Genomic DNA, 57,671 nt, shown 5'->3' on the forward strand with positions numbered 1-57,671 from the left:
AGATCCGGCCGAAGTGCTCCCGGTCGGGGAAGACCTCGTCCTGCATCGGCAGGAACGCGCCGCCCGAGTCGACCAGGTAGAGGCAGGGGAGACGGTTCTCCAGCGCCACCTCCTGGGCCCGGAGGTGCTTCTTCACCGTCATCGGGTAGTACGTGCCGCCCTTGACGGTCGCGTCGTTGGCGACGATCACGCACTCGCGGCCCGAGACCCGGCCGATGCCCGCGATGACCCCGGCCGCCGGGGCCGCGTCGCCGTACATCCCGTTCGCCGCGAGCGGCGCCAGCTCCAGGAAGGGTGAACCGGGGTCGAGGAGGGTGTCCACCCGGTCCCTCGGCAGCAGCTTGCCGCGCGCGGTGTGCCGGGCCCGGGACTTCTCACCGCCGCCCAGCGCCGCCGCCGCGAGCTTGGCACGCAGGACGGCCGCCAGCTCGTGGTGCGCCGCCTCGTTCGCCTGCCAGGCCGGCGAGGCGGGATCCGCCGCACTCGCCAGCACAGGTGCCTGCTGCATCCCTCGAGCTCCCTTGCTCGGTTAATGAGCGTTAACGTATGGCGTTCAGGTTAACGACCGCTAACCGGGTTGTCTAGAATCGAATCCATGACCACGACCCCCGCCACGACCCGGACCGCCACCGGCAGGACCGACGCCCCGACGCGGCGCCAGCAGATCCTCAAGGAGGCCGCCCGCCTCTTCGCCGAGCGCGGCTTCCACGGCGTGGGCGTGGACGAGATAGGAGCCGCCGTCGGCATCAGCGGCCCCGGCCTCTACCGCCACTTCCCCGGCAAGGACGCGATGCTCGCCGAGCTCCTCGTCGGCATCAGCGAGCGGCTCCTCGACGGCGGCCGGCTGCGGGTCGGCGAGACCACCGGGGACCCCGAGGCCCTGCTCGGCGCCCTCATCGACGGCCACATCGACTTCGCCCTCGACGACCGGCCGCTGATCACCCTCCACGACCGCGAGCTGGACCGCCTCAAGGACGAGGACCGCAAGCGGGTCCGGCAGCTCCAGCGGCAGTACGTGGAGCTGTGGGTGGCGGTGGTGCGGGAGCTCTACCCGGACGCGGCGGAGTCCGAGTCGCGGACGGCGGTCCACGCGGTCTTCGGCCTGCTCAACTCGACACCCCACCTCGACGCGGTGGGGCGCCGGCCGATGGAGGACCTCCTCCGGCGCCTGGCCCACGGGGCCTTCGGGGCGCTCGAAGGCTGAGCGGCGCCCCGCCCCGGGCGGGTCCACGGGACGGAACGATTGCCCACAACGGCGGGCCGTCGTCCAGAATGAGCCCCATGCCGATACTCAGCCGCCCCGCCCTTGTCGAGCACCTCGTCCGCACCCGGATCGCGGGAGACGTCGCCACCCCGCGCGACAACAACCTCTCCCACTACCGCAAGCTCGCCAACGGCGACCGGCACTACTGGCTCGGCCTGGAGCTCGGCGACCGCTGGACCGACGAGCAGGACGTGCTCGCCGTGATGGCCGAGCGCTGCGGCGTCGTCGACGACCCGGCCCACCGCACCGGCCAGGACACCATCGACCCCGAGCTCACCGTGGACGGCCTGGACCGGATGGCCGACCGGCTGCGCAAGGCCGCCGCCGGCAAGGAGCGGGTCCTCTTCGCCACCGGCCACCCCGGCGCGCTGATCGACGTGCACAGCCGCGTCGCGGCCGGGCTGCGCGCCCAGGGCTGCGACATCGTGAAGATCCCCGGGGGCCTCGTCGCCGACGAGGGGTACGTCGTGCAGTTCGCCGACGTCGCCGTCTTCGAGCGGGGCGCGAGCCTCTGGCACACCCACTCCCCGGAGCCGATGAACGCGATCCTCGACGCGCTCGGCGAGGACGGACGCCCCGACCTGGTGATCGCCGACCACGGCTGGGCCGGACGGGCGGGCCAGCGGGGCATCGACTCCGTCGGCTACGCCGACTGCAACGACCCCGCCCTCTTCATCGGCGAGGCCGAGGGCACGATGCAGGTCACGATCCCGCTGGACGACCACGTCCTCGACCCGCGCTTCTACGAGCCGATGACGGCGTACACGCTGAACGCGGCGGGCCTCGCCTGACGCGCCCCGGGCCCCGCGCCCCACGCCCCGGACCGGGGCGCGGGACCGGGACCGGGACCGGGAAGACGGGAACGCCCCGCGCCGAGACGGCGCGGGGCGTTCCGTGTCGGGGTGCCTTCCCCCTGCGGCGGGGGATCAGAACACGACCGGGCCGTTGCCGTGGGCCAGAGGGCCGCCGCCCAGCGCCGCACCGGCCCCGAACGGGGCCTTCCAGTCGCCGGTGCCCTTGTAGACGGTCAGCGTCGACACGTCGCCGGAGCCGCGCTCCGCGACCAGGTCCGCCCGGCCGTCCCGGTCCACGTCGCCGATGTTGACGACGGCGCGGAAGCCGTTCCACCCGGCGCCGACCTTGCTGCGGGCCGCGAACGTGCCGTCGCCCTTGCCGAGGTACAGCCACAGCACGCCGTCCTTGTCGCGGGCCAGGAGGTCACCGGACTTCGCACCGCCGATGTCGCCCGGGGCGGTGAGCAGGTCGTACGTGTTCCACCCGCCGCCGACGCGGACGCGCGCCTCGAACGGCTTGGCGGCGTCGCCGGTGGCCTTGTACAGCCACAGCACCCCCGCCGTGTCGGTGGCGACGAGGTCGGGGCGGCCGTCGCCGGTCAGGTCGGAGCCCGCCGCGAACGTCGTGTAGATGCCCCAGCCGGCGCCGACCCGGACCCGCGGCGCGAGGGACTGTCCCGTGCCCGAGTAGAGCCACAGGACGCCCTGGCCGTCGCGGGCGAGGAGGTCGGCGTACGGGGACGCGTCGAGGTTCCCGGCGGACAGCAGCCGGTCGTACACGGACCAGCCGCCACCCCGCTCGGTCCGCTCGGGCGTGGCCTCCGGAGCGGAGGCGAGCTGCCGGACGTCGTACGAGGCGAGGCGGCCCGACCCCTCACGGACGAGCAGGTCCGGGGAGCCGCTGTCGGAGTAGTCGTGCGGGGCGGTGCCGCTGTCGACCTGGAGGGTGCCGTTCCGCGTGACCGAACCGCCGATGCCGTTGAGCGGCGCGACGTTCACCTCCCACGCGTAGGCGCCGTTGTACGCGGCGGTTCCGTTCGCGAAGGTCCCGTCCCAGGGGAAGGCGGCCTCGGTGGCCGTCCCCAGGAGGTCCTTGACGGCCGTCCAGGTCCTGCCCGTCGCCTTGTGCGTCAGCTTGACGTTCACCTTCACGTCGCCCCGGTTGAGCTTCCAGCGCAGCTCCGCCGTGGACCCGGCCGTGCCGAAGCCGGCGGTGGCGGGCACCTGCTCGTCCACGACCGAGACGGGCGTCCGCACGCCGTCGGTCGCCACCTGGGTCACGGCGGGCCGGCCGTCGGCATCGAGGGCGATCCGGTACAGGCCCTGGCCGTGCTCCGCGGTGCTGCCCCGCGCCAGCAGGTCGTCGCCGGATGCCGACACCCCCTGCAGGTCTCCGAGGAGACCGGTGGTCGTGCCGTCCTCGAGGGAGACGGCCGACAGGTCCTTGCCGGACAGGCCGAAGACGACCCACTCCCCGAGCAGGGAGACCGGAACGTAGTAGCCGCCGTCGGTCTCGAAGGTGGTGTGCCGCGTCGTCCCCGCCGCACCCCGGAGGGCCGTCACCAGGGTGACGGAGCCGTCGGCGTTGCTCTCGGCCCACGCCAGGTGGGTGGCCGAGACCGCGATCTCGGACGAGTGGTAGATCCGGGGCACGGCCCGGTCCTCGACGACCTTCGCCTCCGCGAGGTCGACGACGGCCAGGTGCTCCCCGTCGGAGACCTTGTACCGGACGAGGAGCGCGCCGGAGGGGGAGTACCTGAGGTCCCGGATCTCCGCGTCCGCGGGCAGGCCCTGCACCTGGCGGTGCACGACGGAGCTCCCGGGCTTGGAGACGAGATGGAGGCTGTGGCCGTCGCGGACCAGCACGAGGGTGTCCCTCGCGACCTCCCAGAGTTCCCCCCTCTCACCGACGGCGCCGGTGTCGATGTCGACGGGCGCGCCGCCCGCCATGTCCAGGAGCCGGTAGCTGCTCACCCCCGTCTGCACCGCGACGAGGTCGCTGTCCGTGGCCGCCGTGGGGTTGGCGAAGTCGGGGGCGCCCTTGGGCAGGGTGGTCGCGGCCCCGTCCGCGGACCGGCGCCACTGCCAGGTGGTGCCCACGCCGCCGTGGGACTGGACGAAGGTCACGAAGCCCGTGGAACCGGCGCCGTACAGCGCCTCGCCGGAGGCGAGCGCGAAGGGCCCCGTCTGCTGCTCCGCCGCGACGGCGGCGGCGGCGCCGGGGGCCGCGAGGGCAGGGGTGCCGGCCATGGCGGTCCCGGCCGTCACGGCGAGGGTGACGGCGACGGCGACCGCGACGTTCCGACCGGCCGGGCTGAGGTACTTCAAGAGGCTTCCTCCGAGCTGTGGTTGGGGCGTTCCTACGCCACAACCACTGGACCCGCGGCAGCCGTGCAAGGTTGTACGGAATTCGGAAAGAAGATCGATTTCGTCAGATCGGGCCCGGATCGGAGGGCCGCCGCTCCCGGCGCTGCTCCACGCCCGGTGTCGGGTCCAGGTACACGCGGCGGATCGACGGGAAGCGCTCCCGGAGCTGGGACTCGGCGTCCTCGCACGCCCACTCGACCTGCGCCGCGGACGCCACGTCCCGGAAGTCGACCTTCGCCGCGATCAGCACCTCGCCGGGCCCCTGGATGAGCGTCGTCAGGTCGAGGACGTCCACGATGTGCGGGACGGAGAGCAGCTCCTCGCGGATCTCGACCCGCACCCGCTTCGGGAGCGGCCGGCCGATGAGGAGTTCGGCGTTGGAGCGGCCCAGCACCCAGGCCACGTACACGAGCAGGGCGCCGATGAGGATCGAGGCGACGCCGTCCCAGACGCTGGAGCCGGTGATCTGGACGCCGAGGAGGCCGCCGGCCGCCAGCATCAGGCCGGCCAGGGCGGCGGAGTCCTCCATCACCACCGCCTTCACCGTGGTGTCCGGGGTGAGGCGGAGGTATCGGGCGAACGGGATCCGGGACCGCTCCGCCTCGGCCCGCATCTGCCGGACGCCGGTCCTGAGCGAGTAGCCCTCCAGGACGAAGGCGACGGCCAGCACGATGTAGGAGATCAGCGGGTCGCCCACCTCCTCGCCGTGGGTGAGGGTGTGGACGCCGTCGTAGACCGAGAAGACCGCGCCGCCGACGAAGGTCGCCACGGCCGCGAGCAGCGCCCAGACGTACCGCTCGCCCGCGTAGCCCACCGGATGGTCCTCGTCGGCCGGCTTCTCGCTCCGCTTCAGCGCGGTGAGCAGCATGACCTCGGTGACGGTGTCGGCTACCGAGTGGGCGGCCTCCGACAGCATCGCGCTGGATCCGCTGACGATACCGGCGACTGCCTTGGCGGCGGCGATCCCCAGATTCGCCACCGCCGCCACGATCACCGTGAACGTGCTCTCGCCCTGTTCCGCCATGGACCGGACGTTATGTCCGGTCAGCTGCGGGGAACGCGAACGACACCCTCCTGGATGACCGAGATCGCGAGCCTGCCGTCCTGCGTGTAGATCCGGGCCTGGCCCAGGCCGCGTCCGCCGGACGCGGTCGGCGACTCCTGGTCGTACAGGAGCCATTCGTCGGCCCGGAAGGGCCGGTGGAACCACATCGCGTGGTCCAGGGACGCCCCGACGACGTCCCCGACGGCCCAGCCGCCCCGCCCGTGCGCGAGCAGGACGGAGTCGAGCAGCGTCATGTCGGAGACATAGGTGGCGAGGACGACGTGGAGCAGGGGGTCGTCGGCCAGCTTGCCGTTGGTGCGGAACCAGACCTGCGAGCGCGGCTCGCGCGGTGCGCCGACCGAGCCCCACGGCGGGACCTCGGCGTAGCGGAGGTCGACGGCCGCCCGGGCCTCGATCAGCCGGTCCGCGACCTCGCGGGGGAGGTGGCGGGGCAGCATCTCGGCCGGCGTGGGCAGCGACTCCGGGTCCGGCGCGGCCGGCATGTCCGCCTGGTGGTCGAGCCCCTCCTCGTACGTCTGGAACGACGCCGAGAGGTGGAAGATCGGCTGCCCGTGCTGGACGGCGACGACCCGCCGGGTGGTGAAGGAGCGCCCGTCGCGGATCCGGTCGACCGTGTACACGATCGGCGCGCCCGGGTCGCCGGGGCGCAGGAAGTACGCGTGGAGCGAGTGCGCCGGGCGGTCCTCGGGTACGGTCCGGCCGGCCGCCACCAGGGCCTGGGCGGCCACCTGGCCGCCGAAGACGCGGGGGACGAGCGCGGAGCGGGACTCGCCCCGGAAGATGTCCCGCTCGATCCGCTCCAGGTCGAGCAGATCGAGCAGGCCATCCAGCGCCGTGGGGGCGTGGGGCACTTACAGGCCCATCGACTTGGCGATGATCGACTTCATGATCTCGCTGGTGCCGCCGTAGATGCGGTTGACGCGGTTGTCCGCGTACAGGCGCGCGATCGGGTACTCGTTCATGTAGCCGTAGCCGCCGTGCAGCTGAAGGCAGCGGTCGATGACGCGGTGCGCGACCTCGGTGCAGAAGAGCTTGGCGCTCGCGGCCTCGGCCGGGGACAGCTCGCCCGCGTCCAGGGCCTCCAGGGCGCGGTCGGCCACGGCCTCGGCGGCGTCGACCTCGGCCTGGCAGGCGGCCAGCTCGAACTTGGTGTTCTGGAAGTGCGCGACCGGCTTGCCGAAGACGGTGCGGTCCTGCACGTACTCCTTGGCGAAGCGCACGGCGGCCTTGGCCTGCGCGTAGGCGCCGAAGGCGATGCCCCAGCGCTCGGAGGCCAGGTTGTGGCCGAGGTAGGAGAAGCCCTTGCCCTCCTCGCCGAGGAGGTCCTCGACCGGCACCTTCACGTCGACGAACGCCAGCTCGGCGGTGTCGGAGGTGCGCAGGCCCAGCTTGTCCAGCTTGCGGCCGATGGAGTAGCCCTCGGACTTCGTGTCCACGGCGAAGAGGGAGATGCCGAAGCGGCGGTCCTCGGCCGTCGGGGCGGAGGTGCGGGCGCAGACGATCACGCGGTCGGCGTGGACGCCACCGGTGATGAAGGTCTTGGAGCCGTTGAGGACGTAGTGCGTGCCGTCCTCGGAGAGCTTGGCGGTGGTCTTCATGCCCGCGACGTCGGAGCCGGTGCCCGGCTCGGTCATCGCGAGGGCCCACATCTCCTCGCCGGTGACGAACTTCGGCAGGTAGCGCTTCTTCTGGTCGCCGGTGGCGAGCATCTTGATGTACGGCAGGGCGAGCAGCACGTGGACACCGGAGCCGCCGAACTGCACGCCCGCGCGCGAGGTCTCCTCGTAGAGGACGGCCTCGAACTTGTGGGTGTCCAGGCCCGCGCCGCCGAACTCCTCGGGCACGTTGATGCCGAAGACGCCCAGCTCGCCGAGCTTGTCGTAGAACTCGCGCGGCGCCTGGCCGGCCGCGAACCATTCGTCGTAGACCGGGACGACCTCGGCCTCGATGAAGGCGCGGATGGTCTCCCGGAACGCCTCGTGGTCCTCGTTGAATACGGTACGGCGCACGGTGCGACTCCTCCGGTGTGCGGGCCCTGTTGTCTAAGCGCTTGCTCAGTCTCTCGTCAACGAAGTTACCCAGCAGTCACCCGCCCTGTCCAGAGTTCTCGCCTGTGATCCAGGCCCGCCCCACGGAGTCGTACCCGTACACGGGCCGCCCCTTCGCCCCGCTCGTCCGGAAGGGCGCGCCGTCCTCGTCCCCGATCCGGACCGTGCCCCTGCGCCCCTCCGAGCTCCACTCCAGCTCCAGGTACCAGCGGCAGTCGCAGCCCGCCGCCCCCGCCGACACCAGCAGCTCCTCCGGCTCGGCGGCGCTGACCGCGTACGGGAAGGAGACCGCCGGGAGGGTCCGGCCCTCCTGCCCGGAGGCGTCGTACCCGTCCAGCGACCGCGCCACCGGCCGCGGCCGGTCCAGGTCCACCTCGAAACGGCGCGGTGTCACCGCGCCGCCGCACCCGTCGTCCATCCGGTACGCCGTCCACGGCAGCGGCGCGCCCCGCTCGACCACCCGCACGTGCAGCGCCTGCAGCACCACGGCCGCCGCGCTCTTCCCCTGCACCGACACCCGCACGAGCGTCTTCCCGCCGTCCACGGCCCCCTGCGCCGCCGCCCAGCTCCGCGCGTCGGCCGCCTCGGGCGGGGGAGGGGGCGTGCGCCGCACGAGGTAGGTGTGCCCGCAGCCGTTCTCCCAGAGGTCGGAGGCGACCGTCCACGTGAGCGGCGCCGGTGGTGCGGCGGGCTGTCGCGGGGCCTTGCCTGGCAGGAGTACGGCTCCGAGCGTCACCGTCGCCACGACCGCCAGCGCCCCGACGACCACGCCCGGCCACCCCCAGCGGCGCCTCCGCCGCTCGGGCGGGAGGCCCGGCACGCGCGCGTGCACGGGGTCCAGCTCGGGTCCGGACGCGGCCTCCGTGGCCGGCGCGGGCACCGGGGCCGGCTCCTGCCCCGGCGCGGGCGCGGGCTCCGGGCCGGGTTCGCGGCCGGGTGCGGGTGCCGCCTCCGCGCCGGGCCCGGGTGGCGCGGAAACGGCGCTGGGTCCCGGTGTCGCCTCCGCGACGGGCTCGGGTGCCGTCTCCGCGCCGGGTTCCGGTGTCGGCGGGCGGCGGGCGTCGTCCGCGCGGGTCCAGGCCGCCTCCAGGGCCCGCCGCTCCTCCTCGCCCGCCCCGCACAGCAGGGCGAGGCGGTCGACCACGGCGAACTCCTCCGGGACGGTCGCGCCGGAGCAGTAGCGGTGGAGGGTGGACGCGCTGACGCTCAGGCGCCGGCCCAGCGCCTCGTAACTCCTCCCGTCCCGCGCCTTCAGCGCGCGCACGAGTCGCGCGAACTCCTCGACGGCGGCGTCCTTCGGCATTCCATCCCCCTCGACCCTGCGTCCCACCCTTCACGTCCTTGCACGTCAGCAGGGGTGGAATGGTTCCGGGACGGGGGGCGGGCGCGTCACCGTTGCCAGCCGGCGGGCGCCGGCCCGACGCTGAGGGAGCACTGACCGAACCACCCGACGGGGGATCCACCACCATGAACAAGCTCCGCACCGCACTCGCCACCGCCGCCGCTGCCGCCCTGGGCCTCGCGGCCCTCGCCACGGGCCCGGCGCAGGCCGCCGCCCAGCCCGCCTTCCTCGCGGCCTCCCAGATGCCGCCGTCGGCGACGCCGTGGACCGCCACCCAGGTCTTCACCGGCGTCCCGGAGAACGGCGGCGCCCTCTGCGCCCCGTACAAGATCCCGGCGCAGAACTCCCGCTACCGCGAGTTCAGCACCGAGCTCGACACCAACGGCGTCCAGATCACCACCGTGGCCCGCACCGAGGCCGACGCCGTGAAGCTCGTCGACACCCTCCGCACGTCCCTCGCCGGCTGCGGGCCCCTGCTCCAGAAGCAGAACCCGGGCCTGAAGGCCGTCAGCGCCGCCCACGGCAAGGTCGCCGTCGAGGAGGGCGCCTGGGTCTACAGCCTGGACACCGCCGACCCGCAGGTCGGCAGCACCGACATCCACCTCTTCTCGGTGGGCCGCGACGGCCGGACCGTCACCTTCGTCCGCTGGGGCCAGATGGGCGACCTGAAGGACGCCCCGCTGACCGCCTTCAAGACGACGACCAAGACCGCCGTGAACAAGCTCTGGTCCTGACGCAGCGTCATCCTCCCGGATGGCGGACTACTCAGAGTGACAGTCAAGTCGCAGAGTACCGCCATCCGGGCGATACTGGGAGGAGAGCTGAGCTTCCGACGCCGGCGCGCTCGTGGGTCCGACCGAGCCGCCCGTCCGTCATCAGACCGGTACCGGCCGGGGGGAACCTTCCCGCATGTGATGCGAAAGGACGCGTCATGGACCTCGAATCCCTCCCTCTCGAATCCCTGCCGGACGAGGTCGTCGCCCAGATCGAGGTCCGGGACCGCTGGAGGCGCGCGACGGCCGCCGGCGGCCTGGAGTTCCTCGTCACCGACATCGGGAGATGGCCCCTGGGCAAGACGGTGCGGGTCGCCTTCCTCGACGGGGACGACCAGCTGCACGCGGACGTCGCCGGAGCGACCCGGCAGATCACCGACGCCTGCAACCTGACACTCGACTTCGGGCGGAACGGCGGCGGATCGTTCCGGCGGTGGAGCGAGGACGACACCGTCCTCGCCGCCGAGATCCGCGTCAGCTTCGACCTGCCGGGCTTCTTCTCCCTCGTGGGCACCGACAGCACGGACGGCGCCATCGGCGCGGGAGGGGGCCCGGTCGGCGGCAACCCCGGCCAGCGCAGCCTGAACCTCGGGGGGTTCGTGTCGAACAGGCCCGCCCGCTGGGAGGGCACCGTGCGGCACGAGTTCCTGCACGCGCTGGGCTTCCACCACTCCCACCAGAACATGCGCGGCACCTGCGAGGGCGAGTTCCGCTGGGAGGACCCGGAAGGGTACGACCCCACGCAGGATCCGACCGGAGCCTTCGTGGCGGACGCCCAGGGGCGGCAGCCTGGCATCTACACGTTCCTCGCGGGCGCGCCGAACCGGTGGCCGCGCGCGAAGGTGGACCACAACCTGCGCACCGTGGACGCCCCGGACCTCGTCGCCGGACCCTTCGACACGAAGTCCGTGATGCTGTACCGCTTCCCGGCGTTCTTCTACAAGTCCACCCCCAGCAGCTGCGCGCCGGCCGGCGACGGGCAGAACCTGTCGGACGGCGACAAGCGTGGACTCGACCTGCTCTACCCGCACACCGGGGGAGCGGTGGCGGACCGTCAGGCCCGTGCCGACGCGGTCCTGGAGTCCCTCGGGGCCGGTCCCGAGGGGGTACCCGGTGCGAACGGCGGCGACCTGGCCGCGGTGTACCGCAGCCGGGTGGAGGAACTGGCGGCCGCCCAGGCCGCGGGAGTCCGGGCCGCGGGCGCCCGGTGATCCGCGCCCCGGCCTCGCCGCTCACCGGGACGTGAGCGCGAACCACAGCTCCATCCGCACGTCCGGGTCGTCCAGGTCCCGGTCCAGGAGCGCGGCGCAGCGGGTGATCCGCTGGCGGACGGTGTTGCGGTGGATGTCCATCGCGGCGGCCGTCCGGTCCCAGCCGCCGTGCAGCGAGAGCCAGACGCGCAGGGTCTCGGCGAGCGGTTCGCTCAGCGGGGCGAGGAGGGCGCGCGCGTGGGCGGTGGCCTCGTCCGGGTCCACCAGCGCGGCGAGCCCGCCCGGGCGGTGCCGCACCAGATCCGCCCCGGTCGCCTCCGCCCGCCGCAGGGCCCGCGCCGCCTGCGCGTCGGCCGCCGCGAGTCCGTCCGCCGCGAGTCCGTCCGCGTCGACGGGGGCGCTCACTCCCAGCGTCCAGCCGGACTGAGCGGTGACGGAGGAGGGGGCGGGCAGCAGCAGGCGTACGGCTCCGAGCGCGACGCTCCCCGCCGTGCCTCCCGGTCCCGCGACGCCCGGGGTCGTGCCTTCCTGGCCCGGAGTGCCAGGTGCCGCGCCTCCTCGGCCCCCCGCCCCGGTCCCCGCACCCGTCCCGCCGGTGTCCACCAGCGCGGTGCCCAGTGCCGCCGCCAGGCCCGCCGCCGCGAACGGGGTGCCGTCGCCGCCCCGCGCGTGGACCACGGTCCAGGGGCCCGGGCCCAGGGTGCCCGCGATCTCCGCCGGGGCCGTGCCGAGCAGCAGCCGGACCAGGGCCCCGTCCCGCGCGGTCGCGTCCGCGCCCCGGTGCGGGGCCGTCAGCAGGGACAGCAGGACGACCGCGACCCCCGCGATCGTGTGGTCCCCGGGGCCGCGCCGCTCCGTCGCCACCCCGAGCGTCAGCCCGTCCCCGCCGCCGAGCGCGTACGCGGCGAGCCGGAGCCCGCCGCCGTCCCCGCTCGCCGAGGCCGGGCCGCCCGGGCGCGGGCCCAGGACGCCCGCGAGGTCCCGCAGCGCCCGGGTCGCCTCGGCCGGCACCTCCCGGCCGGCCGCCACCGACGGCGTGCCGTCCGCCCCGAAGAGCACCGCCCGTCCCCCGAGCCGCGAGGCGAGCGCGCCGAGCACCGCCGGGACCGGGGCCGGCCGGGCCGCGGCCGCCGCCAGGGACTGCTGCGCCTCCGTCACCCGGCGGAGCTCGTACAGCCGGGCCTCCGCCATCAGCCGCCACAGCGCCCGCGCCACCGCCGTGAACGGGGTCCTCGGCGGCACCTCGACCAGCGGCAGGCCGTGCCGGGCGCAGGCCTCCACGAGTTCCGCGGGGACCGTGTCGTACACCGGGGTCACGCCGAAGGCGAGCGCCGCCGCCCCCGCCTCCACGACCCGCTCCACGTAGTGCGCCGGATCGGCGAGCTGCACGCCCGCCGTCATCAGCAGCTCACCGCCGAGGAGGTACGGGTACGGGTCGGCCATCTCCGAGGTGTGCACCCAGTGGATCGAGACGTCCTCGGGGCCGGCGAGCAGCCGCAGCCCGAGGTCGCGCCGGGCGAGCAGCGCGGTCAGCGAGACCGGCGGCGCGGGCGGGGTGGCGGCGGGCTCGGCGGAGGTCATGGCGATGTGCCCTTCGTACATCCCCCGCCCGGTCAGTGGAGGAAACGTACACTTCATCGTCGCTTTCCGGCCACCTACTGTCATGGCATCCAGAGGCCGCGGGTACGGGCGGATGTCCCCGCGATCAGCTTCTGGCCACTCCCCTGCACGACACGCCACCGAGGTGAACGAAGGAGCCCCATGGCCGTCGACTACACAGTGATCGCCCTGTACCTGGCCGGCATGCTCGCGATGGGCTGGTGGGGCATGCGCCGCGCCAAGTCCAAGAGCGAGTTCCTGGTCGCCGGGCGCCGCCTCGGTCCCTGGATGTACTCCGGCACGATGGCCGCCATCGTCCTCGGCGGTGCCTCCACCATCGGCGGCGTGGGCCTCGGCTACAAGTACGGCCTCTCGGGCGCCTGGATGGTCTTCGCCATCGGCCTCGGCCTGCTCGCGCTGAGCGTCTTCTTCTCCGCCCGGATCGCCCGGCTCAAGGTCTACACCGTCTCCGAGATGCTCGACCTGCGCTACGGCGGCCGGGCCGGCGTCATCTCGGGCGTCGTCATGTGGGCGTACACGCTGATGCTCGCGGTCACCTCGACCATCGCGTACGCCACGATCTTCGACGTCCTCTTCGACCTGCCCCGGACCCTCGCGATCGTCCTCGGCGGCACCATCGTCGTCGCCTACTCGACGCTCGGCGGCATGTGGTCCATCACCATCACCGACATGGTGCAGTTCGTGGTGAAGACCATCGGCGTGCTGCTCCTGCTGCTGCCGATCGCCGTCGTCAAGGCGGGCGGCTTCGCCGAGATGAAGGCCGCGCTGCCCACCTCGTACTTCGAGCCCCTCGGCATCGGCGGCGAGACGATCTTCACGTACGTGCTGATCTACACCTTCGGCATGCTCATCGGGCAGGACATCTGGCAGCGGGTCTTCACCGCCCGCACCGACAAGGTCGCCAAGTGGGGCGGCACCGTCGCCGGCACCTACTGCCTCGCGTACGCCCTCGCCGGAGCCGTCATCGGCACCGCGGCCAAGGTGCTCTACCCGAACCTGCCCAGCGCCGACGACGCCTTCGCCACCATCGTCAAGGACGAGCTGCCCATGGGTGTCCGGGGCCTCGTCCTCGCCGCCGCCCTCGCCGCCGTCATGTCGACCTCCTCCGGCGCGCTGATCGCCTGCGCCACCGTCGCCAACAACGACATCTGGTCGCGGCTGCGCGGAACCGTGTCGGCGGACAAGGACGACCACGACGAGGTGAAGGGCAACCGCGCCTTCATCCTGATCATGGGCGTCGCCGTCATCCTCATCGCCATCGCCCTCAACGACGTCGTCCAGGCCCTCACCGTCGCCTACAACCTGCTGGTCGGCGGGCTCCTCGTGCCGATCCTCGGCGGACTGCTCTGGCGCCGCGGCACGGTCCAGGGCGCGCTCGCCGCGGTCGCCGTCGGCGGTCTGGCCGTCATTGGCCTGATGTGGACTTACGGAATCCTTGCAAATGAGCCTGTTTACTATGGTTTGTTGGCCTCGCTCGCCGCATATGTGATCGTTTCCCTGGCCACCCGCCCGACGGACGCCGCCGTGCTCGCGCACTGGCGCGCCCGCCTCGCGGGCCGGGAGAACCCCGAGGCCGACGCGACGCCGGAGACCGTGCCGGCCCCCGCGACCGGCTGACCGCCCCGAGACCCCCGGCCGGGGCCCCGAGACCCGAGGCCCCGACCGGACCCCCACCGATACACCCCAGGAGGACCCGACCATGAGCAGCAGCGACCAGAACACCCCGCGCGGCCCGATCGACTCGTCCCGCATCCCGCGGTACGCCGGTCCCGCGACGTTCGCCCGGCTGCCGCGGCTCGACGAGGTCGGCACCGCCGACATCGCCGTGGTCGGCGTCCCCTTCGACAGCGGCGTCTCCTACCGCCCCGGCGCCCGCTTCGGCGGCAACGCCATCCGCGAGGCCTCCCGCCTGCTCCGCCCGTACAACCCGGCGCAGGACGCCTCCCCGTTCGCCCTCGCCCAGGTCGCGGACGCCGGTGACATCGCCGCCAACCCGTTCAACATCAACGAGGCCGTCGAGACCGTCGAGGCCGCCGCGGACGACCTGCTGAACTCCGGCGCCCGCATGATGACCCTCGGCGGCGACCACACCATCGCGCTGCCGCTGCTCCGCTCCGTCGCCAAGAAGCACGGCCCCGTCGCCCTGCTCCACTTCGACGCGCACCTCGACACCTGGGACACGTACTTCGGCGCCGAGTACACCCACGGCACCCCGTTCCGCCGCGCCGTCGAGGAGGGCATCCTCGACACCGAGGCGCTCTCCCACGTCGGCACCCGCGGCCCGCTGTACGGCAAGCAGGACCTCACCGACGACGAGAAGATGGGCTTCGGCATCGTCACCTCGGCCGACATCTACCGCCGCGGCGCCGACGAGGTCGCCGACCAGCTGCGCCAGCGCATCGGCGACCGCCCGCTGTACATCTCCATCGACATCGACTGCCTCGACCCGGCCCACGCGCCCGGCACCGGCACCCCGGAGGCGGGCGGCATGACCTCCCGCGAGCTCCTGGAGATCCTCCGCGGCCTCTCCTCCTGCAACCTGGTCTCGGCCGACGTCGTCGAGGTCGCCCCGGCCTACGACCACGCCGAGATCACCGCGGTCGCCGCGTCGCACACGGCCTACGAACTGACGACGATCATGGCCCGCCAGATCTCGGCGGAGCGCGCCGCCGGCGCGAAGTAACCTCCCAGGCCGTAGCGGGCTCAGGTGCGGGGTGGGTACGGCCCGGTCGCCGGGTCGTACCCACCCGTTCCGCCCTGCGGAACGCCTGCCCACAACCTGAAGGGACCCCCATGACCCACGACCACGACCTGGTGCTGCGCCCGACCGCCGCCCAGACGGAGGCCGCGCTCAACCCGCCCGCCGGGCGCAACGGCGGCGACCTCGTCGTCGAGACCCTCACCGGCCTCGGCGCCACCACCGTCTTCGGCCTCCCCGGCCAGCACGCCCTGGGCATGTTCGACGCCCTGCGCCGCTCCTCCCTCCGGTACGTCGGCCTCCGCGTCGAGAACAACGCGGGCTTCGCCGCCGACGCGTACGGCCGGATCACCGGCGAGGCGGCCCCGCTGCTGCTCTCCACCGGCCCCGGCGCGCTCATGTCGCTCGCCGCGCTCCAGGAGGCGGCCGCCGCCTCCGCGCCCGTCCTCGCGATCGGCAGCCAGATCCCGGTGGCCGGCCTCGGCGGCGGCCGGCACGGCTACCTGCACGAGCTGCGCGACCAGCAGGCGTCCTTCCGGGACATCGTGAAGTCGGTCCACACCGTCCGTACGCAGTCCCAGATCCCCTCGGCCATCGCCGCGGCCTGGGAGTCGGCGCTCACCGCCCCGCACGGGCCGGTCTGGGTGGAGATCCCGCAGGACGTGCTCCTCGCGGAGACCGCCCTGCCGGTGGTGACGGCCATGGACGCGACGCCCGAGGACATCGCCCCGCGCCCCGAGCTCACGGCGGTCGCCGCGCACCTCCTGGCGAACGCCGAGCGCCCCGCGATCATCGCGGGCGGCGGGGTCGTCCGCTCCGACGCCTCGGGCAAGCTCCTCGCGCTCGCGGAGCGGCTCGACATCCCCGTGGTGACGACCTTCGGCGGCAAGGGCGCGTTCCCCTGGGAGCACCCGCTGTCGCTGCAGTCCTGGCTGGAGGACCGGCACACCACCGACTTCCTGGAGGACGCGGACGTCCTGCTCGTCGTCGGCTCGGGCCTCGGCGAGCTGTCCTCGAACTACCACACCTTCGCGCCGCGCGGCCGGGTGATCCAGATCGAGGCGGACGCCGGGAAGCTGGAGTCCAACCACCCGGCGCTCGGCATCCACGCGGACGCCCGGCTCGCGCTCCAGGCACTCCTGGAGACGGCGCCCGAGCGCCGGGACGCCACCGCTCCCGAGCGGGTCTCGGCCGTCCTGACCAAGGTCCGGGACCGGATCGCGGCGCAGGACCTCGGCCTGGAGCAGCGGATCGTCGCGGCGGTGCGGGAGGCGCTTCCCGAGCGGTCCCCGAGCTTCTGGGACATGACGATCCTGGCGTACTGGGCCTGGTCGGCCTTCGACGCGAAGCACCCGAACACGATGCACTCCGCGCAGGGCGCGGGCGGCCTCGGCTACGGCTTCCCCGCGGCGCTCGGCGCGGCGGCGGCGGACCCGAGCCGGCCGGTGCTCGCGGTGTCCGGCGACGGCGGAGCGATGTACTCGATCGCGGAGCTGGCGACGGCGAAGCAGTACGGCCTCGACGTGACGTGGCTGATCGTGGACGACGGCGGCTACGGCATCCTGCGCGAGTACATGACGGGCGCGTTCGGCGAGGCCACGGGCACGGAGCTGTCCCGCCCGGACTTCGTGGCGCTTGCGGAGTCCTTCGGCGTCCCGGCGACCCTGACGAGCCCGGAATCCCTGACGGCGGACCTCGCGAAGGCCCTCGCGACCCCGGGCCCGTCGGTGGTCGTCCTCCCGGCCCTCCTCCGCATGTTCGAGCCGACGCACCTCTGATCGGGGCGCGGTCCCACGGCGCGGTCCCACGGCGCGGTCCTAGGACCGCGGTCCCGTCCCCGTGGGACCTCCGGACGAATCCCCGGCCCGGATTGTTGCGGCGGGATGAAATCGCAGCCCACCCGTGTTGGGGCTTCCGGTAGAGCAGGACGAACGGGAGGCCACTCGTGGCGGCGGTCGGGGAAAAACAGCAGGGCTGGGCGCGCAGGCTCGCCGGGTACGCGTGGCGGTACAAGGCGAACACGTTGCTCGCGCTCGGGTCCTCGCTGGCCGGCATGGCCGTGCTCGCCCTCGTGCCGCTGGTCACCAAGGTGATCATCGACGACGTCATCGGGACGAAGACCCGGGACCTCGCGGTCTGGACCGGCCTCCTCATCGGCGCCGCCGTCCTCGTCTACGCCCTCACCTACATCCGCCGCTACTACGGCGGACGCCTCGCCCTCGACGTCCAGCACGACCTGCGCACCGACATGTACGCCACCATCACCCGGCTCGACGGGCGACGGCAGGACGAACTGTCGACCGGGCAGGTCATCGGGCGGGCCACCAGCGACCTGCAGCTCATCCAGGGCCTGCTGTTCATGCTCCCGATGACCATCGGGAACGTGCTGCTCTTCCTCATCTCGCTGGGCGTCATGGCCTGGCTGTCCCTCCCGCTCACGCTCGTCGCGCTCGCCGTCGCCCCCGCCCTCTGGTTCATCGCCAAGCGCAGCCGCACCCGCCTCCACCCCGCCACCTGGCACGCGCAGCAGCAGGCCGCGGTCGTCGCCGGGGTCGTCGACGGGGCCGTGACCGGCGTCCGGGTCGTGAAGGGCTTCGGCCAGGAGGACCAGGAGACCGGCAAGATCCGCGAGGCCGGGCGGAAGCTGTTCGCCGGCCGGCTGCGGACGGTCCGGCTGAACTCCCGGTACACCCCGGCCCTCCAGGCCGTGCCCGCCCTCGGCCAGGTCGCCGTGCTGGCCCTCGGCGGCTGGCTCGCCTACCGCGGCCAGATCACCCTCGGCACCTTCGTCGCCTTCTCCGCCTACCTGGCCTCCCTCGTCGGCCCGGTCCGCATGCTCGCCATGGTCCTCACCGTCGCCCAGCAGGCCCGCGCCGGCGTCGAGCGGGTCCTCGACCTGGTCGACACCGAGCCGGCCATCAAGGACGGCACCAAGGAGCTGCCCGCCGACGCTCCGGCGACCGTCGAGTTCGACGACGTGTCGTTCGCGTACGAGGGCGCCGACGGCAGGACCAGCCCCGTCCTCGACGGGTTCTCGCTGGAGATCCGGGCCGGCGAGACCGTGGCCGTGGTCGGCGCCTCCGGCTCCGGCAAGTCCACCGTCTCCCTGCTCCTGCCGCGCTTCTACGACGTCGGCCACGGCGCCGTCCTCGTCGGCGGCCACGACGTCCGCGAGCTCACCCTCGACTCGCTGCGCGCCGCGATCGGCCTGGTCCCCGAGGACTCCTTCCTCTTCTCCGACACGGTCCGCGCCAACATCGCGTACGGCCTCCCGGACGCCACCCAGGAGCAGATCGAGGCGGCCGCCCGCGCCGCCCAGGCGGACCGTTTCATCGCCGAGCTGCCCGACGGGTACGACACCAAGGTCGGCGAGCACGGCCTCACCCTCTCCGGCGGCCAGCGCCAGCGCGTCGCCCTCGCCCGCGCGATCCTCACCGACCCCCGGCTGCTCCTCCTCGACGACGCCACCTCCGCCGTCGACGCCAAGGTCGAGCACGAGATCCACGAGGCCCTGAAGTCGGTGATGGCGGGCCGTACGACCCTGCTCATCGCGCACCGCCGCTCCACCCTCGGCCTCGCCGACCGCATCGCGGTCCTGGAGGACGGCCGGCTCGCCGACATCGGCACCTACGCCGAGCTGGAGGAGCGCTCCCCGCTCTTCCGCCGCCTGCTCACCGACCCCGACGAGCTGGGCGCCGTCTCGCCCGGCCACCTCACCCCCGCCGAGGTCCCCGAGGACCGCACCCTGCGGGCCGAACTGGACGCCGAGTTCGACGCCGAGCGCGGCCTCACCCCCGCCCTGTGGGTGCGGGAGGAGACCACCGACCGGGAGAGCGACGCGCCCGGGGCCACACCCGAGCTGCTCGCCGCCGTCGAGGCGCTGCCGCCCGCCGACGACACCCCCGGCATCGACGAGGGCCGGGCCGTCTCGCCCGAGGACAGCTACGGTCTGCGCCGGCTGCTCCGCGGCTTCGGCGTCCCGCTGCTCATCAGCCTCGGCCTGGTCGCCCTCGACGCGGGCGCCGGCCTGCTGCTGCCGGTCCTGATCCGGCACGGCATCGACGAGGGCGTGAACCGGCTCGCGATCGGCGCCGTCTGGGCGGCCTCCGCGTTCGCCCTGGTCACCGTGCTCGTGCAGTGGGTCGCGCAGACCGCGGAGACCCGGATGACCGGACGTACCGGCGAGCGGGTCCTCTACGCGCTGCGCCTGAAGATCTTCGCCCAGCTCCAGCGGCTCGGTCTCGACTACTACGAGCGCGAGCTCACCGGCCGGATCATGACCCGGATGACCACGGACGTGGACGCCCTGTCGACGTTCCTGCAGACGGGCCTGGTCACCGCCTTCGTGTCCGTGGTGACCTTCTTCGGGATCATGGTCGCGCTGCTGGTGCTCGACCTCCAGCTCGCCCTGGTGGTCTTCGCGACGCTGCCGGTCCTCGCCGTCGCCACGTACTACTTCCGCCGCTCCAGCGTGAAGGCGTACGAGCTGGCCCGCGAGCGGATCAGTGTCGTCAACGCCGACCTCCAGGAGTCCGTCTCCGGCCTCCGGATCGTGCAGGCCTTCCGCCGCGAGGAGTCCGGCGCGGCCCGGTTCGCCGAGCGCAGCGACCACTACCGCGAGGCGCGCGTCCGCGGCCAGTGGCTGATCTCCGTCTACTTCCCGTTCGTCACCCTGCTGTCCTCGGTGGCCGCCGCCGCCGTCATGATCGTCGGCGCGAACCGCATCGACGGCGGCACCCTCACCACCGGCGCCCTCGTCGCCTACCTCCTCTACATCGACCTGTTCTTCGCCCCCGTGCAGCAGCTCTCGCAGGTCTTCGACGGCTACCAGCAGGCCGCCGTCTCGCTGAAGCGGATGCAGGAGCTCCTCCAGGAGCCGACGTCGACGGCCGCCGCGCCCGCACCCCTGGACGTGCTGTCGCTGCGCGGCGAGATCGCCTTCGAGGACGTCTCCTTCGCGTACGGCGGCGAGGACGGCGCCCCGAAGGAGGAGACCGCCCTCACCGGCATCGACCTGCGCATCCCGGCCGGTCAGACCGTCGCGTTCGTCGGCGAGACCGGCGCGGGCAAGTCCACCCTGGTCAAGCTCGTCGCCCGGTTCTACGACCCGACGGGCGGCCGGGTCACCGCCGACGGCACCGACCTGCGCGACCTCGACCTCACCGCGTACCGGCACCGGCTCGGCGTCGTCCCGCAGGAGGCGTACCTCTTCGCCGGGACGATCCGCGACGCCATCGCGTACGGCCGCCCCGACGCGACCGACGCCGAGGTGGAGGCGGCGGCCCGCGCTGTCGGCGCCCACGACATGATCGCGACCCTCGACGGCGGCTACCTCCACGAGGTCGCCGAGCGGGGCCGCAACCTCTCGGCCGGTCAGCGCCAGCTCATCGCGCTGGCCCGCGCCGAGCTCGTCGACCCGGACATCCTGCTCCTCGACGAGGCCACGGCGGCCCTGGACCTGGCCACCGAGGCCCAGGTCAACCAGGCCACCGACCGCTTGGCCGGCCGCCGTACGACGCTGGTCGTCGCCCACCGGCTGACCACCGCCGCCCGCGCCGACCGGGTGGTCCTCATGGACCACGGACGGGTCGCGGAGGACGGCACCCACGAGGAGCTGCTCGCCCTGGACGGCCGGTACGCGACGCTGTGGCGGACGTTCATCGGCGAACCCGCCGACGAGGTCGACGAGGAGGAGCCGGAGCGGGTGTGAGTACCCGGCCGTCCCGCGGGTGAGTACGCGGGCGGATACGGGAGCACGGGCGGGCGGGGTGGGATGGGGGCATGAGCCCCGAGCCCCGCACCCGCGCCGCCTCGCCCGTCCCGATCACCCCGCCGGACGTCGAGGGCCCGCGCCTGCGGAGGCGGTCGGCGGTGTGGGCGGGGCTGTTCGTGCCCGCGGCCCTGCTCGCCGGCCTCCTCGTGCTCGGCCGCGAGAACGCCGCCCGCTGCCTCACCCACGGGGACTCCTGCGACGGCACCCCCGGCTTCCTGTACGCCGCCGCCCTGGCGATCGCCTTCGCGGCGCTTCTCACCGCGCAGGGGACCTCCCGCCCGGGGCTCCGCAGGGCGGCGTGCCGGACCCAGATCGGCGCCGAGGGTGTCTTCCTTGTCCTCCTGCTCACCGCGTTCTCGTAGCGGGCGGCCAGAGCGGAGGCAACCATTCCGGCCCGGGGTGCGTCGTACGCCCGTACGCCGATCCACTCGGGAGGGGAACGCATGGCCACGGACCCGCAGCACCGACGACGCTGCCCCCGGCTGCTCGCCCGGGTCCTCGCGCCGCTCCTCGCCGCCCTCGTTCTCGTCCTGACCCCGTCCACCCTCGTCCCCGGCGCCGGCGCCGGTACCGCCGAGGCCGTCTCCGTCTGCCAGGGCCGGCCCACCCGGACCATCACCTTCGCCACCGGCGAGCTCCGCCTCTACCGGACCCGCCACTACGCCTGCGCCGTCACCGTCGCCCACCGCCCCGGCGCCCGCCGGCCGATGGCCGTCTCCCTCCAGCCGCGCGGCGGCCGGCCCGCCGTCCGGGCCGGCCGTTTCGACCGGCAGGCCGGTCCCGTCACCGTCCACGCCCTCAACCGCTGCGTCCGGGCGCGCGGTTCGGTGGCCGGACGCGGCACGTCCACCGACTGGATCCTGTGCTGATGTACAGGAAAGTCCAAGAGTAAGGATCAACTGGGGCTGGCGGTCCACACGTTGCCCCCGCTAGGTTCGCGACACCGTTGTGAACCAAGGGGAGGGTGAATGCGCAAGTCGCTGAGATGGGCGCTGTCGCTTTCGGTGCTCATAGGCACCGTGGCACCGACCGGCGTGGCTACCGCCGCGGACACGGACACGGGCAGCACGGCCGTCGTCGACTCGCAGAGCACGGACATCAAGGACCGCATCCTGGCGATCCCCGGGATGAGCCTGATCGAGGAGAAGCCGTACGCGGGCTACCGCTTCTTCGTCCTGAACTACAAGCAGCCGATCGACCACCGGCGCCCGTGGGCCGGTACGTTCGACCAGCGGATCTCCGTCCTCCACAAGGACACGAGCCGCCCGACCGTCTTCCGCACCAGCGGCTACTCGCTGAGCACCACCCCGAGCCGCGCGGAGCCGACGCGGATCATCGACGGCAACCAGGTCTCCATGGAGTACCGCTTCTTCACGCCGTCCCGTCCGCAGCCCGCCGACTGGTCGAAGCTCGACATCTGGCAGGCGGCCAGCGACCAGCACCGGATCTTCACCGCGCTGAAGAAGATCTACGGCCAGAAGTGGCTCTCCACCGGCGCCTCCAAGGGCGGCATGACCGCCACCTACTTCGAGCGCTTCTACCCGCGGGACATGGACGGTGTCGTCGCCTACGTGGCGCCGAACGACGTGGTCAACAAGGAGGACTCGGCGTACGACCGGTTCTTCGAGACCGTCGGCACCAAGGACTGCCGCGACCGCCTGAACAACCTGCAGCGCGAGGCCCTCGTCCGCCGCGCACCGCTGGAGGCCAGGTACAAGGCGTGGGCCGAGTCGGAGGGCGCCACCTTCCACACGGTCGGCACGCTCGACAAGGCCTTCGAGGCCGTCGTCCTCGACTTCGTGTGGGGCTTCTGGCAGTACTACGGCGAGGACGTCTGCGACCAGATCCCGGTCGCGAAGACGGCCACCGACGACGAGGTGTACAACACGATCGACGCCTACTCCGGCTGGGCGGCCTACACCGACCAGGGCCTGGAGCCGTACACGCCGTACTACTACCAGGCGGCGACCGAGCTCGGCTCGCCCACGATCAAGCAGCCGCACCTCAAGGGCCTGAGCCGCTACGGCTACCAGCCCGCGAGCAACTTCGTGCCGCGCGAGATCCCGATGAAGTTCAAGCCGCACGCCATGCGCGACGTGGACGACTGGGTCCGCAAGAACGCGAACAAGATGCTGTTCGTGTACGGCGGCAACGACCCGTGGGGCTCCGAGAAGTTCCACCTGGGCAAGAGCGCCCGCGACAGCTACGTGTACGTGGCGCCGGGCGCCAACCACGGTGCGAACGTCGCCGGGCTCGTCGAGGCCGAGCGGAACAACGCCACCGCCCGCATCCTGGCCTGGGCCGGCGTCCCCGCCCCCGCCGTCCAGGCGGCGCAGCCGCTGGCCCGCTTCGACGCGCGCCTCGACCGGCAGGTCGACGAGGACGCGACGAAGGAGCACGGCCTGCGGCCGTAACCGCTTCGAGGGGGGTGGGGTGCGCCCGACGGGCGCACCCCACCCCCCTTCGTCGTGCCGGCGGTGCCGGCGGTGCCGGCGGTGCCGCCGGTGTCAGCGGTACGACAGGCCGTGTCCGACGGGGTAGAGCACCTTCGCCGGGTCGTCGGCGCTCTGCACCGGCACCGGCAGACGGCCCCGCGGCGCGGCCCGGCCCGCCAGGACCCGTACGGCGGCCCGGAGTTCGACGTCGGTCCAGGAGTAGGCGGCGAGCGCCGCCCGCTGGCCGGAGATCCGGGCGACGTCGTACGGGTTGCGGATCGCGATCGCCACGACGGGCACCCCGGTCGCGACGAGCCGCGCCACCAGCGTGCGCTGCGGGCTGGTCGCGGTGACGTTGTACGTGCCCACCACCACGACGTCCTTGCCCGCGGCGGCCGCCACCGCCTCGTCGATCTTCGCTGCTGTCGGGGTGATCCCGGTGGAGAGCGCGGTCGCGGTGAACCCCAGCTCCGTCAGGGCGGTCGCGAGGGTCGTCGTCGGCGGGCCCGTCGTACCGGACGGGGAGGCCGGGTCGGCGCCCACGACGAGGACCGAACCGTGGCGGGTCGGACTCAGCGGCAGGAAGCCGCCCTCGTTGGTGAGCAGGGTCGTGGTGGCCTCGGCGATCCGGTCGGCCTGGGCGAGATGGGCGGCGGTGCCGACCACCCGCTCGACGCCGGCCCGGGTGACGGAGGCGTTCCGGAACAGACCGAGCTTCGACTTGAGCCGCAGGATCCGCAGGATCGATTCGTCGAGCCGGGCCTCCGTCAGTTCGCCGTCCCTCACGGCCTTCAGGACCGCGTTCCAGGCCACGTCCAGCTTCGGCGGGTTGAGCAGCTGGTCCACGCCGGCCTTCAGGGCGAGCACCGGGACGCGCTCGTCGCCGTACTTGGTGCGCACCCCCTCCATCCCGAGCGCGTCGGTGACCACCACACCGTCGTAGCCCAGCTCCTCGCGGAGGATGCCGGTGAGGATCGGCCGGGACAGCGTCGCCGGGTCCTCGCTCGGGTCGAGCGCCGGGACCACGATGTGCGCGGTCATGATCGAGTCGATCCCGGCGGCGATCGCGGACCGGAACGGCGGTGCGTCCAGCGCGCTCCACTGCGCCCGCGTGTGGGTGATCGTCGGCAGGCCGTAGTGGCTGTCGACGGCGGTGTCGCCGTGCCCCGGGAAGTGCTTGGACGTGGCCGCGACCCCGGCCCGCTGGTAGCCCTTGACCTGCGCGGCGACCATCCGGGCGACCGCCGCCGGGTCGGAGCCGAAGGAGCGGACGCCGATGACCGGGTTGGCCGGGTTGACGTTGACGTCGGCGACCGGGGCGTAGTTCTGCCGGATGCCGACCGCCGCCAGCTCCTCGCCCGCGATCTGCGCCGCCCTGCGGGAGTCCGCCAGCGAACCGCCGGCGCCGAGGGCCATCGCGCCGGGCACCAGGGTGGCGGGCTCGCCCACCCGACAGACGATGCCGTGCTCCTGGTCGGTGGAGATGAGCGCCGGGATCGGCGTGGGCTGCGCGAGGGCGGCCTGCTGGATGCCGTTGGACAGCGCGGCGATCTGCTGCGGGTCGCGGGTGTTGTGGGCCCAGGAGAAGTAGATGACGCCGCCCACGTGGTAGCGCTCGACCAGCTCGGCGGCCGTACGGACACCGATCTCCGCGAGGTTGGCGTCGACGTCGGCCTGGTCGGGCGCGGTGGCGGAGTGGCCGTACACCCGCATCACGAAGAGCTGGCCGACCTTCTCCTCGAGGGACATGCGGTCGATGATCCGCCGGAGCTTCCGGTCGTCGTGCCGGCCCTGTGCGGCGTGGGCGGGGGTGCTGACCCCGGTGACGGCGGCCGCTGCCGCGGCGGCGGTCACCGTGAGGAGGGTGCGTCGGGAGGGGGCGGGGGCGCGGTGGTGCACTGATGCTCCTTCCGGCCGTGCGAGGTTGAAGGGATCCATGCGCGAGATCCTCGGAAGCCGCCTCTGAAGGAAACTTCCAAGGAGTCACGGATAGCCCGAAAGTAACTGCCAGGTCAAGGACCCGCGCACGAATCGCCCACGGCGGCGATCCCGGGCCAGAGCTCCTGGAGCGTACGGACCGTCTCCCGGATCGCCGGGCGCCGCGCCGCCCCGGTCCGCCACATGGCGTGCAGCCGACGCGTCGGCATCGGGTCGAGCCGCACCGGGGTCACCTCCGGCGGCAGGGTCCCCCGCCCCAGACGCGGCACGAGCGCGATGCCCAGACCGGCCGCGACCAGGGCGACCTGCGTGTGGTTCTCCTCCGCGCGGTGGACGATCAGCGGCTCGAAGCCCGTCTCCCGCAGCGTCCGCGTCAGCCAGTCGTGGCAGACCGTCCCCGGCGGCTGCGAGATCCACCGCTCCGCCGCCAGCTCCTCCCGGCGCACCGAGTCCCGCGCGGCCAGCGGATGGTCGCGGTGGACGAGGATGTCGCACAGGTCGTCGCCGATCACCGCCTGCTCGACCCCCGGCGGTACGGGCAGCGGGGCGATGTCCCAGTCGTGCGCCACCGCCAGGTCGATGACCCCGCGCGCCACCAGGTCGACCGACACGTGCGGGTCCACCTCCGAGAGCCGGGCGTCGACCTCGGGATGGACCCGGCCCAGCTCCGCGAGCACCCGGGGCATCAGCCCGCGCGCCGCACTCGCGAAGCAGCCGATGTCGAGGCGGCCCGCGGGCCGGCCGCGCCGCTCCTCGATCCGCACCTCCGCCTCCTCCACGAGCGCGAGCAACTGGCGTGCGGTGGCGGCCAGGTGATGGGCGTCGTCGGTGAGGCGGATGCCGCGGCCGCTGCGTTCGAGCAGGGTCGTACGGGTCTCCCGCTCCAGCTTCGCGATCTGCTGGGAGACCGCGGACGGCGTGTAGCCGAGGGCGGTGGCGGCGGCGCCGACACTGCCGTGGACGGCGACGGCGTGCAGGGCGCGCAGGCGACCGAGGTCCAGCACGGGCGTTCCTCCCTGGATGAAGCGTTGCTACATCCCATCATGAAGGAGACCGTGCTGGTGCTACACGGTCGGGGCGGCCATGCTCGATCGCATGCGCCCCGCCCACCTCGCCCTCGCCGCCCTGGTCGCCGCCGTCTGGGGGGTCAACTTCGTCGTCATCGAGATCGGCCTCGACCACTTCCCGCCGCTGCTCTTCTCCGCCCTCCGCTTCCTCGCCGCCGCCCTGCCCGCCGTCTTCCTGGTGGGCCGGCCCACCGTGGCCTGGAAGTGGATCGTGGCGGTCGGACTCGTCCTCGGCGTCGCCAAGTTCGGGCTCCTCTTCACCGGCATGGACCTGGGCGCGCCCGCCGGGCTCTCCTCCCTCGTCCTCCAGGTCCAGGCCGTCTTCACCGCCCTCTTCGCCTTCGCCGCCCTCGGCGAGCGCCCCGGCCGCCTCAAGCTGGCGGGCATGGGGGTCGCGCTGGTGGGCATCGGCGTGGCGGCGGCCGACGAGGGCGGCGCCGGAACCCTCACCGGCTTCGCCCTGGTGATCGCCGCCGCGGCCTGCTGGGGCGTCTCCAACGTCCTGACCCGCAAGGCCTCACCACCGGACGCGCTCAACTTCATGGTCTGGGTCAGCGTCGTGCCGGTCCTTCCGCTGCTCGGCCTCTCCCTGCTCCTCGAAGGCCCGGACCGCGACCTCGCGGCCCTGCGCGGGCTCGACTGGACCGGCGTCGGCGTCATCGTCTACGTCGCCTGGATCACGACCGTCTTCGGCTTCGGCGCCTGGGGCTGGCTGCTCCGCCGCCACCCCGCCTCCGCCGTCGCCCCGTTCTCCCTCCTCGTGCCCGTCTTCGGGATGTCCTCCGCGGCGCTCGTCCTGGGCGAGGGCGTGAGCCCGGCCCGCTGGTGCGCGGCGGCGCTCCTCGTCGGGGGAGTGGCCCTGACGTCGTTCGCGCCGGGCCGACGGGCCACCGGCGGGGCCGGCGGGGCCGGCGGTGGGGCCGCGGGCGGGGCCGGCGGGTCCACCGGCGGGGCCGGCGGGTCCACCGGCGGGGCCACGGGCGGGGCCGGGAATCCCGTGGCGCCGCCCGAGCCCGCCGCCGTATCGTCGACCGGCCGCCCGCTCGGCGAGGAACGGCGTACGACCCGCGAGGAAAGGCCCGTATGACCTTCGAGAACATCACCGTGGACGCGCCGGGACCCGTCCCCCCGGCCGTACTGCTCGCCGGCATCCCCGGCAGCGGGAAGTCCACCGTCGCGGCCGCCCTCGCGGCCCGCTTCGCCCGGGCCGCGCACATCGAGGTCGACGCGCTCCAGTCCCTCATCGTGAGCGGCTGCCACTGGCCGAGCCCGGACGGCGACCCGGAGGCGGACCGCCAGATCCTGCTGCGCGCCCGCAACGCCTGCCTCCTCGCCGGCAGCTTCGCGGCGGCCGGCTTCCTCCCGGTCCTCGACGACGTGGTCGTACGCCGCTCCCACCTGGACTACTACCGCGCCCAGACGACGGCGGGCGGGCTCCGCACGGTGATCCTGGCCCCCGGCCCCGACAAGGCCTGGGAGCGCAACAACGCCCGCGACAAGCGCCTGACGACCAACTGGGCCTTCCTGGACGAGGCGATGCGCGCGGAGCTGTCGGACGAGGGCGTCTGGATCGACAACGCGGACCTGACGGTGGCGGAGACGGTGGACGCGGTCCTCGCGGCGACGGGCCTGACCCCGCGGTCGTAGCCCGCCGGATCCCCACGGGGGTGGGATCCGACGGGCTCGCCGTCCCGTCCGGGGCGCCGCGGTCAGGCGAACATGTCGGCCAGCAGCTCGGGGCCGATCACGATCGGCGCCGGGCGGTAGGCGGGCGGCAAGGTGCCCATCAGCTCGCGGACCAGGAAGTCCCAGCAGCGGGTGCGGACATGGGCCAGGCAGTCGATGAAGGTGTGCTCGGCGCCGGGCACGACGTGCAGTTCGACGTCCTTGCCCGCGGCGAGGAGCCGGTCGGCGAACCGCAGGGTCTGGTGCGGGTGGACCTGGTCGTCCATGTCCCCGTGGACGAGCAGCAGCTTGCCGGCCAGCCGGTCGGCGAGGTCCAGGTTGGACGTCCGGGCCCAGGCCTCGGGGTTGTCCGCGCCGTCGTAGGACTCGACGAAACCGGCGTTGAAGGTGCGGGCGTCGTGCGAACCGGAGAGGGCGACCCCGGCCCTGTACGTCCCGGGGAAGTCCAGCATCGCGCGCGCCGCGGCGAACCCGCCCCCGGAGTGGCCGAGGACGCCGACCCGCTCCAGGTCCATCCACGGCCGGGTCTCGGCCAGCTGCCCCAGGGCCGCGACATGGTCGGCCAGGGAGCCGGCGTCGGCCAGGCGGCCGAAGGAGGCGTCGTGGAAGGCCTTGCTCCGGCCCGGGGTGCCCCGGCCGTCGAGCGCGACGACCACGAAGCCGAGCGCCGCCAGGGGTTCCGCGTCCAGACCCATGCCGCCGGGGTCGAAGCACGGGGCGACCCGGTTGACCTGCGGGCCCGGGTACAGGTTGTCCACCACCGGGTAGGACAGGGCCGGGTCGAAGTCCCGCGGCCGGTACAGCACTCCGTAGACGTCGGTCTCGCCGTCGGCGGCCTTGACGCGGAAGCGCTCCGGCGCGGTCCACCCGGTGGCGGCCAGCTTGGTGGTGTCGGCGCGCTCCAGCTCGACGAGCACCCGCCCGGTCCAGTCCCGGACCGTGGTGACGGGGGCGAGGGCGACGGTGGAGGCCGAGTCGACGAAGTACGCCTGGTCGCACGGGGATTCCGGCAGGACGGCGATGTGGTCGAGCGCGTCGTCGGTGAGCCGGGTGAAACCGGAGCCGTCCAGGCCCACCCGGCACACCGTGCGCCGGTACGGGTCCTCGTCGACGAGCCCGGAGGCCGTGAAGTACACGACGCGGTCGGCCTCGTCGACGCGCAGGATCTGCCGTACCAGCCACGGTCCGGAGGTGACCCGGCCGAGCAGCTCGCCGGTGTGCAGGTCGTAACGGTAGAGGTGGCCCCAGCCGTCCCGCTGCGAGAACCACAGCACCTCGTCGGCGAGCACCCGCACGAGCGGCGGCTCGGTCATCCACTGGTTGGGCTCCACCCGGGTCTCCCCGGACTCGCTGACCACGGTGGTGACCTCGCCCGTGACCGGGTCGAGGCGGTTCAGGGTGAGGGAGTGCTGGTCCCGGGGCCTGGCGAGGAAGTAGACGGCGGAGCCGTCCGCCGCCCACCACGCCCACTTCACGGTGATCGGCGACACATGGGTCATGATCAGCGGCTCGGTCCCGGCGCGGACCACCGTGCCCTCGGCGACGTCGAGGACGACCAGCTCGGCCAGCGGCAGGTGCTCGTCCCCGGGATACGCGAACGGCTGGGTGTGCAGGCGGGGCGCGCCCCCGTCGGCGGGCAGCGCTTCCACGAGGTGGGTCCTGCGGACCTGGCGCTCGTCGGCCCGGTGGGCGAGGACCTTCGTCGAGTCCGGCGACCAGGCGACGGCGGGCGGCAGATACGGCACGCCGAGCTTGCGCAGCAGGGTGGGGTTGCCGGTCGCGGCGGGACCGGGACCGTAGGCGTGATCGGGCGCGCCGTCGGTGGTCAGGGGCCACTCGCGGCCGTCGGACAGCGAGCGGGCCCACAGGTCGTGCCCCCGCTGGGACACCGCGGTCTTCCCGTCGGGCGACGTCACGTCCAGCGGGTTGCCGGGGGCCGTGAACTCGGCCCGCTCGCAGACGTAACCGTCCAGTGCGCAGCGCCAGTACGCGCCGAACGCCACGAATCGGACCTCGTCGTCCGCCGGTTCGACGGCGGCGAACGGCAGGGCCTCGGGGTCGACCCGCTCCCCGGAGGCGGCGGCCAGCGAGGCGGCCAGCCGGGCGTGGTCGAAGAGCGGCTCACGCGTGCCCGCCGCCGGGTCGACCCGTAGGAAACGCCGGCCGGTGCCGTCGCTCACCGCGTACCAGAAGCGGGCGCCCCCGTCGATCCACTGCGGCCTGACCTTGTCACCGACGACGAGCTCGCCCGGGCGGGCGGGACGACGGAGAAGCTGCTCGGCGGCCTGGTAGTTCTGCGTGGTGCTCATTCTGCTTGTCCGTCCTGGGAGTTCGTAGTCAAGGATCTGGGGGCCGGGCCCGCGCCGCCGGGTCGTTCAGAGGCTGCGGGCGGTGATGTCGCCGTACGAGGTGGTGGCGTGGATGTGCAGGCCGGCGGCGGCGCCGTCGGTGTTGGCGAGGGCGTTGTGGACGCGGCCGTAGGCGGTGCCGGCGTTCAGGGTGGCGGAGACGCCGCGGGCGGCACCGACCGTGATCGCGCCGGACTCCGTGCGCAGCACGACCGTGCCGCGCGTGGCCTCCGCGATCCGCAGGTCGCCCTTCTTGGTGCTGATCTCGGCGGGGCCGTCGAGGCGGCCGACCGTGACGTCGCCGGCGAGCAGGGCGATGCGGGCGCCCGCGGTCTCGTCGAGCTCGACCGTGCCCTGCGCCCCCTCGACGGTGACATCGCCGAGCCGCCCGGTGCCGCGGAGTTCGGCGGCGGCGGTCTTCGCCTCGACGCGGGAGCCCGCGGGGAGCTGGACGGTCACCTCGACCGATCCGGAGTCGCCGAGGACCTTGTTCTTCGCGGGAGCGGCGGCGATCCGCAGGACGCCGTCGGCGAACTCGACGGTGGTCTCCTCGGCGGCCTTCACGTCGTTGCCCTTGGCGGGGTTCGCGGGGCGGATGTCGACGGTGGCGTCGGCGCGGTCGGCGGCGATGAGCCGGATACGGCCGGCGGGGATGTCGAGGACGGTGGTGAGGGCGGCGGCGGTGGCGAACTTCTGCATGGTGCTTCTCCTTCGTGGGGCGGGCCCGCTGCTGGGCCGCGCTGTTTCCGATGAAGGAAAAGCTACGTTGCGTTCATGGGTCTGGCAACGTGCTTGTTGCGCTGAATCTGTATTGCCGCAGGTGAGTTGAGGAATTTCGTTGCAACGGTTTCCAGGCTAATGCAACGTCAGGAGTGTTGCTCGTTGCAATGGAATGAAGGTGAATGCACTGCGGGGCGCTTCGGATGCTCCAGGCGCTCGGATGCGCGGAGTGCGCGGAGTGCTGCCCGGTTGCTCCCGGCGTCCGTGCGGGGCGCGGGGCGCGGGGCGCGTGGCGCGGGGCGCGTGGCGCCGTCACGAGGGCCGGTACCGGCCCTCGTGGGTGCCCGGGTGCATGGGTGCCCGGGGGAGCCGGCTGTTCGTCCTCTCCGGCGCACTCGCCGGCGGCTCCGGCCCGGTCGGTGCTCCCGCCCGGTGCTCGCGCGTCCCCGACGGTTCTCGCGTCCTCGCCCTCGGCGGTGTCCTCGCCCTCGGCGGCGCTCCCGCCTCCCCGGCGGTGCCGGGTGCGCCCCCGGCGTCAACTCGCCCGTGTGCCGGGCCACTTCACCCGCGCGTCCGTCGGCCGCGCGCGTCGGGCCCGTGCGCGGCCTCCGGGCTCCGGCCTCCGGGCTCCGGCCTCCGGGCCCCCGGTGGGGACGGGACCCGCCCGCCTACTTCCGCGGCCGCCCCGTGGAACCCCGTACCACCAGCTCCGCCGGGACGCGGGCCAGGCCGCCCGCCGGGGGGTCCTCCGTGCCCATCGCCAGGCGGCCCGCTCGCGCCCCCGCCTCGTGCAGCGGCAGGTGGACCGTCGTCAGGGACGGGACCGCGTCCACCGAGAACGGGAGGTCGTCGAAGCCCGCCACGGACACGTCGCCCGGGATCGACAGGCCGCGTTCCCGCAGGGCCGCGCAGACACCGAGGGCCACCGTGTCGTTGGCGGCGACGACCGCCGTGAGGTCCGGGTCGCGGGCCAGGAGTTCCGCCGTGGCCTCGTAGCCGGCCTGCCGGTCGTACGCGCTGTGGACCGTCGGCCCCTCCGCGATCCCGGCCGCCGCGAGGGCCGCCCGGTGGCCCTCCAGCCGGTGCCGGGTCGTCGTCCGGTCGGCCGGGCCGGCCGCGTAGCCGATCCGCTGGTGGCCGAGTCCGAGCAGGTGCTCGGTGAGGCGGCGCGCGCCGCCCCGGTTGTCGAAGACGAGCGCGGCCGCGTTCGCGTCGCCGGTGACCGGCGGGCGCCCGCAGAGCACGACCCGGGTCCCCGCCTCCGCCAGCTTGGCCAGCTTGCCGGTCGTCGCCGCCAGGTGCTCGGGGTTCTCCAGGGAGCCGCCCATGAGGATCACGGCCGCGGCCCGCTGCCGCTGGAGCAGGGTGAGGTAGGTCAGTTCGCGCTCCGGCGAGCCGCCGGTGTTGCAGACGACGGCGAGCTTCTCGCCTCCGCCGCGCCCCGATCCGCCCTCCCCGATGGCACTCTGCGCCGCGCTCGCCATGATCCCGAAGAACGGGTCGGCGATGTCGTGGACGAGGACGCCGACCAGGTCGGAGGTGGCGGCGGCGAGGGAGCTGGCGGGCCCGTTGAGGACGTAGTCCAGCTCGTCCACGGCCCGCAGGACCCGCTCGCGGGTCGACTCGGCGACCGGGTAGTTGCCGTTGAGGACGCGCGAGACGGTGGCGGGCGAGACCCGTGCGCGAGCGGCCACGTCCGCCAGGGTGACGGTCATCGTGTGCGTACCTCCAGGGCCTTGTCGACGGCGATGTCGGCAGGCTAGCGTCATCGCCGATGGAAAGCGCTTTCTATGAAGGCGCGGCACACCGCGGAGAGGAACCTTTCGTGACACGCAGGACAGTCCGCATCGCCATGAACGGCGTCACCGGGCGGATGGGACACCGCCAGCACCTGGTCCGTTCGATCCTCGCCCTGCGCGAACAGGGCGGCCTCGACCTCGGCAACGGCGAGACCCTGTGGCCCGAGCCGGTCCTCGTCGGCCGCCGCGAACCCGCCCTGCGCGCACTCGCCGAGCGCCACGGCCTCACCGAGTGGTCCACCGACCTCGACGCCGTCCTCGCCGACGACACCATCGACATCTACTTCGACGCCCAGGTCACCTCCGCCCGCGCCGAGGCGATCACCCGGGCCGTCCACGCCGGCAAGCACGTCTACACCGAGAAGCCCACGGCCGCCGACCTCGCCGGCGCCCTGGAGCTCGCACGGCTCGCCACCGAGAAGGGCGTCAAGCACGGCGTCGTCCAGGACAAACTGTTCCTGCCGGGCCTGCTCAAGCTCAAGCGCCTCATCGACGGCGGCTTCTTCGGCGAGATCCTGTCCGTGCGCGGCGAGTTCGGCTACTGGGTCTTCGAGGGCGACTGGCAGGACGCCCAGCGCCCCAGCTGGAACTACCGCTCCCAGGACGGCGGCGGCATCGTCGTCGACATGTTCCCGCACTGGGAGTACGTGCTCCACGAGCTGTTCGGCCGCGTCACCTCCGTCACCGCCCAGGTCGCCACCCACGTCCCGCGCCGCTGGGACGAGCAGGGCAAGCCCTACGACGCCACCGCAGACGACGCCGCCTACGGCATCTTCCAGCTGGAGGGCGGCGCCGTCGCCCAGATCAACTCCTCCTGGACCGTCCGGGTCAACCGCGACGAACTCGTCGAGTTCCAGGTCGACGGCACCCACGGCTCCGCCGTCGCCGGACTGCGCAACTGCCGCGTCCAGCACCGATCGGCGACCCCCAAGCCCGTCTGGAACCCGGACATCCCGGCCACCGAGCCCTTCCGGGAGCAGTGGCAGGAGGTCCCCGACAACGCCGAGTTCGACAACGGCTTCAAGGCCCAGTGGGAGCTGTTCCTGCGGCACGTCGTCCTCGACGAGCCGTACCACTGGGACCTCCTCGCGGGCGCCCGCGGCGTCCAGCTCGCCGAACTCGGCCTGAGGTCCGCCGCCGAGGGCCGCCGCCTCGACGTCCCGGAGGTGACCCTGTGATCCGCCTGCCCGAGGCCGGCGGCGGCACACGGGAGTACACGCCGCGCACCGAGCCGCTGGCCCTGGGCGGGGGCGGCCCCCTGACCTCCCGTACGGTCTTCTCCGCCGCCCACGTGGTCGCCGACCCGTACGCCGACACCACTCCCGACTCTCCCGCGGCGGTCGACTGGGACGCCACCCTCGCCTTCCGCCGCCACCTCTGGTCGCACGGCCTCGGGGTCGCCGAGGCCATGGACACCGCGCAGCGGGGGATGGGCCTCGACTGGACCGGGGCGGCCGAACTGATCCGCCGCAGCGCGGCCGAGGCGAAGGCGGTGGGCGGCCGGATCGCCTGCGGCGTCGGCACCGACCAGCTCGCCGGGCCGGAACCGCTCACCGGCCCGGACGGCCTGGCGGCGGTCCGCAAGGCGTACGAGGAGCAGCTCGCGCTCGTCGAGGAGACCGGCTCCCAGGCCGTCCTGATGGCCTCCCGCGCCCTCGCCGCGGCGGCGACGGGCCCCGAGGACTACCTCGACCTGTACGGCCACCTCCTCCGCCAGGCGAGCGAACCGGTGGTCCTCCACTGGCTCGGCCCGATGTTCGACCCGGCACTCGACGGGTACTGGGGCTCGGCCGACCTGGACACCGCGACCGAGACGTTCCTGGAGGTCATCGCCGCGCACCCGGACAAGGTCGACGGCATCAAGGTCTCCCTCCTGGACGCCCGGCGCGAGGTCGAACTGCGCCGCCGCCTCCCGGAGGGCGTGCGCTGCTACACGGGCGACGACTTCCACTACCCGGAGCTGATCGCCGGCGACGAACACGGCTTCAGCCACGCCCTGCTGGGCGTCTTCGACCCGCTGGCCCCCCTCGCGGCCGAGGCGGTCCGCACCCTGGACACGGGCGACACGGACGGCTTCCGCGCGCTCCTCGACCCGACGGTCGCCCTGTCCCGGCACCTCTTCCGGGCGCCGACCCGCTACTACAAGACGGGAGTCGTCCTGCTCGCCTGGCTCGCCGGCCACCAGGACCACTTCACGATGGTCGGCGGCCTGCAGTCGGCCCGCTCGCTGCCGCACCTCGCGACCGCCTACGAACTCGCCGACGGCCTGGGCCTGTTCCCCGACCCGGCGCTCGCCGAGTCGCGCATGCGCGCCCTCCTGACGGTCCAGGGAGGGCTGTGATGGACCTCGACCGCTTCAGCATCAACCAGATGACGGTCAAGCAGCTGTCCCTCCCCGACCTCGTCGCCCACTGCGTCCGGCTCGGCGTCCCGGGCGTGGGACTGTGGCGCGAACCGGTCCAGGAGTACGGCGTGCGGGCGGCGGCCGAGCTCGTACGGGACGCCGGCCTCACGGTCACCACCCTCTGCCGCGGCGGCTTCTTCACCTCGGACGGCTGGGAGGCGGAGAACCGGGCGGCGATCGACGAGGCGGTCGCGCTCGGCACGGACACCGTCGTGCTGGTCTCCGGCGGCCTCACCCCCGCCTTCCCCGACCTGCCCTCGGCCCGCGCCCGGATCACCGAGGCGATCGGGGAACTGGCCCCCTACGCGGGCGAACGAGGAATCCGCCTGGCCGTCGAACCCCTCCACCCCATGTACGCCGCCGACCGCTGCGCGGTCTCCACCCTGGACCAGGCGCTGGCCGTCGCCGAGCACTTCCCGCCCGAGCAGGTGGGCGTGGTGGTCGACACGTACCACCTCTGGTGGGACGACCGCGCCCCGGCGGCGGTGGAACGCGCGGGCGCGTCGGGCCGCATCCACTCCTTCCAGCTCGCCGACTGGACCACCCCCCTCCCGGCCGGCGTCCTGACCGGCCGGGGCCAGCTGGGCACCGGCGCGATCGACCTGCGGGCCTGGAAGGACCTGACGGAGAAGGCGGGCTGGACGGGCCCGGTGGAGGTGGAGATCTTCAACGACACCCTGTGGGCACGGGACGGCGTCGAGGTCCTTGAGGAGACCCTGGACCGCTTCCTGGCGGTCTGACGGACCCCTCGGCCCCTTGTGCGGAGAGACCGAGGAGAGCAAGGCCGCCCGGCCGTGCGGCGCCGCACGGCGGGGGCAAGCAGCGGGACGGACGGTTACCCTCCGAGGTGCCGTACGTCCTGCTGCTCGACCTCCGTGAGGACGCGGGCGACCGTCGCGAAGTCGTTGTCCCTGTGCAGGATGGTTAACCCGTGATGCACCGCCGTGGCACAGATCAGGAGATCGACGACGCCCGCCGCACGGTGCTGCCCCTTCTGTGTCAGCTTGTACTGGGCGGTCTCCACCCACCGCCACGCGTCCTTGGGGACGCGCACGATTCCGAACGCGGCGGAGAGGGCCTCCTCGATCTCCTCGCGGTCGTCCGGGCCGGTGGCCGTGAAGAGGATCTCTGCCCGGGTGGCCTCGCAGATGCCGATGGCGCCCGTTTCGATCTCGGTGTCCCAGTGCCGGTGTGCGACGGGATCGGTGGTGAGGTGGACGTACCCGCTGGTGTCGACGAGGTACGTGATCACTCGGCATCCACGCCGTGCTGGGCGGCCTTGCGGGCCTCCCACGCCCGACGAAGAGGCTCCATTTCACCTCGCGCGCCCCGCTCCGCCAGCCGCTGGTAGGCCGCACGGCGGCGGTGACGCAGTATGACCTCTGCCAGCGCCGTGTTGATGGTGTCCTTCTTCGTGGTCGTACCGAGCAGTTTCGCGGCCTCGGCGAGTACGTCGTCGTCCACGTCCACGTTGGTCACACCCATGATCACCCTCCAGCGTGCCATGTGGGAAGAGTGCCCACCTCTCATACATGGTAGCCGCGTGCACCGACCACGGGGGTGCCGTACTACTTCCTCGGGCCGCCCAGCAGGTCGCCCAGGCCGTCCGCCGTCGTGCCACCGGTCTTCTTCGCCGCCGCGCGCTTCGTCATGACCGCGAGGACCACCGGTACCAGGATGTCGACCGCCCGGGTCACCGTGGCCGCCGGGATGCCGGTCCTCTTCGCGATGGCGTTCGCCGCCGGGCGGGCCAGTCTGCCCAGGACTCCGGCCATGAGGCCGCCGGCCGCGAGGCCGCCGAAGCCGGCGACGCCCTGGAGCGGGGGTTCGGCCGAGGTGACCTCGTCGACGGCGGCGCGGACCTCGTCCGCGCTGGCCGGCTCGGCCGCCGCCTGGCGCAGTTCGCCGGAGAGTTCGGCCACCGAACTGCCCACCACCGCCTGTGCCCCGGCGGGGTCCGTGCCGAGCAGGCCGGCGATCTCCTGGAGCCGGTCGTCGCCCAGCTCGTCCAGGACCTCGTCCTCGAAGGTTTCGCTCATGCCGGAAACGCTACGACCTGCCCCCTGGGTCGGCACTCCGAGCATCCTGCCGGGGAAGGCCCCGGCGGGGAGTTGTCCACAGGGCCGCCCCGCTGTCGGACCGGTTCGCTACCTTCGGGGCATGTCCAACGAAGGTCGCGGGCCGGGGTCGGCCGTGCTCGAAGGGGTCCTGGAGCGGATCACCTACGCCAACGAGGAGAGCGGGTACACGGTCGCCCGGGTCGACACCGGGCGCGGGGCCGGGGACCTGCTCACCGTGGTCGGGGCGCTGCTCGGGGCGCAGCCGGGGGAGTCGCTGCGGATGGAGGGCCGTTGGGGCTCGCATCCGCAGTACGGCAAGCAGTTCACCGTCGAGAACTACACGACCCTGCTGCCCGCCACCATCCAGGGCATCCGCCGCTATCTCGGCTCGGGCCTGGTCAAGGGCATCGGGCCCGTCTTCGCCGACCGCATCACCCAGCACTTCGGCCTGGACACCCTCCAGATCCTGGAGGAGGCTCCGGCCCGGCTGATCGAGGTCCCGGGCCTGGGGCCCAAGCGCACGAAGAAGATCAGCGCGGCCTGGGAGGAGCAGAAGGCGATCAAGGAGGTGATGGTCTTCCTCCAGGGCGTCGGCGTCTCCACCTCGATCGCGGTCCGGATCTACAAGAAGTACGGGGACGCCTCGATCTCCGTCGTGCGGAACCAGCCGTACCGGCTCGCCGCCGACGTCTGGGGCATCGGCTTCCTCACCGCCGACAAGATCGCCCAGGCGGTGGGCATACCCCACGACAGCCCCGACCGGGTGAAGGCAGGCCTGCAGTACGCGCTCTCGCAGTCCAGCGACCAGGGGCACTGCTTCCTCCCCGAGGAGCGGTTGATCGCCGAGGCGGTGAAGCTCCTCCAGGTCGACACCGGACTCGTCATCGAGTGCCTCGCCGAGCTGGCGGAGGACCCCGAGGGGGTCGTACGGGAGACGGTGCCGGGCCCGGAGGGGACGCCCGTGACCGCCGTGTACCTGATCCCCTTCCACCGGGCCGAGCTGTCGCTCTCCGGGCAGCTCCGGCGGCTGCTGCGGGCCGAGGAGGACCGGATGCCGGGCTTCCGGGACGTGGCCTGGGACAAGGCCCTCGCCTGGCTCGCGGACCGGACGGGGGCCTCGCTCGCGCCCGAGCAGGAGGAGGCCGTCCGGCTCGCGCTGACGCGGAAGGTCGCCGTGCTCACCGGCGGTCCCGGCTGCGGCAAGTCGTTCACGGTCCGCTCCATCGTGGAGCTGGCCCGCGCCAAGAAGGCCAAGGTCGTCCTCGCCGCCCCCACCGGCCGGGCGGCCAAGCGGCTCGCCGAGCTGACCGGCGCGGAGGCCTCCACCGTCCACCGGCTCCTGGAGCTGAAGCCGGGGGGCGACGCGGCCTATGACCGGGACCGGCCGCTCGACGCGGACCTGGTCGTGGTCGACGAGGCCTCCATGCTCGACCTGCTCCTCGCGAACAAGCTGGTGAAGGCGGTGGCGCCGGGGGCCCATCTGCTGCTCGTGGGCGATGTGGACCAGTTGCCCTCGGTGGGCGCGGGGGAGGTCCTCGGTGATCTGCTCGCGCCGGGCAGCCCGGTGCCGGCGGTCCGGCTGACCCGGATCTTCCGCCAGGCCCAGGAGTCCGGCGTCGTCACCAACGCGCACCGGATCAACGCCGGCACTCCGCCGAAGACCGAGGGCCTGCCGGACTTCTTCCTCTTCGTCGAGGAGGAGACCGAGGACGCCGCCCGGGTGGCCGTGGACGTCGCGGCCCGGCGGATTCCGGCCAAGTTCGGTCTCGACCCCCGCCGTGACGTGCAGGTCCTCGCCCCCATGCACCGCGGCCCGGCCGGCGCGGGCTCGCTCAACGGACTGCTGCAGCAGGTCATCACCCCGGGCCGCCCGGACGTGCCGGAGAAGCGGTTCGGCGGCCGGGTCTTCCGGGTGGGCGACAAGGTCACGCAGATCAGGAACAACTACGACAAGGGGGCCAACGGGGTCTTCAACGGCACGGTGGGGGTCGTGACCCAGCTGGACCTCGTCGAGCAGAAGCTCGTGGTGCGGACGGACGAGGACGAGGAGGTGCCGTACGACTTCGACGAGCTGGACGAGCTGGCCCACGCGTACGCGGTCACCATCCACCGGTCGCAGGGCAGCGAGTATCCGGCCGTGGTGATCCCGGTCACCATGAGTGCCTGGATGATGCTCCAGCGCAACCTGCTCTACACGGCCGTGACCCGGGCGAAGAAGCTCGTGGTCCTCGTCGGCTCCCGGCGGGCGATCGCGCAGGCGGTCCGCACGGTCTCGGCGGGCAGGCGCTTTACCGCACTCGCGTTTCGGCTCACAGGCGGCGCCCCCGTGTGAAAGATCACGGAGGGCTACCGGAACCGGGGCGAAGGGGGCAGGATATGAAGGTTGGCGGCACTGAGTGCCGCCGATTGGCCCAATGGTCGACCCCGAGTGCACTCTCCTGAGCCAAATGGGGGATGGTAGAGACAGTCAGGGCACCTCGAAGAAGAGGCACTACGTCGGTGAGGGATGACGTGAGCGACAACTCTGTAGTACTGCGGTACGCGGACGGTGAACACACCTACCCGGTGGTCGAGAGCACCGTCGGCGACAAGGGCTTCGACATCGGGAAACTCCGAGCCCAGACCGGTCTGGTCACCCTGGACAGCGGATACGGCAACACCGCCGCCTATAAATCCGCGATCACCTACCTGGACGGTGAGCAGGGGATTCTGCGGTACCGCGGTTACCCCATCGAGCAGCTGGCCGAGCGCTCCACCTTCCTTGAGGTGGCGTACCTGCTGATCAACGGCGAGCTGCCCAAGGTCGACGAGCTGGCGACCTTCAAGAACGAGATCACGCAGCACACGCTCGTCCACGAGGACGTCAAGAACTTCTTCCGCGGTTTCCCGCGGGACGCGCACCCGATGGCGATGCTGTCCTCGGTGGTCTCGGCGCTGTCCACCTTCTACCAGGACAGCCACAACCCGTTCGACGAGGAGCAGCGCCACCTCTCCACGATCCGGCTGCTCGCGAAGCTGCCGACGATCGCGGCGTACGCGTACAAGAAGTCGATCGGCCACCCCTTCGTCTACCCGCGCAACGACCTCGGGTACGTCGAGAACTTCCTGCGCATGACCTTCTCGGTCCCGGCGCAGGAGTACGACCTGGACCCGGTCGTCGTCAACGCGCTCGACAAGCTGCTGATCCTGCACGCGGACCACGAGCAGAACTGCTCGACCTCGACCGTGCGTCTGGTCGGCTCCTCGCAGGCGAACATGTTCGCCTCGATCTCCGCCGGCATCTCGGCCCTGTGGGGCCCGCTGCACGGTGGCGCCAACCAGTCGGTCCTGGAGATGCTCGAGGGCATCAAGGCCAACGGCGGCGATGTCGACTCCTTCATCCGCAAGGTGAAGAACAAGGAGGACGGCGTCCGCCTGATGGGCTTCGGCCACCGGGTGTACAAGTCCTTCGACCCGCGCGCCAAGATCATCAAGGCGGCGGCGCACGACGTCCTCTCGGCCCTCGGCAAGTCCGACGAGCTGCTGGACATCGCGCTCAAGCTGGAGGAGCACGCGCTCTCCGACGAGTACTTCGTCTCGCGCAACCTCTACCCCAACGTGGACTTCTACACGGGCCTCATCTACCGCGCGATGGGCTTCCCGACCGAGATGTTCACCGTGCTCTTCGCGCTCGGCCGGCTGCCCGGCTGGATCGCCCAGTGGCACGAGATGATCAAGGAGCCCGGCTCCCGTATCGGCCGTCCGCGCCAGATCTACACCGGCGAGGTCCTGCGCGACTTCGTCCCGGTCGAGGCGCGCTAGTCCTCCGACCAGGACGCCCCTCGCGAAAAAGAGGAAGCGCCCCGCCGTCGATCCCCCCACGGGTCGACGAGCGGGGCGCTTCCCATGTCCCGGTGCGGATTCCCCCCACGGGATCCGGGCCGGGCGTCTGCGGGTGTCGCAGAAGCTACGCGGGTCGGCGCGACGCGGTCTGCCGGGGTACGTACGGGAGGGCCGCTCAAAGCTCCCCGGTGCACGTGCCCCGGCCAACGCTTGCCTGGAACGTCCCCCAAGACATTCCATGAACGTCCCCCAAGACGTTCTCGGCATCGCCCACTTAGACTCGCGAACAGCCCAGATGGTTACCCCCCAATATCTGTGATCTAGGTCTCTTTGTGAAGGTCTTGTGCGTCACACGTGGGTGAATTCACGTGAAGCGGCGCAGACGAAGGCTGTTGGATACGACGAAGACGGACGAAAAGGCCATCGCCAGACCGGCGATCATCGGGTTCAGGAGTCCGGCCGCGGCGAGCGGCAGCGCCGCCACGTTGTAGCCGAAGGCCCAGCCGAGGTTGCCCTTGATCGTCGCCAGGGTGCGGCGGGCGAGCCGGATCGCGTCGGCCGCGACCCGCAGGTCGCCCCGGACCAGGGTCAGATCGCTCGCCTCGATCGCCGCGTCCGTGCCCGTCCCCATCGCCAGGCCCAGGTCCGCCGTGGCGAGGGCCGCCGCGTCGTTCACCCCGTCGCCGACCATCGCGACCGTCCGGCCCTCCGCCTGGAGCCGCCGGACGACCTCGGCCTTCTCCTCGGGAAGCACCTCGGCGATCACCTCGTCGATGCCCACCTCGGCCGCCACGGCCTCCGCCACCGCCGTGTGGTCCCCGGTGAGGAGGACCGGCCGCAGCCCGAGGCCGCGCAGCCGGGCCACCGCCTCGGCGCTGGTGTCCTTGACGGTGTCGGCGACGGTCAGGGTGCCCCGGGCGACCCCGTCCCAGGCGACGTGGACGGCGCCGGGCTCCGCCCCCGACGGCACCTCGACGCCCTCCGCCGCCAGCAGCGCGGCGCGGCCGACGAGGACCAGGCGGCCGTCGACCGAGCCGCGTACGCCGAGCCCGGGAACGTTCTCGAAGGCCTTCGGCACGGGGAGCTCCCCGCAGCGCTCGGCGGCTCCCGCCGCGACCGCGCGGGCCACCGGGTGCTCGGAGGAGTGCTCCAGGGCCCCGGCCAGCCGCAGCAGCTCGGTCTCGTCGGTGGCGTCGGTGCCGTACTTCCCGCCGTACACCCGCACACCGGCGAGCCGCATCCGGCCCGTGGTGACCGTCCCGGTCTTGTCGAGGACGATCGTGTCGACGCGCCGGGTGGACTCCAGGACCTCGGGGCCCTTGATGAGGATGCCGAGCTGCGCGCCGCGGCCGGTGCCGACCATGAGCGCGGTCGGGGTCGCGAGGCCCAGCGCGCACGGGCAGGCGATGATCAGGACGGCGACGGCGGCGGTGAAGGAGGCCGTCGGGTCGTCGGTCAGCAGCAGCCAGGCGACGAGGGTGCCGAGCGCGAGGAGCAGCACGACCGGCACGAAGACGGCGGAGATCCGATCGGCGAGCCGCTGCACCTCGGCCTTGCCGTTCTGGGCGTCCTCGACGAGCTTGGCCATCCGGGCGAGCTGTGTGTCGGCGCCGACGCGGGTGGCCCGGACGACGAGCCGTCCCGAGACGTTGACGCAGCCGCCCGTGACGTCACCGCCCGCGGTGACGTCCAGCGGCAGCGACTCGCCGGTGAGGAGGGAGGCGTCGACGGCCGACGCGCCCTCGGTGACGGTGCCGTCGGTGGCGATCTTCTCCCCGGGTCGTACGACGAAGAGGTCGCCGGTCCGCAGCGCGGCGACCGGCACCCGTACCTCGGCGCCCCCGCGCAGGACGGCCACGTCCTTGGCGCCGAGTTCCATCAGGGCCCGGAGCGCCGCGCCCGCCTTCCGCTTGGCGCGGGCCTCCAGGTAGCGGCCGAGGAGGATGAAGGTGACGACGCCGGCCGCGACCTCCAGGTAGATCGCGGACGAGGCCGCCGAGCGGTCGACGGTCAGGTCGAAGCCGTGCCGCATGCCGGGCATGCCCGCGTCGCCGAGGAAGAGGGCCCAGAGCGACCAGCCGAAGGCGGCGAGGGTGCCGACCGAGACGAGGGTGTCCATGGTGGCGGCGCCGTGCCGGAGGTTGGTCCAGGCGGCCCGGTGGAAGGGCAGTCCGCCCCAGACGACGACGGGGGCGGCGAGGGTGAGGGAGAGCCACTGCCAGTTGTCGAACTGCAGGCCCGGGACCATGGCGAGCAGGACGACGGGCGCGGAGAGCAGCGCGGAGACGGTGAGCCGCTGCCGGAGCGAGGCGAGCCCGGGGTCGGGGGCGGGCTCCGGCTCCTCCGGCGCGGCGGCCGGTTCGGGCTCCGGCGGCGGCGGTTCCTCCGCCGTGTAGCCGGTCCTGACGACGGTGGCGATCAGCGCGTCGACCCCGACCTCCGGCGGGTGTTCGATCCGCGCTTTCTCCGTGGCGTAGTTGACGGTCGCCGTCACCCCGTCGATGCGGTTGAGCTTCTTCTCGACGCGGGCCGCGCACGAGGCGCAGGTCATCCCGCCGATCGTCAGCTCGGTGACCGCGACGGCCGTGCTGTCGGCGGGGTGTGCGGTGGTGCTGGAGGTCATGTGCGCTTCCAAAGGGGAGCAGGGCCGTACCCGGTAACGGTACGGCCCTGCGGGGTGTCGGCGGGGGGAGCGGTCAGACCAGCTCGTAGCCGGCCTCGTCGACGGCGGCGCGGACGGCCTCCTCGTCGAGCGGGGCGGCGGAGACGACGGTCACCTGGCCGGTGGAGGCGACGGCCGTGACCGACGAGACGCCGGGGAGCTCGGAGATCTCGCTCGACACCGCGCCCTCGCAGTGGCCGCAGGTCATGCCCTTGACCTGGTAGACGGTGGTGAGGTCGGTCTTCGTCTCTGCGGTCATGGCGCTCTCCTCGTGGGTTCAGGACCGTACGCCGCGCAGTTTATACCCCTAGGGGGTATAAAAGCCAGTCGGGTCCGGCTGCGTGCCGCACCGGGGGTCCGGGCTGATCCCTATGGTAAATAGCCGACATGTCGCATTCGGGGACCACGCTCATCCTGATCATGGCGATCGCCGTCCTGGCGCCGCTGCTCGCCTACGGAGTCGGGCGCAGGCTTCCCGTCCCCCTCGTCATCTTCGAGATCCTGCTCGGCATCCTCATCGGCCCCGACGTTCTGGACTGGGCGCGCCCCGACGCGCTGATCGACGGTCTTTCGGAGCTCGGCCTCGCCATGCTGATCTTCCTCGCGGGGTACGAGATCGAGTTCGGCAAGGTCCGCGGCGACACCCTCCGGCGCTCCGTGTGGGCCTGGCTGGCCGCCCTCGCGCTCGGTCTCGCCACCGGTGTCCTGCTCGGCGGCGGCTACACCAAGGGCGTCTTCATCGGCGTCGCGCTGACCAGCACCGCGCTCGGCACCGTCCTGCCCGTGCTCCGGGACTCGGGCGACCTGCACGGGCGGTTCGGCTCGGTCGTCATGGCGTTCGGGGCGGTGGGCGAGTTCGGCCCGATCATCGCGATGGCCCTGCTGCTCAGCGGACGCGGCGCGGCCGAGTCGACCGTGCTGCTCGCGGTGTTCGCCGCGCTGACCGCCGGGGCGGTGTTCTGGGCGCTGCGGCCGCGCCCGCCGTGGTTCTCCCGGATCATCGCCAAGACCCTCCACACCAGCGGTCAGTTCGCGGTCCGGTTCGTCTTCCTGCTGCTCGCCCTGATGCTGGGCGCCTCGGAGGCCCTCGGGCTCGACATCCTGCTCGGCGCCTTCGCGGCCGGCCTCGTCACCCGGCTCGTCCTGACCGGGGCGGCGCCCGAGTCGGGGCCGCAGATCCTGGAGAAGATCGAGGGGGTCGGCTTCGGCTTCCTCGTGCCGGTCTTCTTCGTCGTCACCGGGATCGAGTTCGACCTGGCCTCGCTCCTCGACGGCGGCCGCACCCTGCTCCTGCTGCCGGTCTTCCTGCTGCTCTTCCTGGCGGTGCGCGGCGGGCCGATCTGGTTCCTCGCCCCGCGCGACCTCGACCGCAGGGACCGGGGCGGGCTCGTGCTGTACGGCTCCACCGCGCTGCCGCTCGTCGTGGCCATCACGACCATCGGCGTGGACGACAAGACGATGACGGCCGGTGAGGCGGCGGCGCTCGTCGGGGCCGGCATGCTCTCCGTGCTCGTCTTCCCGCTGGTCGCGCTGAGGTCGCGGTCCGGGGCGAAGGGCCTGCCGACCGAACGGATCAGCGGCTCGGAGTCGTGGTGACCTGCCCCTCGACCAGGGGGGAGAGGTAGCGCAGGAGGAGCGTCTTCAGCTCGGCGATCGTGGCGTCCCGCTCGGCCCCCTCCGGGGCGGCGAGGACGAGGTCCAGGCCGCCCTTGAAGGTGGCGAAGGCCATGCCCGCCGTCCGGAGGCGGTCCTCGGCGGGCAGCGCGGGCGCGTAGTGGGCGATGACCTCCTGCACGCGGGTGAGCAGGGTCGCGTGCAGTTCGTCGTGCTCCTCGGCGATCCGGCCGGGGACCTCGGAGCCGTGCATCAGGGCGAGGAAGGCCGGGTTGGCGCAGTTGAACTCGATCAGCGGGTCGACGACGGCGTCCAGCAGCTCGGGCAGCGGCAGGGCGAGGTTCTCCGGGGTGAACGCCTGGCCGTGGGCCTCGCGCATCTGGTGCAGCAGGCGCTCGCCCAGCTCGATCGCGATCGCTTCCTTGTTGGGGAAGTACTGGTAGAGCGTGCCGGGCGAGACATGGGCCTCGCGGGCGATCGCGTTGGTGCTGGACGCCGTGTAGCCGTTCGCGCAGAAGACGTTCGCGGCGGCCTGGAGCAGCTGCGCGATGCGGCGCTCCCCGCGCGCCTGGCGGCGGCGCGGCTTCGGTTCTTCGGACATGGCTGTCCCCAGCTCTCCTCACACGTTTGACAAACACGAGCGGTCGCTCGCATTCTTGTGAAACGCGAGTGATCACTCGTGTTTGCCAGTCTATGGCAATGGGCGACCCATGTGACCTGCCGGGAAGCGAGCACAGGGGTCAGGTGAAGGGGACACCTCGTCATGGCCGAAGTCAAGAAATCAGCGCCCGGCGGCGCCGGATCCAGCGGATCCCCGTCCCCGGAGGACGGCGGCGGATCGCCGCGGCGGGACGGGGCGGGCGGCTGGACGCGGTTCGTGACCGTCCGGCCGCGCCTGACGCTGCTCGTCGCCCTCGTCCTCACCGCCCTCGCCGTCCTGGCCGGCGGCGGGGTCGCCGACCGGATGGGCAGCGGCGGCTGGGAGGACCCGGCCGCCGAATCCACGTACGCGACCGAGGCCCTCGGACGCCAGTTCCCCGGCTCCCAGCCGAACCTGCTCCTGCTCGTCGACGCCGGAGCGGCCGGCACCGACGCGCCCGCGGTCGCCGCCGAGGCCCGCCGGCTCGCCGAGCGGCTCGACGCCGAGCCGGGCGTCGACGGCGTCGGCTCCTACTGGTCCACCGGCTCGCCCGCCCTCCGCTCCGAGGACGGCCGCAAGGCCGTGATAGCCGCCCGGATCGCCGGCGAGGAGAAGGACGCGGCCGCCGTCCTCGACCGGATCGCCCCCGAGTACCGGGGCACCCACGGCCCCGTCGAGGTCTCCCTCGGCGGCGGACTCGCCGTGCGCCACGAGATGCAGACGGTCATCCAGGAGGACCTGCTGCGGGCCGAGCTCATCGCCCTGCCCCTCACCCTCGTCCTGCTCGTCATGGTCTTCGGCAGCGCCGTCGCCGCCCTGCTGCCGCTCGGCGTCGGCATCGTCGCCATCCTCGGCACCAACGCCGTCCTGCGCGGCCTCACCGAGTTCACCGACGTCTCCGTCTTCGCGCAGAACCTGACGACGGCCCTCGGCCTCGGACTCGCCATCGACTACGCGCTGTTCGTCGTCCGCCGGTACCGCGAGGAGCTCGACGCCGGGGCCGACACGTACACCGCCGTCCGCACCACCCTGCGCACCGCCGGGCGGACCGTGCTCTTCTCCGCCCTGACCGTCGCCGTCTCGCTCTCCGCGATGCTGGTCTTCCCGCAGTACTTCCTGCGCTCCTTCGCGTACGCCGGGATCGCCGTGGTCCTGCTCGCCGCGACCGCCGCGCTCACCCTGCTCCCGGCGGCCCTCGTCCTGCTCGGCGACCGGGTCAACGCGCTCGACCTGCGGCGCCTCCTCCGGCGCGGCCGGACGCCCGGTGCGCAGCGCGCAGGGGACGACGAGGGCACGGGCTGGGGACGGGCCGCCGCGCTCGTGATGCGCAGGGCGCCGGTCTTCGCCGTCCTCACCACCGCCGGACTCGTCCTCCTCGGACTGCCCTTCCTCGGCGTGACGTTCGGCACCGCCGACGACCGCCAGCTCCCCGTCACCGCCTCCTCCCGGGTCGTCCAGGACGAACTGCGGAACGGCTTCCCCGGCGACCCCGGCGGCACCCTCACCGTCCTCGCCGAGGGCGCGGCCACCCCCGCGCAGTACGCGGCCTTCCGCGAGCGGATCGGCGCCCTCGACGGCGTGGCCCGGGCCGACGGGCCGGTGACCGCCGCCGGCGGCCACGCCTACTTCACGGTCGTCGCCGAGGGCGAGACCGTCGGCGCCCAGGCCCAGCGGACCGTGGCCGAACTCCGCGCCGCACCCGCACCGTTCGAGACCTCCGTCACCGGGCAGGCCGCCGTCCTGGTCGACTCCAAGGACGCCCTCGCCGAGCGGCTGCCCTGGGCCGCGGCGATCATCGTGATCGTCACGCTGCTCCTGGTCTTCCTGCTCACCGGCAGCGTCCTCATCCCCGTCCAGGCCGTCGTCCTCAACGCCCTCAGCCTCACGGCGATGTTCGGCGCGGTGGTCTGGGTCTTCCAGGACGGGCACCTCGCGGGGCTCCTCGGCTTCACCCCCACCGGGGACATCGAGACCACCCTGCCGGTGCTCATGTTCTGCGTGGCCTTCGGACTCTCCATGGACTACGGGGTGTTCCTGCTCTCCCGCATCAAGGAGGAGTACGACCGCACCGGCGACCACGAGCACTCCGTCCGCTTCGGTCTGCGCCGCACCGGCGGCCTCATCACCGCGGCCGCCGTGATCCTCGCCGTCGTCATGGTCGCCATCGGCACCTCCCGCGTCACCAACACCAAGATGCTCGGCCTCGGCGTCGCCCTCGCCGTCCTCATGGACGCCATGGTGGTCCGCAGCCTCCTCGTCCCCTCCGTGATGAAGCTGACCGGCCGCCTCACCTGGTGGGCCCCCGGCCCGCTGCGCCGCTTCCACGACCGCTTCGGCATCAGCGAGTCGGACGCGCCCGCCCCCGAGAGGGAGGACGCGCCCGACTCCGCGAAGGAGGACGCGCCCGACTCCGAAGGCGCGGACGCCGCGGCGCCGGAGGAGCGCCGGGAGACGGCCCCGCTCCGGCGGTGACACGCCGCGGGGCCGGACCGGGGGCGGCCGCCCGGGTCCGGCCCCGCGAGGAGGCGGGGGAGGGGGCGGTCCCCCTCGGGTCAGTCGCGGCGGCCCCGGTTGCCGGGGCGGCTCGCGACCCAGGCGCGGATCGTGTCCGCGTACCAGTAGGGCTTGCCCGACTCCACGTGGTCGGGGGCCGGCAGCAGCCCGTGCTTCCGGTAGGAGCGGACCGTGTCGGGCTGCACCCGGATGTGTGCGGCGATGTCCTTGTACGACCAGAGCCTTCTGTCCGTCATGCCTGGTACCTCCCTGCGCACCGCGCAGCGGCGGCGGGGGTGCCGTTCGGGGGCGCTGCGGGCGGGCGTTGGCGATCACTGAGCCATTGCCCCCTGCAACGACCCCGCCAGACAGCAGGGGAGCGCCTGTCGAGCGGCTGTGACGGAAAGCCCGCGTAACGGAGATATGCGTGACACCGAAGGGACGTGTGTGACGAAAAAGCCGCATCAGGACATCGGTGTGTCCCCGTGCCCCGCCCCTGCTCGGAGAGATATGCGCCGGTCGCGCGCCGGTCACATGCCGCAGGACCTCAGATAGCGCCGGGTACGGAGCGCGATCGGATACGGAACGTCCGGCTCGCAGGGGTACATGTCCTGCTCCACGATCGCGAACAGGTCCACGTCCAGCGCCGAGGCGGCCGCGAGCACCGGCTCCAGGGCGGGCACCCCGGACGGCGGCTCGCACATCACCCCGCGCGCCACCGCCGGCCCGAACGGCACCCCCTCGGCCACCACCCCCGCCAGGATCTCCGGGTCGACCTGCTTGAGATGCAGATAGCCGATCCGCTCGCCGTACGCCTCGATCAGCTTGACGCTGTCCCCGCCCGCGTACGCGTAGTGCCCGGTGTCCAGGCAGAGCGAGACCGCCTCCGGGTCCGTCGCGTCCAGGAACCGCGTCACGCTCTCCTCGCCGTCCAGATGCGTGTCGGCGTGCGGATGGACGACGATCCGCAGCCCGTACCGCTCGCGCACCTCCCGGCCGAGCCGCTCGGTGAGCCCCGTCAGATCCCGCCACTGCGCCGCCGTGAGCGTCCGGTCCTCCAGGACCTCGCCCGTCCGGTCGTCCCGCCAGAACGAGGGGATGACGACCAGATGGCCCGCGCCCACCGCCTGCGCCAGGGCCGCGTTCTCGGCGACGTGCGCCCAGGTCCGCTCCCAGACGTCCGGGCCGTGGTGCAGGCCGGTGAAGACCGTCCCCGCCGAGACCCGCAGCCCGCGCCGCGCGGTCTCCTCCGTCAGGACGGACGGATCGGTGGGCAGATAGCCGTACGGGCCGAGCTCGATCCACTCGTACCCCGCGCCGGACACCTCGTCCAGGAACCGCTGCCACGGCACCTGCCGGGGATCGTCGGGGAACCACACCCCCCAGGAGTCCGGGGCGGAGCCGATCCGGATCCGGGACGGGGGAGGGGACGAGGGCGGGGGCGGCTGCGGTGACGGCGTCGTCATGCCTGCCACCTTGACCGGGGCCCGCGAGCAGCGTCAAGGAGGCCGCCCCGGCCCGGTCACGTCGTCAGAATGTCCGGACATATCGTTGACAGGCCTCCGGGCGGACGGCTAGACCTGGGTGCGGAAGCCGGACGCGAGAGGTGGCGCGGGTGGAGTCGGAGCCGTACGACCTGATCACCATGGGGCGCCTCGGCGTGGACCTGTACCCGCTGCAGACCGGAGTCGGGCTCGACCGGGTCGACACCTTCGCCAAGTTCCTCGGCGGCTCCCCGGCGAACGTCGCCGTCGCCGCCGCCCGGCTCGGCCTGCGCACCGCACTCGTCTCCCGCACCGGCGCCGACCCCTTCGGCAGCTACCTGCGCCGCGAGCTGAAGGGCTTCGGGGTCGACGACCGCTGGGTGACCGAGGTCGAGGCCTACCCCACCCCCGTCACCTTCTGCGCCCTCTTCCCGCCCGACGACTTCCCGCTCACCTTCTACCGCCGCCCCAAGGCCCCCGACCTGGAGATCCACCCGCACGAGCTGGACCTCGACGCGATCCGCGCCGCACGGGTCCTCTGGGCGACCGGCACCGGCCTCAGCGCCGAGCCGAGCCGCACCGCGACCCTGGAGGCGCTGCGGGCCAGGTCCGGGCGGCAGACGACGGTCCTCGACCTGGACTGGCGGCCGATGTTCTGGACGGACCCGGCGGCCGCCCGCCCGTACTACGCCGAGGCGCTGCGGCACGCGACCGTCGTCGTCGGCAACGGCGACGAGTGCGAGGTGGCGACGGGGGAGCGCGAGCCGTACGCGGCCGCCCGCGCGCTGCTCGCCGCCGGAGCGGACACCGGCCTCCGGCTCGCCGTCGTCAAGCGGGGCCCCGAGGGCGTCCTCGCGCTCGCCGCCGACGGGACGAGCGCCGAGGTGCCGCCGCTGCCGGTCGAGGTGGTCAACGGCCTCGGCGCGGGCGACGCGTTCGGCGGGGCGCTCGTCCACGGGCTGCTCGCCGGCCGGGACCTGGAGACCGCCCTGCGCCACGCCAACGCCGCCGGCGCGATCGTCGCGGGCCGCCTCCCCTGCTCGTCCGCCATGCCGTCCGCCGCGGAGATCGCCGAAGCACTCGCGACCGGCTCCGGAACCCTGGCGGAAAACGGGTAGGGGTGAGTCATGAGCACCCGTCACCCCCCGTCCCTCCACCTCCCCGCCGGAACCGCCGCCCACGGCCCGTACGGGCTCGACATCGACCCCCGGCGGGCCGGCTGGACATACTCCGCCCTGCGGGTCCTCACCCTAGGGCCGGGCGCGATCCACTCCTTCGAGAGCGGGGATTCCGAATGGGTCGTGCTTCCCCTCTCCGGTGCCTGTAGCGTGCGCGTCGACGGAGAGATCCTCGAACTCCAGGGCCGCACGAGCGTGTTCGACGGAGTCACCGACTTCGCCTATGTACCGCGCGACGCCCACGCCCAGATCGCCTCCGGTGCGGGAGGCCGCTTCGCTTTGGCAGGAGCGAAGTGCGAGCGACGACTCCCCGCCCGCTACGGCCCCGCGCCGGAGGTTCCCGTCGAGACCCGCGGCAGCGGCAACCGCGCCCGCGAGGTCCGGAACTTCGCCTCGGCCGACGCCTTCGCCTGCGACCGGCTCATCGCCGTCGAGGTCGTCACGCCCGGCGGCAACTGGTCCTCCTACCCCCCGCACAAGCACGACGAGCACCGTCCCGGCGCCGAGTCCCTCCTCGAAGAGATCTACTACTACGAGATCGACGGCCCAAGCGCCCTCGCCTACCAGCGGATCTCCCCCTCCCGGCCGGGCGGCGCCGAGCTCCTCGCCGAGGTCCGGGACGGCGACGCCGTCCTCGTACCCGACGGCTGGCACGGCCCGTCGATCGCCCAGCCCGGACACCCGCTGTACTACCTGAACGTCATGGCCGGGCCCGGCCCCGAACGGGAGTGGCGGATCTGCTTCCACCCCGACCACACGGAGGGATACGCATGAGCGTCCGGCTCACCGTCGCCCAGGCCCTGGTGCGTTTCCTCGCCGCGCAGTACACCGAACGCGACGGCGTACGACAGCGGCTGATCACCGCGACCTGGGGCATCTTCGGCCACGGCAACGTCGCCGGCATCGGGCAGGCGCTCGTCGAGTACCCCGGCCTCATGCCGTTCCACCAGGGACGCAACGAGCAGGCCATGGTGCACGCGGCCGTCGGCTACGCCCGCCAGTCCAACCGGCTGCGCGTCCACGCCGTCACCACCTCCATCGGCCCCGGCGCCACCAACCTCGTCACCGGCGCAGCCCTCGCCACCGTCAACCGGCTGCCCGTCCTCCTGCTGCCCGGCGACACCTTCGCGAGCCGCCCCGCCGACCCCGTCCTGCAGCAGCTCGAAGTCCCGTACGCGGGCGAGACGTCCGTCAACGACTGCCTGCGGCCCGTGTCGCGCTACTTCGACCGCGTCACCCGCCCCGAGGCGCTCGTCCCGGCCGCCCTCGCCGCCGTACGCGTCCTCACCGACCCCGCCGACACCGGGGCGGTCACGCTCGCCCTGCCGCAGGACGTGCAGGCAGAGGCGTACGACTGGCCCGAGGAGTTCCTCGCCGAACGGACCTGGACCGTGCGCCGGCCGCGGCCCGACACCGCCGAACTCGACGCCGCCGTACAGGCGGTCGGGAAGGCCCGGCGGCCGATGATCATCGCCGGCGGCGGCGTCAGGTACAGCGCGGCCCAGGACGCCCTGAGCACCCTCGCCCGCACGGCCGGCCTCCCCGTCGCCACCACCCAGGCCGGCAAGGGCGTCCTGCCCTGGGACCACCCCTGCGACGTCGGCGGCATCGGCCACACCGGCACGGCGACCGCCGACGCCCTGGCCCGCGGCAGCGACCTGGTCATCGGCGTCGGCACCCGCCTCACCGACTTCACCACCGCCTCCGGCACCCTCTTCCGCCCCGACACGCGGCTCGTCAACCTCAACATCACCGCGTTCGACGCCCACAAGCAGGCCGCGCTGCCGCTCGTCGCCGACGCCCGCGCCGGACTGGAGGCCCTCACCGAGGCCCTCGGCGGCCACCCGGGCGACCACCGGCAGGACACCGCGCACTGGGCGGCCTCCAAGCGGGAATGGCAGGAACGGACCGACGCCGCCTACGCCGCACCCGACCCGCACGCCCGCCCCACCCAGGTCCAGGTCCTCGGCGTACTCGACACTCTGGTCGACGGCAGCGACATCCTGATCAACGCCGCCGGCTCGCTCCCCGGCGACCTGCACAGGCTCTGGCGGGCCCGGTCCGACGACCAGTACCACGTCGAATACGGCTACTCGTGCATGGGCTACGAGATCCCCGCCGCCATCGGCGTCGCCCTCGCCGCCCCCGGCCGGCCGGTCTGGGCCCTCGTCGGCGACGGTACGTACCTGATGAATCCCACCGAGATCGTCACCGCCGTCCAGGAGGGACTGCCCATCAAGCTGGTCGTCCTCCAGAACCACGGCTACGCCTCCATCGGCGGCCTCTCGGAGGCCGTCGGCGCCGAGCGGTTCGGCACCGACTACCGCCACCGGGACGCCTTCGGCGGCTTCACCGGCCCGCCGCTCCCCGTCGACCTCGGCGCCAACGCCGCCTCCCTCGGCATGCGCGTGCTGCGCCCCCGCACCGTGCGTGACCTGCGGGAAGCCCTCGCGGACGCACGGAGCGCGACGGTTCCCACATGTGTCTACGTCGAGACCGAAACGCCAGACACTGTGTCGGGCCCGCCCCCGGCCCAGGCATGGTGGGATGTGCCCGTGGCCGAGACCTCGACCCGCCCGTCGGCGGTCAAGGCCCGGGAGGAGTACGACCGGCACGTCACCGCCCGACGCCGCCATCTCTGAAGGAGCATTTCGTCATGACGAACACCGTCAAGACCGTCAACCACTGGATCGGTGGCAAGACCGTCGAGGGCACGTCGGGCAACTGGGGCCCGGTCACCGACCCGGCCACCGGCGCCGTGACCACGAAGGTCGCGCTCGCCTCCGTCGAGGAGGTCGACGCCGCCGTCGCCGCCGCCAAGGACGCCTGGGCGACCTGGGGCACCTCCTCGCTCGCCCAGCGCACCACCATCCTCTTCAAGTTCCGCGCGCTCCTCGACGCCAACCGCGACGCCATCGCCGAGCTGATCGTCGCCGAGCACGGCAAGGTCCACTCCGACGCGCTCGGCGAGGTCGCCCGCGGCCTGGAGATCGTCGACCTGGCCTGCGGCATCACCACCCAGCTCAAGGGCGAGCTCTCCACCCAGGTGTCGAACCGGGTGGACGTGGCGTCCATCCGCCAGCCCGTCGGCGTCGTCGCCGGCATCACGCCCTTCAACTTCCCGGCCATGGTGCCGATGTGGATGTTCCCGATCGCCATCGCGACCGGCAACACCTTCATCCTCAAGCCGAGCGAGAAGGACCCCTCGCCGTCCCTCAAGATCGCCGAGCTGCTCGCGGAGGCGGGCCTCCCGGACGGCGTCTTCAACGTCCTGCACGGCGACAAGGTGGCCGTCGACCGCCTCCTGGAGCACCCGGACGTCTCCGCGATCTCCTTCGTCGGCTCCACCCCGATCGCCCGGTACATCCACACCACCGCCTCCGCGAACGGCAAGCGCGTCCAGGCGCTCGGCGGCGCGAAGAACCACATGCTGGTCCTTCCCGACGCCGACCTCGACGCGGCGGCCGACGCGGCCGTCTCCGCGGCCTACGGCTCCGCGGGCGAGCGCTGCATGGCCATCTCGGCCGTCGTGGCCGTCGGCTCCATCGCCGACGAGCTCGTCCAGAAGATCCGCGAGCGCGCCGAGAAGATCAAGATCGGCCCCGGCACCGACCCGACCTCCGAGATGGGCCCGCTCATCACGGCCGTCCACCGCGACAAGGTCGCCTCCTACGTCCACGGCGCCGCGGACGAGGGCTGCGAGGTCGTCCTCGACGGCACCGGATACACCGTGGAGGGCCACGAGGACGGCCACTGGATCGGCCTCTCCCTCCTGGACCACGTGCCGACCACCGCCAAGGCCTACCAGGACGAGATCTTCGGCCCGGTGCTCTGCGTGCTGCGCACCGACACGTACGAGGAGGGCCTCGCCCTCATCAACGCCTCGCCGTTCGGCAACGGCACCGCGATCTTCACCCGCGACGGCGGCGCCGCCCGCCGCTTCCAGCTGGAGGTCGAGGCCGGCATGGTCGGCGTGAACGTGCCGATCCCCGTACCGGTCGGCTACCACTCCTTCGGCGGCTGGAAGGACTCGCTCTTCGGCGACCACCACATCTACGGCAACGACGGCGTGCACTTCTACACCCGGGGCAAGGTCGTCACCACCCGCTGGCCGGACCCGTCCGACGCCCCGGCGGGCGTGGACCTGGGCTTCCCGCGCAACCACTGACGCGGGCGGTCCGCGCCGACGGCCCCCGGGGTGCTGACAGCACACCCCGGGGGCCGTCGGCGTGCTCCGGTCCCGAGGGGTCCCGGTGAGGACCCGGTCGGCGCCCCTCGGCGAAGGCCGGGGCGGCGGCCCTCACCCAAGGCCGCGGCCGGCGGTCCTCGCCGAGAGGCGCCCGACCGGGCCGGCCGTCCTCGGTGACGCCCCGGTCAGTCGTCCTCGGCGAAGGTCCAGCCACGCATCGTGAACACGCCCTCGTCCGCCGCGCCCGCCGACCGGTAGGTCGCGAGCGCGGGACCGTTGTCCGTGTCCACGCCCACCCACACACCCCGGCAACCCCGCCCCCGGGCCTCCGCGAGGAGTGCCTCGGCCAGCGCCCGCCCTACCCCGCGCCGACGGTGGGCCTCGTCCACGGACAGCTCGTAGAGGCACATCTCCGCACCCTTGTCGGGGTGCAGCATCTCGATCCCGGAGACGAACCCGGCCGGGAAGCCGTCGGCGCCGTCATCGGCGTACGCGATCAGCATCAGATGGCCCGGTGCCGCCAGGAAGCGCTCCGCCCAGGCCTCCCGGGGTGGGTCGTCGTACAGGTGTCCCGCCGCCAGCAGCTCCGCCACCGTCGCCGCCCGCCGGATCTCCATGCCGTCTCCCTGTGCTCGGGTGTCCGCGTACCGCGCCTGCTGTACGCGGACCGTACTGCGTACGACCGGAGGAGGTGCGGCACTTCCGTCTCCGGGCAGCCGTGGCGCACCGGCCGCCCGCTTAGGCTCGAACCATGCGACTCCGACTTCCCCGGTGGGCCGCGGTCACCGCCGTCCTCGCCGTCCTCGCGGGTGCCGGCACCTGGACCGCCGTCGCCTCGGACGATCCGCCGCCCGTACACCGGGCGGACCGGATGCTCGATCTCGACGGCGCCCGTGTCGACACCTCCTACTTCACCGGCGACGCCGACGGACGCCGGCCGGCCGTCCTCCTCGGCCACGGCTTCGGCGGCTCCAAGGACGACGTCCGCGCCCAGGCCGAGCAGCTGGCCAGGGACGGCTACGCCGTCCTCACCTGGTCCGCGCGCGGCTTCGGCGTCTCCACCGGCGAGATCGGGCTCAACGACCCCGACCACGAGGTCGAGGACGCCCGGAAGCTGATCGACTGGCTCGCCGCCCGGCCCGAGGTCCTCCTCGACAAGCCGGGCGATCCGCGCGTCGGCGTCACCGGCGCCTCCTACGGCGGCGCGATCTCGCTGCTCGCCGCCGGACACGACAACCGCGTCGACGCCATCGCCCCGCAGATCACCTACTGGAACCTCTCCGACGCCCTCTTCCCGGACGGCGTCTTCAAGAAGCTCTGGGCCGGGATCTTCTTCTCCGCGGGGAACCAGCCCGGAACCCCGGCCGGGGTCGCACCGGGGGAGGTCCCTCCGGGGCAGCCCACGGGCGGGAACCCCACCCCGGGGAGGGCCTCAGGGGAGAAGGGCTCCGCGGACAAGGCCCCCGCGGCCGAGGGGGCGGCGGGGAAGCCGGCCGGCTGCGGCCGGTTCACCCCCGAGCTCTGCGCCCTCTACGAGCGCGTCGCCGTCGCGGGGAAGCCCGACGCCGCCGCCCGGGCCCTCCTCGAAGCCCGCAGCCCCTCCGCCGTCGGCTCCCGGATCAAGGTGCCCGCGCTGCTCGTCCAGGGACAGACCGACTCGCTCTTCACCCTGGCCCAGTCCGACGCCATGGCCCGCACCCTCACCGCCAACGGCGCCCCCGTCGCCGTCGACTGGATCTCCGGCGGCCACGACGGCGGCGACCGCGAGACCGAACGCGTTGAGCGACGGATCAGCACCTGGTTCGACCGCTACCTGAAGAAGGACACCTCCGTCGACACCGGCCCCGCCTTCCGCGTCAGCCGTACCGGCGGTGTCGACTCCACCGACGGGCAGGCCACCCTGCGCGCCGCGACCGCCGACCGCTACCCGGGTCTCACCGCCGGTGCCACGGGCATCCCGCTCGCCGGACCGGCGCAGACCTTCGCGAACCCCGCCGGCGCCGCACCGCCCGCCGTCTCCGCCGTCCCCGGCCTCGGCGGCGGAGTCGCCGGACTCTCCTCCCTCGGCGTCGGCCTCTCCCTCGACTTCCCCGGCCAGCACGCCCGGTTCGACGCGAAGCCGCAGGACGAGCCGCTCCGGATCACCGGCACCCCGACCGTCCGCGTCAAGGTCACC

Annotated in this window: 46 protein-coding genes (2 of these 46 cut by a window edge); 25 read left to right on the forward strand and 21 right to left on the reverse strand. The window is 73.1% G+C overall.

Going from position 1 to position 57,671, the window contains the following annotated elements; genetic code table 11:
• Positions 1 to 508, reverse strand: the start of a protein-coding gene (locus tag AMK27_RS27820) for a carboxyl transferase domain-containing protein (protein WP_073913654.1). Its footprint begins 1,100 nt before the window's first position; 508 of the gene's 1,608 nt are visible here — the first part of the coding sequence; it begins with the start codon at positions 506 to 508; its stop codon lies off the left edge, out of view.
• An 87-nt stretch (positions 509 to 595) separates the two neighbouring features.
• Here AMK27_RS27820 and AMK27_RS27825 point away from each other — a divergent pair, with 87 nt between their 5' ends.
• A complete protein-coding gene (locus AMK27_RS27825) occupies positions 596 to 1,204 on the forward strand; it encodes an SACE_7040 family transcriptional regulator (protein WP_073913657.1) in 609 nt (202 codons plus the stop codon).
• 77 nt (positions 1,205 to 1,281) lie between these two features.
• The gene (locus AMK27_RS27830) at positions 1,282 to 2,055 is read left to right on the forward strand and encodes a phosphatase (RefSeq protein ID WP_073913660.1); all 774 of its coding nucleotides are present in this window, start codon (positions 1,282 to 1,284) and stop codon (positions 2,053 to 2,055) included.
• 135 nt (positions 2,056 to 2,190) lie between these two features.
• On the opposite strand, the gene AMK27_RS27835 is transcribed toward AMK27_RS27830, so the two are convergent.
• The 5 genes from AMK27_RS27835 to AMK27_RS27855 all read right to left on the reverse strand — a co-directional run bounded on the left by AMK27_RS27835 (position 2,191) and on the right by AMK27_RS27855 (position 8,842).
• Positions 2,191 to 4,386, reverse strand: coding sequence for an FG-GAP repeat domain-containing protein (locus AMK27_RS27835; protein WP_073913663.1), 2,196 nt, complete (start codon positions 4,384 to 4,386; stop codon positions 2,191 to 2,193).
• Positions 4,387 to 4,489: 103 nt separating this feature from the next.
• Positions 4,490 to 5,449 (reverse strand): cation diffusion facilitator family transporter, encoded by a 960-nt coding sequence (locus tag AMK27_RS27840; RefSeq protein WP_073913666.1) that lies wholly within the window; start codon positions 5,447 to 5,449, stop codon positions 4,490 to 4,492.
• A 20-nt stretch (positions 5,450 to 5,469) separates the two neighbouring features.
• Positions 5,470 to 6,342, reverse strand: coding sequence for an acyl-CoA thioesterase (locus AMK27_RS27845; protein WP_073913669.1), 873 nt, complete (start codon positions 6,340 to 6,342; stop codon positions 5,470 to 5,472).
• Positions 6,343 to 7,500: an acyl-CoA dehydrogenase family protein gene (locus tag AMK27_RS27850; RefSeq protein ID WP_073913672.1), complete on the reverse strand. Its 1,158-nt coding sequence runs from the start codon at positions 7,498 to 7,500 to the stop codon at positions 6,343 to 6,345.
• 76 nt (positions 7,501 to 7,576) lie between these two features.
• Positions 7,577 to 8,842, reverse strand: coding sequence for a helix-turn-helix domain-containing protein (locus AMK27_RS27855; protein WP_073913674.1), 1,266 nt, complete (start codon positions 8,840 to 8,842; stop codon positions 7,577 to 7,579).
• A gap of 164 nt (positions 8,843 to 9,006) precedes the next feature.
• On the opposite strand from AMK27_RS27855, the gene AMK27_RS27860 reads away from it, so the two are divergent.
• Positions 9,007 to 9,615, forward strand: a complete 609-nt coding sequence (locus AMK27_RS27860) for a hypothetical protein (protein ID WP_073913677.1) — start codon at positions 9,007 to 9,009, stop codon at positions 9,613 to 9,615.
• Positions 9,616 to 9,812: 197 nt separating this feature from the next.
• The gene (locus AMK27_RS27865; protein WP_073913680.1) at positions 9,813 to 10,865 is read left to right on the forward strand and encodes a hypothetical protein; all 1,053 of its coding nucleotides are present in this window, start codon (positions 9,813 to 9,815) and stop codon (positions 10,863 to 10,865) included.
• 21 nt (positions 10,866 to 10,886) lie between these two features.
• On the opposite strand, the gene AMK27_RS27870 is transcribed toward AMK27_RS27865, so the two are convergent.
• The gene (locus tag AMK27_RS27870) at positions 10,887 to 12,446 is read right to left on the reverse strand and encodes a PucR family transcriptional regulator ligand-binding domain-containing protein (protein WP_241847622.1); all 1,560 of its coding nucleotides are present in this window, start codon (positions 12,444 to 12,446) and stop codon (positions 10,887 to 10,889) included.
• A gap of 180 nt (positions 12,447 to 12,626) precedes the next feature.
• On the opposite strand from AMK27_RS27870, the gene AMK27_RS27875 reads away from it, so the two are divergent.
• From AMK27_RS27875 to AMK27_RS27905, 7 genes are all read left to right on the forward strand, one after another.
• Positions 12,627 to 14,102 (forward strand): sodium:solute symporter, encoded by a 1,476-nt coding sequence (locus AMK27_RS27875; protein ID WP_073913685.1) that lies wholly within the window; start codon positions 12,627 to 12,629, stop codon positions 14,100 to 14,102.
• An 82-nt stretch (positions 14,103 to 14,184) separates the two neighbouring features.
• The gene (speB, locus tag AMK27_RS27880) at positions 14,185 to 15,168 is read left to right on the forward strand and encodes an agmatinase (RefSeq protein ID WP_073913688.1); all 984 of its coding nucleotides are present in this window, start codon (positions 14,185 to 14,187) and stop codon (positions 15,166 to 15,168) included.
• 110 nt (positions 15,169 to 15,278) lie between these two features.
• A complete protein-coding gene (locus AMK27_RS27885) occupies positions 15,279 to 16,961 on the forward strand; it encodes a thiamine pyrophosphate-binding protein (protein WP_073913691.1) in 1,683 nt (560 codons plus the stop codon).
• Between the two features lie 167 nt (positions 16,962 to 17,128).
• Positions 17,129 to 20,893 carry an ABC transporter ATP-binding protein gene (locus AMK27_RS27890; protein WP_073913693.1) on the forward strand — a complete coding sequence of 1,255 codons (3,765 nt, stop codon included), beginning with the start codon at positions 17,129 to 17,131 and terminating at the stop codon, positions 20,891 to 20,893.
• Positions 20,894 to 20,964: 71 nt separating this feature from the next.
• Positions 20,965 to 21,318: a hypothetical protein gene (locus AMK27_RS27895; protein ID WP_073913695.1), complete on the forward strand. Its 354-nt coding sequence runs from the start codon at positions 20,965 to 20,967 to the stop codon at positions 21,316 to 21,318.
• A gap of 81 nt (positions 21,319 to 21,399) precedes the next feature.
• Positions 21,400 to 21,825: a hypothetical protein gene (locus AMK27_RS27900; RefSeq protein WP_073913697.1), complete on the forward strand. Its 426-nt coding sequence runs from the start codon at positions 21,400 to 21,402 to the stop codon at positions 21,823 to 21,825.
• Positions 21,826 to 21,924: 99 nt separating this feature from the next.
• Positions 21,925 to 23,370, forward strand: a complete 1,446-nt coding sequence (locus tag AMK27_RS27905) for a S28 family serine protease (RefSeq protein WP_073913699.1) — start codon at positions 21,925 to 21,927, stop codon at positions 23,368 to 23,370.
• Positions 23,371 to 23,463: 93 nt separating this feature from the next.
• On the opposite strand, the gene AMK27_RS27910 is transcribed toward AMK27_RS27905, so the two are convergent.
• A complete protein-coding gene (locus tag AMK27_RS27910; RefSeq protein WP_073913701.1) occupies positions 23,464 to 25,290 on the reverse strand; it encodes a glycoside hydrolase family 3 protein in 1,827 nt (608 codons plus the stop codon).
• Between the two features lie 113 nt (positions 25,291 to 25,403).
• Positions 25,404 to 26,333 carry a LysR family transcriptional regulator gene (locus AMK27_RS27915; protein ID WP_073913703.1) on the reverse strand — a complete coding sequence of 310 codons (930 nt, stop codon included), beginning with the start codon at positions 26,331 to 26,333 and terminating at the stop codon, positions 25,404 to 25,406.
• A 91-nt stretch (positions 26,334 to 26,424) separates the two neighbouring features.
• Here AMK27_RS27915 and AMK27_RS27920 point away from each other — a divergent pair, with 91 nt between their 5' ends.
• Positions 26,425 to 27,483, forward strand: coding sequence for an EamA family transporter (locus AMK27_RS27920; RefSeq protein ID WP_241847636.1), 1,059 nt, complete (start codon positions 26,425 to 26,427; stop codon positions 27,481 to 27,483).
• The gene (locus AMK27_RS27925; RefSeq protein WP_073913705.1) at positions 27,480 to 28,043 is read left to right on the forward strand and encodes an AAA family ATPase; all 564 of its coding nucleotides are present in this window, start codon (positions 27,480 to 27,482) and stop codon (positions 28,041 to 28,043) included. Before AMK27_RS27920 ends, AMK27_RS27925 begins: the two co-directional genes overlap by 4 nt.
• Positions 28,044 to 28,105: 62 nt before the next feature.
• Here AMK27_RS27925 and AMK27_RS27930 read toward each other — a convergent pair whose 3' ends face one another.
• The 3 genes from AMK27_RS27930 to AMK27_RS27940 form a co-directional block, all read right to left on the reverse strand.
• On the reverse strand, positions 28,106 to 30,391 hold the full coding sequence (locus tag AMK27_RS27930) for a S9 family peptidase (RefSeq protein WP_073913707.1): 2,286 nt from the start codon (positions 30,389 to 30,391) through the stop codon (positions 28,106 to 28,108).
• Between the two features lie 66 nt (positions 30,392 to 30,457).
• On the reverse strand, positions 30,458 to 31,129 hold the full coding sequence (locus AMK27_RS27935; protein ID WP_073913709.1) for a DUF4097 family beta strand repeat-containing protein: 672 nt from the start codon (positions 31,127 to 31,129) through the stop codon (positions 30,458 to 30,460).
• Positions 31,130 to 31,818: 689 nt separating this feature from the next.
• Complete coding sequence (locus AMK27_RS27940) at positions 31,819 to 32,865, reverse strand: LacI family DNA-binding transcriptional regulator (protein ID WP_073913711.1); 1,047 nt, start codon at positions 32,863 to 32,865, stop codon at positions 31,819 to 31,821.
• A 110-nt stretch (positions 32,866 to 32,975) separates the two neighbouring features.
• Between AMK27_RS27940 and AMK27_RS27945 the strand changes: the two genes are divergently transcribed.
• From AMK27_RS27945 to AMK27_RS27955, 3 genes are read left to right on the forward strand one after another with little or no spacing between them, the layout of a single operon-like run.
• Complete coding sequence (locus AMK27_RS27945) at positions 32,976 to 34,127, forward strand: Gfo/Idh/MocA family protein (protein WP_073913713.1); 1,152 nt, start codon at positions 32,976 to 32,978, stop codon at positions 34,125 to 34,127.
• Positions 34,124 to 35,290, forward strand: a complete 1,167-nt coding sequence (locus AMK27_RS27950; RefSeq protein WP_073913715.1) for a dihydrodipicolinate synthase family protein — start codon at positions 34,124 to 34,126, stop codon at positions 35,288 to 35,290. The genes AMK27_RS27945 and AMK27_RS27950 overlap by 4 nt, the downstream gene beginning before the upstream one ends.
• Positions 35,290 to 36,093, forward strand: a complete 804-nt coding sequence (locus AMK27_RS27955) for a sugar phosphate isomerase/epimerase family protein (protein WP_073913717.1) — start codon at positions 35,290 to 35,292, stop codon at positions 36,091 to 36,093. Before AMK27_RS27950 ends, AMK27_RS27955 begins: the two co-directional genes overlap by 1 nt.
• A 95-nt stretch (positions 36,094 to 36,188) precedes the next feature.
• On the opposite strand, the gene AMK27_RS27960 is transcribed toward AMK27_RS27955, so the two are convergent.
• The 3 genes from AMK27_RS27960 to AMK27_RS27970 all read right to left on the reverse strand — a co-directional run bounded on the left by AMK27_RS27960 (position 36,189) and on the right by AMK27_RS27970 (position 37,392).
• Complete coding sequence (locus AMK27_RS27960) at positions 36,189 to 36,605, reverse strand: PIN domain nuclease (protein ID WP_073913719.1); 417 nt, start codon at positions 36,603 to 36,605, stop codon at positions 36,189 to 36,191.
• Entirely contained in the window at positions 36,602 to 36,859 is a 258-nt protein-coding gene (locus AMK27_RS27965) for a type II toxin-antitoxin system VapB family antitoxin (protein WP_445194879.1), read from the reverse strand. Before AMK27_RS27965 ends, AMK27_RS27960 begins: the two co-directional genes overlap by 4 nt.
• Positions 36,860 to 36,921: 62 nt before the next feature.
• Positions 36,922 to 37,392, reverse strand: coding sequence for a DUF937 domain-containing protein (locus AMK27_RS27970; protein ID WP_073913725.1), 471 nt, complete (start codon positions 37,390 to 37,392; stop codon positions 36,922 to 36,924).
• A gap of 121 nt (positions 37,393 to 37,513) precedes the next feature.
• Between AMK27_RS27970 and recD2 the strand changes: the two genes are divergently transcribed.
• Both recD2 and AMK27_RS27980 read left to right on the forward strand, forming a co-directional pair.
• Positions 37,514 to 39,745: an SF1B family DNA helicase RecD2 gene (gene recD2 / locus AMK27_RS27975; protein ID WP_073913728.1), complete on the forward strand. Its 2,232-nt coding sequence runs from the start codon at positions 37,514 to 37,516 to the stop codon at positions 39,743 to 39,745.
• Between the two features lie 179 nt (positions 39,746 to 39,924).
• The gene (locus AMK27_RS27980) at positions 39,925 to 41,214 is read left to right on the forward strand and encodes a citrate synthase (RefSeq protein ID WP_073913731.1); all 1,290 of its coding nucleotides are present in this window, start codon (positions 39,925 to 39,927) and stop codon (positions 41,212 to 41,214) included.
• A 385-nt stretch (positions 41,215 to 41,599) separates the two neighbouring features.
• On the opposite strand, the gene AMK27_RS27985 is transcribed toward AMK27_RS27980, so the two are convergent.
• Positions 41,600 to 43,858 carry a heavy metal translocating P-type ATPase gene (locus AMK27_RS27985; protein WP_073913734.1) on the reverse strand — a complete coding sequence of 753 codons (2,259 nt, stop codon included), beginning with the start codon at positions 43,856 to 43,858 and terminating at the stop codon, positions 41,600 to 41,602.
• A 73-nt stretch (positions 43,859 to 43,931) separates the two neighbouring features.
• Positions 43,932 to 44,156 (reverse strand): heavy-metal-associated domain-containing protein, encoded by a 225-nt coding sequence (locus tag AMK27_RS27990; protein WP_030325038.1) that lies wholly within the window; start codon positions 44,154 to 44,156, stop codon positions 43,932 to 43,934.
• A 128-nt stretch (positions 44,157 to 44,284) separates the two neighbouring features.
• Here AMK27_RS27990 and AMK27_RS27995 point away from each other — a divergent pair, with 128 nt between their 5' ends.
• Positions 44,285 to 45,493 carry a cation:proton antiporter gene (locus tag AMK27_RS27995; RefSeq protein WP_073913737.1) on the forward strand — a complete coding sequence of 403 codons (1,209 nt, stop codon included), beginning with the start codon at positions 44,285 to 44,287 and terminating at the stop codon, positions 45,491 to 45,493.
• On the opposite strand, the gene AMK27_RS28000 is transcribed toward AMK27_RS27995, so the two are convergent.
• Entirely contained in the window at positions 45,471 to 46,112 is a 642-nt protein-coding gene (locus AMK27_RS28000; protein WP_073913740.1) for a TetR/AcrR family transcriptional regulator, read from the reverse strand. The genes AMK27_RS27995 and AMK27_RS28000 overlap by 23 nt on opposite strands.
• A gap of 162 nt (positions 46,113 to 46,274) precedes the next feature.
• Between AMK27_RS28000 and AMK27_RS28005 the strand changes: the two genes are divergently transcribed.
• The gene (locus AMK27_RS28005) at positions 46,275 to 48,623 is read left to right on the forward strand and encodes an MMPL family transporter (RefSeq protein ID WP_107425692.1); all 2,349 of its coding nucleotides are present in this window, start codon (positions 46,275 to 46,277) and stop codon (positions 48,621 to 48,623) included.
• Between the two features lie 80 nt (positions 48,624 to 48,703).
• Here the strand turns inward: AMK27_RS28005 and AMK27_RS28010 are convergent, their stop codons facing one another.
• On the reverse strand, positions 48,704 to 48,901 hold the full coding sequence (locus tag AMK27_RS28010; RefSeq protein WP_015033732.1) for a helix-turn-helix transcriptional regulator: 198 nt from the start codon (positions 48,899 to 48,901) through the stop codon (positions 48,704 to 48,706).
• A gap of 273 nt (positions 48,902 to 49,174) precedes the next feature.
• Positions 49,175 to 50,110, reverse strand: a complete 936-nt coding sequence (locus AMK27_RS28015) for a sugar phosphate isomerase/epimerase family protein (protein ID WP_073913743.1) — start codon at positions 50,108 to 50,110, stop codon at positions 49,175 to 49,177.
• Positions 50,111 to 50,289: 179 nt separating this feature from the next.
• Between AMK27_RS28015 and iolC the strand changes: the two genes are divergently transcribed.
• Genes iolC through mmsA form a run of 4 tightly spaced genes read left to right on the forward strand, consistent with a single transcriptional unit; the run spans position 50,290 to position 55,474 of the window.
• Positions 50,290 to 51,246: a 5-dehydro-2-deoxygluconokinase gene (gene iolC / locus AMK27_RS28020; protein ID WP_073914483.1), complete on the forward strand. Its 957-nt coding sequence runs from the start codon at positions 50,290 to 50,292 to the stop codon at positions 51,244 to 51,246.
• Positions 51,247 to 51,255: 9 nt separating this feature from the next.
• Positions 51,256 to 52,080, forward strand: coding sequence for a 5-deoxy-glucuronate isomerase (gene iolB / locus AMK27_RS28025; RefSeq protein WP_073913746.1), 825 nt, complete (start codon positions 51,256 to 51,258; stop codon positions 52,078 to 52,080).
• Positions 52,077 to 53,948 carry a 3D-(3,5/4)-trihydroxycyclohexane-1,2-dione acylhydrolase (decyclizing) gene (gene iolD, locus AMK27_RS28030; protein ID WP_073913748.1) on the forward strand — a complete coding sequence of 624 codons (1,872 nt, stop codon included), beginning with the start codon at positions 52,077 to 52,079 and terminating at the stop codon, positions 53,946 to 53,948. The genes iolB and iolD overlap by 4 nt, the downstream gene beginning before the upstream one ends.
• Positions 53,949 to 53,962: 14 nt before the next feature.
• Positions 53,963 to 55,474, forward strand: coding sequence for a CoA-acylating methylmalonate-semialdehyde dehydrogenase (gene mmsA / locus AMK27_RS28035; RefSeq protein ID WP_073913750.1), 1,512 nt, complete (start codon positions 53,963 to 53,965; stop codon positions 55,472 to 55,474).
• Between the two features lie 206 nt (positions 55,475 to 55,680).
• On the opposite strand, the gene AMK27_RS28040 is transcribed toward mmsA, so the two are convergent.
• A complete protein-coding gene (locus tag AMK27_RS28040; RefSeq protein ID WP_073913752.1) occupies positions 55,681 to 56,112 on the reverse strand; it encodes a GNAT family N-acetyltransferase in 432 nt (143 codons plus the stop codon).
• A gap of 134 nt (positions 56,113 to 56,246) precedes the next feature.
• On the opposite strand from AMK27_RS28040, the gene AMK27_RS28045 reads away from it, so the two are divergent.
• On the forward strand, positions 56,247 to 57,671 hold the 5' portion of the coding sequence (locus AMK27_RS28045; RefSeq protein ID WP_073913754.1) for an alpha/beta fold hydrolase. Its footprint extends 1,338 nt past the window's final position; the window shows 1,425 of its 2,763 coding nt (coding positions 1–1,425); it begins with the start codon at positions 56,247 to 56,249; its stop codon lies off the right edge, out of view.

It is taken from the genome of Streptomyces sp. CB02009 (assembly GCF_001905825.1).
Classification (GTDB): Bacteria; Actinomycetota; Actinomycetes; order Streptomycetales; family Streptomycetaceae; genus Streptomyces.

Coding starts and splice junctions, on each gene's coding strand:
- AMK27_RS27825 (WP_073913657.1), top strand. CDS start 596: ATGACCACGACCCCCGCCACGACCCGGACCGCCACCGGCAGGACCGAC.
- AMK27_RS27830 (WP_073913660.1), top strand. CDS start 1,282: ATGCCGATACTCAGCCGCCCCGCCCTTGTCGAGCACCTCGTCCGCACC.
- AMK27_RS27840 (WP_073913666.1), bottom strand. CDS start 5,449: ATGGCGGAACAGGGCGAGAGCACGTTCACGGTGATCGTGGCGGCGGTG.
- AMK27_RS27855 (WP_073913674.1), bottom strand. CDS start 8,842: ATGCCGAAGGACGCCGCCGTCGAGGAGTTCGCGCGACTCGTGCGCGCG.
- AMK27_RS27860 (WP_073913677.1), top strand. CDS start 9,007: ATGAACAAGCTCCGCACCGCACTCGCCACCGCCGCCGCTGCCGCCCTG.
- AMK27_RS27865 (WP_073913680.1), top strand. CDS start 9,813: ATGGACCTCGAATCCCTCCCTCTCGAATCCCTGCCGGACGAGGTCGTC.
- AMK27_RS27870 (WP_241847622.1), bottom strand. CDS start 12,446: ATGACCTCCGCCGAGCCCGCCGCCACCCCGCCCGCGCCGCCGGTCTCG.
- AMK27_RS27875 (WP_073913685.1), top strand. CDS start 12,627: ATGGCCGTCGACTACACAGTGATCGCCCTGTACCTGGCCGGCATGCTC.
- speB (WP_073913688.1), top strand. CDS start 14,185: ATGAGCAGCAGCGACCAGAACACCCCGCGCGGCCCGATCGACTCGTCC.
- AMK27_RS27885 (WP_073913691.1), top strand. CDS start 15,279: ATGACCCACGACCACGACCTGGTGCTGCGCCCGACCGCCGCCCAGACG.
- AMK27_RS27895 (WP_073913695.1), top strand. CDS start 20,965: ATGAGCCCCGAGCCCCGCACCCGCGCCGCCTCGCCCGTCCCGATCACC.
- AMK27_RS27900 (WP_073913697.1), top strand. CDS start 21,400: ATGGCCACGGACCCGCAGCACCGACGACGCTGCCCCCGGCTGCTCGCC.
- AMK27_RS27905 (WP_073913699.1), top strand. CDS start 21,925: ATGCGCAAGTCGCTGAGATGGGCGCTGTCGCTTTCGGTGCTCATAGGC.
- AMK27_RS27920 (WP_241847636.1), top strand. CDS start 26,425: ATGCGCCCCGCCCACCTCGCCCTCGCCGCCCTGGTCGCCGCCGTCTGG.
- AMK27_RS27925 (WP_073913705.1), top strand. CDS start 27,480: ATGACCTTCGAGAACATCACCGTGGACGCGCCGGGACCCGTCCCCCCG.
- AMK27_RS27930 (WP_073913707.1), bottom strand. CDS start 30,391: ATGAGCACCACGCAGAACTACCAGGCCGCCGAGCAGCTTCTCCGTCGT.
- AMK27_RS27935 (WP_073913709.1), bottom strand. CDS start 31,129: ATGCAGAAGTTCGCCACCGCCGCCGCCCTCACCACCGTCCTCGACATC.
- AMK27_RS27940 (WP_073913711.1), bottom strand. CDS start 32,865: ATGACCGTCACCCTGGCGGACGTGGCCGCTCGCGCACGGGTCTCGCCC.
- AMK27_RS27955 (WP_073913717.1), top strand. CDS start 35,290: ATGGACCTCGACCGCTTCAGCATCAACCAGATGACGGTCAAGCAGCTG.
- AMK27_RS27965 (WP_445194879.1), bottom strand. CDS start 36,859: ATGGCACGCTGGAGGGTGATCATGGGTGTGACCAACGTGGACGTGGAC.
- AMK27_RS27970 (WP_073913725.1), bottom strand. CDS start 37,392: ATGAGCGAAACCTTCGAGGACGAGGTCCTGGACGAGCTGGGCGACGAC.
- recD2 (WP_073913728.1), top strand. CDS start 37,514: ATGTCCAACGAAGGTCGCGGGCCGGGGTCGGCCGTGCTCGAAGGGGTC.
- AMK27_RS27985 (WP_073913734.1), bottom strand. CDS start 43,858: ATGACCTCCAGCACCACCGCACACCCCGCCGACAGCACGGCCGTCGCG.
- AMK27_RS27990 (WP_030325038.1), bottom strand. CDS start 44,156: ATGACCGCAGAGACGAAGACCGACCTCACCACCGTCTACCAGGTCAAG.
- AMK27_RS27995 (WP_073913737.1), top strand. CDS start 44,285: ATGTCGCATTCGGGGACCACGCTCATCCTGATCATGGCGATCGCCGTC.
- AMK27_RS28000 (WP_073913740.1), bottom strand. CDS start 46,112: ATGTCCGAAGAACCGAAGCCGCGCCGCCGCCAGGCGCGCGGGGAGCGC.
- AMK27_RS28005 (WP_107425692.1), top strand. CDS start 46,275: ATGGCCGAAGTCAAGAAATCAGCGCCCGGCGGCGCCGGATCCAGCGGA.
- AMK27_RS28010 (WP_015033732.1), bottom strand. CDS start 48,901: ATGACGGACAGAAGGCTCTGGTCGTACAAGGACATCGCCGCACACATC.
- AMK27_RS28015 (WP_073913743.1), bottom strand. CDS start 50,110: ATGACGACGCCGTCACCGCAGCCGCCCCCGCCCTCGTCCCCTCCCCCG.
- iolC (WP_073914483.1), top strand. CDS start 50,290: ATGGGGCGCCTCGGCGTGGACCTGTACCCGCTGCAGACCGGAGTCGGG.
- iolB (WP_073913746.1), top strand. CDS start 51,256: ATGAGCACCCGTCACCCCCCGTCCCTCCACCTCCCCGCCGGAACCGCC.
- iolD (WP_073913748.1), top strand. CDS start 52,077: ATGAGCGTCCGGCTCACCGTCGCCCAGGCCCTGGTGCGTTTCCTCGCC.
- mmsA (WP_073913750.1), top strand. CDS start 53,963: ATGACGAACACCGTCAAGACCGTCAACCACTGGATCGGTGGCAAGACC.
- AMK27_RS28040 (WP_073913752.1), bottom strand. CDS start 56,112: ATGGAGATCCGGCGGGCGGCGACGGTGGCGGAGCTGCTGGCGGCGGGA.